The organism is Microcoleus sp. Pol12B5 (genome assembly GCF_036701335.1).
Lineage (GTDB): Bacteria > Cyanobacteriota > Cyanobacteriia > Cyanobacteriales > Microcoleaceae > Microcoleus.
Map to the genome: position 1 here is coordinate 1 of NZ_JAUBQQ010000037.1, position 52,180 is coordinate 52,180.

The 52,180-nt window shown below is 45.6% G+C and carries 37 protein-coding genes and 2 tRNA genes; 18 read left to right on the forward strand and 21 right to left on the reverse strand.

The features are described 5' to 3' along the window. The first annotated feature begins 402 nt into the window (after positions 1-402). Complete coding sequence (locus QUA24_RS16490) at positions 403-5,874, forward strand: AAA family ATPase (RefSeq protein ID WP_333230787.1); 5,472 nt, start codon at positions 403-405, stop codon at positions 5,872-5,874. A gap of 416 nt (positions 5,875-6,290) precedes the next feature. Here the strand turns inward: QUA24_RS16490 and QUA24_RS16495 are convergent. The 7 genes from QUA24_RS16495 to QUA24_RS16525 all read right to left on the reverse strand — a co-directional run bounded on the left by QUA24_RS16495 (position 6,291) and on the right by QUA24_RS16525 (position 13,203). Further along, a tRNA-Ser gene (locus tag QUA24_RS16495) sits at positions 6,291-6,377 on the reverse strand. A gap of 60 nt (positions 6,378-6,437) precedes the next feature. Beyond that, entirely contained in the window at positions 6,438-8,987 is a 2,550-nt protein-coding gene (locus QUA24_RS16500; RefSeq protein WP_333230788.1) for a ComEC/Rec2 family competence protein, read from the reverse strand. A 211-nt stretch (positions 8,988-9,198) separates the two neighbouring features. After that, positions 9,199-9,678, reverse strand: a complete 480-nt coding sequence (locus QUA24_RS16505) for a DUF4079 domain-containing protein (RefSeq protein WP_006634842.1) — start codon at positions 9,676-9,678, stop codon at positions 9,199-9,201. 697 nt (positions 9,679-10,375) lie between these two features. Continuing rightward, the gene (locus QUA24_RS16510) at positions 10,376-10,714 is read right to left on the reverse strand and encodes a DUF1815 family protein (RefSeq protein ID WP_015176985.1); all 339 of its coding nucleotides are present in this window, start codon (positions 10,712-10,714) and stop codon (positions 10,376-10,378) included. A gap of 317 nt (positions 10,715-11,031) precedes the next feature. Then, the gene (gene radC, locus QUA24_RS16515) at positions 11,032-11,763 is read right to left on the reverse strand and encodes a RadC family protein (RefSeq protein WP_333213130.1); all 732 of its coding nucleotides are present in this window, start codon (positions 11,761-11,763) and stop codon (positions 11,032-11,034) included. A 122-nt stretch (positions 11,764-11,885) separates the two neighbouring features. Further along, entirely contained in the window at positions 11,886-12,473 is a 588-nt protein-coding gene (locus QUA24_RS16520; protein ID WP_333230789.1) for a hypothetical protein, read from the reverse strand. Between the two features lie 487 nt (positions 12,474-12,960). After that, complete coding sequence (locus QUA24_RS16525; RefSeq protein ID WP_333213132.1) at positions 12,961-13,203, reverse strand: hypothetical protein; 243 nt, start codon at positions 13,201-13,203, stop codon at positions 12,961-12,963. A gap of 239 nt (positions 13,204-13,442) precedes the next feature. On the opposite strand from QUA24_RS16525, the gene QUA24_RS16530 reads away from it, so the two are divergent. After that, positions 13,443-14,459: a succinate dehydrogenase/fumarate reductase iron-sulfur subunit gene (locus QUA24_RS16530; protein WP_333230790.1), complete on the forward strand. Its 1,017-nt coding sequence runs from the start codon at positions 13,443-13,445 to the stop codon at positions 14,457-14,459. Positions 14,460-14,553: 94 nt separating this feature from the next. Next, positions 14,554-14,742: a chlorophyll a/b-binding protein gene (locus QUA24_RS16535; protein ID WP_333230791.1), complete on the forward strand. Its 189-nt coding sequence runs from the start codon at positions 14,554-14,556 to the stop codon at positions 14,740-14,742. Positions 14,743-14,981: 239 nt separating this feature from the next. Here the strand turns inward: QUA24_RS16535 and QUA24_RS16540 are convergent, their stop codons facing one another. The 5 genes from QUA24_RS16540 to psbX all read right to left on the reverse strand — a co-directional run bounded on the left by QUA24_RS16540 (position 14,982) and on the right by psbX (position 19,983). Then, complete coding sequence (locus QUA24_RS16540) at positions 14,982-15,602, reverse strand: pre-peptidase C-terminal domain-containing protein (protein ID WP_333230792.1); 621 nt, start codon at positions 15,600-15,602, stop codon at positions 14,982-14,984. A gap of 214 nt (positions 15,603-15,816) precedes the next feature. Then, positions 15,817-17,268, reverse strand: coding sequence for a DVUA0089 family protein (locus QUA24_RS16545; RefSeq protein WP_333230793.1), 1,452 nt, complete (start codon positions 17,266-17,268; stop codon positions 15,817-15,819). Between the two features lie 110 nt (positions 17,269-17,378). Then, positions 17,379-18,503 (reverse strand): redoxin domain-containing protein, encoded by a 1,125-nt coding sequence (locus QUA24_RS16550; RefSeq protein WP_333230794.1) that lies wholly within the window; start codon positions 18,501-18,503, stop codon positions 17,379-17,381. A gap of 269 nt (positions 18,504-18,772) precedes the next feature. Beyond that, on the reverse strand, positions 18,773-19,582 hold the full coding sequence (locus QUA24_RS16555) for a Ycf66 family protein (RefSeq protein WP_333230795.1): 810 nt from the start codon (positions 19,580-19,582) through the stop codon (positions 18,773-18,775). Positions 19,583-19,863: 281 nt separating this feature from the next. After that, positions 19,864-19,983 carry a photosystem II reaction center X protein gene (psbX, locus tag QUA24_RS16560; protein WP_333041933.1) on the reverse strand — a complete coding sequence of 40 codons (120 nt, stop codon included), beginning with the start codon at positions 19,981-19,983 and terminating at the stop codon, positions 19,864-19,866. 124 nt (positions 19,984-20,107) lie between these two features. Here psbX and QUA24_RS16565 point away from each other — a divergent pair, with 124 nt between their 5' ends. Next, on the forward strand, positions 20,108-20,392 hold the full coding sequence (locus QUA24_RS16565) for a YggT family protein (RefSeq protein WP_006634856.1): 285 nt from the start codon (positions 20,108-20,110) through the stop codon (positions 20,390-20,392). Between the two features lie 67 nt (positions 20,393-20,459). Here QUA24_RS16565 and accC read toward each other — a convergent pair whose 3' ends face one another. After that, the gene (accC, locus tag QUA24_RS16570) at positions 20,460-21,815 is read right to left on the reverse strand and encodes an acetyl-CoA carboxylase biotin carboxylase subunit (protein WP_333230796.1); all 1,356 of its coding nucleotides are present in this window, start codon (positions 21,813-21,815) and stop codon (positions 20,460-20,462) included. Between the two features lie 228 nt (positions 21,816-22,043). Between accC and QUA24_RS16575 the strand changes: the two genes are divergently transcribed. From QUA24_RS16575 to QUA24_RS16595, 5 genes are all read left to right on the forward strand, one after another. After that, positions 22,044-22,127: transfer RNA gene (locus tag QUA24_RS16575), tRNA-Leu, on the forward strand. Positions 22,128-22,352: 225 nt separating this feature from the next. Next, positions 22,353-22,565, forward strand: coding sequence for a helix-turn-helix transcriptional regulator (locus QUA24_RS16580; RefSeq protein ID WP_333230797.1), 213 nt, complete (start codon positions 22,353-22,355; stop codon positions 22,563-22,565). Positions 22,566-22,602: 37 nt separating this feature from the next. After that, positions 22,603-23,001: a DUF433 domain-containing protein gene (locus QUA24_RS16585; protein WP_333230798.1), complete on the forward strand. Its 399-nt coding sequence runs from the start codon at positions 22,603-22,605 to the stop codon at positions 22,999-23,001. Further along, complete coding sequence (locus QUA24_RS16590) at positions 22,994-23,263, forward strand: hypothetical protein (protein ID WP_333230799.1); 270 nt, start codon at positions 22,994-22,996, stop codon at positions 23,261-23,263. Before QUA24_RS16585 ends, QUA24_RS16590 begins: the two co-directional genes overlap by 8 nt. Before the next feature lie 92 nt (positions 23,264-23,355). Then, positions 23,356-23,736, forward strand: coding sequence for a hypothetical protein (locus tag QUA24_RS16595; RefSeq protein ID WP_333230800.1), 381 nt, complete (start codon positions 23,356-23,358; stop codon positions 23,734-23,736). Here QUA24_RS16595 and QUA24_RS16600 read toward each other — a convergent pair. The 5 genes from QUA24_RS16600 to QUA24_RS16620 all read right to left on the reverse strand — a co-directional run bounded on the left by QUA24_RS16600 (position 23,733) and on the right by QUA24_RS16620 (position 35,989). Next, the gene (locus QUA24_RS16600; protein ID WP_333230801.1) at positions 23,733-27,608 is read right to left on the reverse strand and encodes a CHAT domain-containing protein; all 3,876 of its coding nucleotides are present in this window, start codon (positions 27,606-27,608) and stop codon (positions 23,733-23,735) included. The genes QUA24_RS16595 and QUA24_RS16600 overlap by 4 nt on opposite strands. Before the next feature lie 349 nt (positions 27,609-27,957). Further along, positions 27,958-29,229 (reverse strand): FAD-dependent hydroxylase, encoded by a 1,272-nt coding sequence (locus QUA24_RS16605; protein ID WP_333230802.1) that lies wholly within the window; start codon positions 29,227-29,229, stop codon positions 27,958-27,960. Positions 29,230-29,646: 417 nt separating this feature from the next. Then, positions 29,647-33,105 carry a PAS domain S-box protein gene (locus QUA24_RS16610; protein ID WP_333230803.1) on the reverse strand — a complete coding sequence of 1,153 codons (3,459 nt, stop codon included), beginning with the start codon at positions 33,103-33,105 and terminating at the stop codon, positions 29,647-29,649. A 589-nt stretch (positions 33,106-33,694) separates the two neighbouring features. Further along, on the reverse strand, positions 33,695-34,825 hold the full coding sequence (locus QUA24_RS16615) for a serine/threonine-protein kinase (RefSeq protein WP_333230804.1): 1,131 nt from the start codon (positions 34,823-34,825) through the stop codon (positions 33,695-33,697). 495 nt (positions 34,826-35,320) lie between these two features. After that, positions 35,321-35,989, reverse strand: coding sequence for a glycosyl hydrolase 108 family protein (locus tag QUA24_RS16620; protein WP_333213169.1), 669 nt, complete (start codon positions 35,987-35,989; stop codon positions 35,321-35,323). Between the two features lie 99 nt (positions 35,990-36,088). Here QUA24_RS16620 and QUA24_RS16625 point away from each other — a divergent pair, with 99 nt between their 5' ends. The 5 genes from QUA24_RS16625 (at position 36,089) to QUA24_RS16645 (ending at position 41,528) form a co-directional block, all read left to right on the forward strand. Continuing rightward, positions 36,089-38,269 (forward strand): tetratricopeptide repeat protein, encoded by a 2,181-nt coding sequence (locus QUA24_RS16625; RefSeq protein WP_333230805.1) that lies wholly within the window; start codon positions 36,089-36,091, stop codon positions 38,267-38,269. Positions 38,270-38,321: 52 nt separating this feature from the next. Beyond that, positions 38,322-38,918 (forward strand): tRNA isopentenyl-2-thiomethyl-A-37 hydroxylase MiaE, encoded by a 597-nt coding sequence (locus QUA24_RS16630; RefSeq protein ID WP_333042132.1) that lies wholly within the window; start codon positions 38,322-38,324, stop codon positions 38,916-38,918. 87 nt (positions 38,919-39,005) lie between these two features. After that, positions 39,006-39,500: a GNAT family N-acetyltransferase gene (locus tag QUA24_RS16635; protein ID WP_333230806.1), complete on the forward strand. Its 495-nt coding sequence runs from the start codon at positions 39,006-39,008 to the stop codon at positions 39,498-39,500. Between the two features lie 22 nt (positions 39,501-39,522). Then, a complete protein-coding gene (locus QUA24_RS16640) occupies positions 39,523-40,065 on the forward strand; it encodes an MAPEG family protein (protein ID WP_333230807.1) in 543 nt (180 codons plus the stop codon). 74 nt (positions 40,066-40,139) lie between these two features. After that, positions 40,140-41,528, forward strand: coding sequence for a cytochrome P450 (locus QUA24_RS16645; protein ID WP_333230808.1), 1,389 nt, complete (start codon positions 40,140-40,142; stop codon positions 41,526-41,528). Positions 41,529-41,584: 56 nt separating this feature from the next. On the opposite strand, the gene QUA24_RS16650 is transcribed toward QUA24_RS16645, so the two are convergent. The 3 genes from QUA24_RS16650 to QUA24_RS16660 all read right to left on the reverse strand — a co-directional run bounded on the left by QUA24_RS16650 (position 41,585) and on the right by QUA24_RS16660 (position 48,050). Beyond that, positions 41,585-45,427, reverse strand: a complete 3,843-nt coding sequence (locus QUA24_RS16650; RefSeq protein ID WP_333230809.1) for a PAS domain S-box protein — start codon at positions 45,425-45,427, stop codon at positions 41,585-41,587. Between the two features lie 121 nt (positions 45,428-45,548). Next, positions 45,549-46,940 carry a malic enzyme-like NAD(P)-binding protein gene (locus tag QUA24_RS16655; RefSeq protein WP_333230810.1) on the reverse strand — a complete coding sequence of 464 codons (1,392 nt, stop codon included), beginning with the start codon at positions 46,938-46,940 and terminating at the stop codon, positions 45,549-45,551. 714 nt (positions 46,941-47,654) lie between these two features. Next, the gene (locus QUA24_RS16660; protein WP_333230811.1) at positions 47,655-48,050 is read right to left on the reverse strand and encodes a hypothetical protein; all 396 of its coding nucleotides are present in this window, start codon (positions 48,048-48,050) and stop codon (positions 47,655-47,657) included. A 349-nt stretch (positions 48,051-48,399) separates the two neighbouring features. Between QUA24_RS16660 and argS the strand changes: the two genes are divergently transcribed. From argS to QUA24_RS16680, 4 genes are all read left to right on the forward strand, one after another. Further along, positions 48,400-50,157, forward strand: a complete 1,758-nt coding sequence (argS, locus tag QUA24_RS16665; protein WP_333230812.1) for an arginine--tRNA ligase — start codon at positions 48,400-48,402, stop codon at positions 50,155-50,157. A gap of 136 nt (positions 50,158-50,293) precedes the next feature. Then, positions 50,294-50,437 carry a hypothetical protein gene (locus QUA24_RS16670; RefSeq protein WP_333230813.1) on the forward strand — a complete coding sequence of 48 codons (144 nt, stop codon included), beginning with the start codon at positions 50,294-50,296 and terminating at the stop codon, positions 50,435-50,437. Between the two features lie 5 nt (positions 50,438-50,442). Beyond that, positions 50,443-51,003: a hypothetical protein gene (locus tag QUA24_RS16675; RefSeq protein WP_333230814.1), complete on the forward strand. Its 561-nt coding sequence runs from the start codon at positions 50,443-50,445 to the stop codon at positions 51,001-51,003. Then, positions 50,918-51,577: a hypothetical protein gene (locus tag QUA24_RS16680; protein WP_333230815.1), complete on the forward strand. Its 660-nt coding sequence runs from the start codon at positions 50,918-50,920 to the stop codon at positions 51,575-51,577. Before QUA24_RS16675 ends, QUA24_RS16680 begins: the two co-directional genes overlap by 86 nt. The last annotated feature ends 603 nt before the right edge of the window (positions 51,578-52,180 follow it).

Below are 52,180 nucleotides of genomic sequence, written 5' to 3' on the forward strand. Positions count from 1 at the left end.
GTCCAAAAAGGACGGGCGGGACGCCCATCCCACTTTCAAGAGTGGAAGTTATTTAATTCTCATTCCTAAACTAGATATTAGATGCTTGAAGGCGATTGCCTTCAAGCATCGATTTCAAAAACACTCTTAAGTACCTGATTAGCGTCTTAAGTTCCTCTGCCATGAACTGCGGTCGTTCAATCAGCCTTAGCAAATCCATTTTCTACTTAGTCTCAACTCAAGTATTAACAGCTCTTACATAAAATATTAAGTCTGGTTTTTAAAATCCCTCTTTGATAATTTGAACTACCCAATATGTTAAGAAAAATGTAATTAATGAATAGCAAGGAAAATAGAGGGACAATAGTAAATATCAACTATAAGAAGCTTCAGCATTGACAGAAGCAGTAGGAATACGTAGATATGGCTAGCATAAAAAATCTTTTTCTAGGATATCACATTAACGAGCAAATTTACGCAGGCACTCGAACTCTAGTTTATCGCGGCCTTCGGTGTTCAAATGGGCAGCCAGTAGTGATCAAACTGCTGCGAAATGACTTTCCCGGCTTCCACGAGCTGGTTCACTTCCGCAACCAATATGTCATTGCTAAAAACTTAGAGATCCCTGGCAGTGTTAAGGCATACAGCCTAGAGACTTACCATAACCACTATGCTCTGGTGATGGAAGACTTTGGCGGAATTTCCTTATGTAGCTACCTGGCTCGTCTAGCATCCGAGAGCAACGAACCCCTAGAAGTCTTGCCCGTTAGCGAGTTTCTGCCTATTGCGATTCAAATTGCCAACTCCCTCGACGGACTATATCGCCACCACGTCATCCATAAAGACCTCAAACCGGCCAACATTCTGATTAACCCCAGCAGCAAACAAGTCAAGCTGATTGACTTCAGCATCGCTTCCCTGCTACCGCGCGAAACCCAAGAAATTCAAAATCCCAACGTGCTTGAAGGCACCTTACCTTACATATCTCCCGAACAAACTGGGCGGATGAACCGAGGCATTGATTACCGCACAGATTTCTACTCGCTGGGAGTCACCTTCTACGAATTACTAACAGGAAAGTTACCCTTCCAAGCGGATGACGCAATGGATTTGGTACACTGCCACCTCGCCAAACAGCCCCTCCCAGCATCAAGTGTAAACCATAGCGTTCCATTGGTGCTGTCTGAGATTGTCGGCAAACTGATGGCAAAGAATGCTGAAGCTCGCTATCAAAGCGCCCTAGGACTCAAGTTTGATTTGGAAAGTTGTTTATTCCAGTGGAAAGAAACAGGGAGGCTAACTAACTTTAAAATAGGGGAGCGAGATTTGTGCGATCGCTTCATCGTCCCAGAAAAATTATACGGTAGAGAAACCGAAGTATTCTCCCTGCTATCGGCCTTCGAGCGAGTGAGTGCCGGCAGCACCGAAATGATGCTCGTTGCCGGTTTCTCCGGCATTGGTAAAACCGCTGTTGTCAACGAAGTTCACAAACCAATTGTGAGACAGCGTGGCTACTTCATCAAAGGCAAATTCGACCAATTTGCGCGCAGCCAGCCCTTCTCAGCTTTTGTACAAGCTTTTCGCGATTTAATGGGACAATTGCTCTCGGAAAGCGATGCTAAAGTTGAGGAGTGGAAGACTCAAATTTTGGCAGCATTGGGCGAAAATGCTCAGGTAATCGTTGAGGTAATTCCCGAACTAGAGCGGATTATTGGCTCGCCACCCCCGGCACCAGAACTCCTCGCCAGTGCTGCCCAAAATCGCTTCAATCGGTTATTCGAGAACTTCATCTCTATCTTCGCCACTAAAGAACATCCCCTCGTTATTTTCTTAGACGACTTGCAATGGGTAGACTCAGCCTCATTGAAGTTGATTCAACTCCTGACGAGCGATCGCGATCGGCGCTATCTCTTTTTAATTGGAGCGTATCGAGATAACGAAGTTTTTCCCGCACACCCTTTGATGGTGACATTAGCCAACATTCAAACAAGCGGATCTACGGTAAACACCATTACTCTAGATCCGCTTGAGCGCTTCCATTTGAATTGTCTGATTGCCGATACCTTAGCTTGTTCTACAGCGTTGGCTCAGCCTTTGACAGAACTCGTTTATCAGAAAACCCAAGGCAATCCATTTTTTAGCACACAATTTATCAAATCTTTGCATGAAGATGGGATAATCGAATTTAATTATGAAGCTAGGTATTGGCAGTGCGATATTGCTAGAGTCCGCACCTTGACACTAACGGATGATGTACTAGAATTCATGGCACTTCAGTTGCGAAAGTTGCCAATTCAAACACAGAAAGTTTTAAAATTAGCTGCTTGTATTGGGAATCATTTCGATTTGGCTACATTAGCAATTGTTGATGAGAATTTACCAACCGAAACAGCAACAGCTTTGTGGAAAGCATTGCAAGAAGGGTTGATTTTACCAGTTAGCGATGTTTATAAATTTTATCAAGAATGTGGCAACGCATTATCCAGAACAATCACGGGAGAAGAATCCGAGGAATTACCAGTTAACAATGACCAATTAGTTAAATACAAATTTTTCCACGATCGCGTCCAACAAGCAGCCTATTCCCTCATTCCTGAAGATCAAAAGCGCTCTACTCACTTAAAAATCGGTCAACTGCTGTTAAAGAATACGCCCGAAGCCGATCGAGAAGAAAGAATGTTTGATATTGTCAACCACTTGAATGTGGGACGAAATTTAATTACCCACGAGCTAGATAGGGAGCAATTAGCAGGATTGAATCTGGTTGCTGGAAAAAAAGCTAAAGCTGCTACTGCCTATTCTGCTGCGGTTGAATATTTAAATGTTGGCACAGAATTACTGGCAGTAAATAGTTGGGATAATCAATACGAACTAACATTAGCGCTGCATACCGAAGCAGCAGAAGCGGCATATCTAAGCGGTGACTTTGACCGGATGGAGACATTAGCATCACTCGTGGAAAGCTGCGCCAAAACGCTACTGGACAAAGTGAAGGTATATGAAGTACAGATAGAAGCTTATATGGCGCAAAATAAGCTACAGGAAGCGCTGAATACAGGGTTGCCAGTCTTACAGCAGTTGGGGGTAGAGTTTCCCTCCGAGCCAAATTTCTCTGATATTGGACAGGCACTAGGAGAAACCGCGTCAATTTTGAGCGGAAAGGGAACTGAGGACTTAATTGATCTTCCTCTGATGACAGATCCTCAACAACTAGCAACTATAACGATTCTGTCAAGCCTATTTACTCCTGCCTACATAGGGCTGCCGCCACTCGCGCCTTTGGTAGTTTGCAAACAGGTCAATTTATCTGTCCAATATGGCAATGCTTCTTTGTCTCCCTATGCTTTTGCCATATATAGTTATCTTCTCTGTGGCATGGGAGATATTGAGAGGGGCTATCAATTAGGTGAACTTGCTTTACGTCTAGTGTCAAAGTTGAATGCCAAAGAAATCCAAGCGAAGACATCCGCAATGGTTCATTCTAGTATTCAAATTTGGAAAGAACACCTCAGAAATACCTTACAACCTTTGCTGTCAGATTATTTTTGTGGGCTGGAAACCGGAGAGTTAGAATTTGCTGGTTATGCTATCTTTCAATACAGTTATTACTCGTATTTTATTGGTAAACAACTAACGCAACTCGAACGAGAGATAGCAAGCTACGCAGATGCCGTTACTAAAATTCACCAAGAAGCAGCACTTTCTTATCTAAAAATTTGTTGGCAAGCCGTTTTTAACTTAATAGAAATATCACCATATCCCTGCCATTTAAAGGGAGAAGCCTATGAGGAAGAGACAATGTTACAACTGTATCAACGAACCAATAACTACCTGGGAATTCATTACTTATACTTGCACAAACTTGTGCTTTCTTATTTGTTTGAAAATTACCCAGAAGCCTTGAAAAATATGGCTCAAATAGAAACTTATTTGAGCGCAGCTTCCGGGCAGATAACTGTTGCCATATTCTATTTCTACGATTCTCTAGTGAGATTGGCGGTGTATTCTGACACTCCAGAGTCAGAACAACAGGAACTTCTCGATCGAGTACAAGCTAATCAAGAAAAAATGCAAAAATGGGCACATCATGCCCCCATGAATCATCTGCATAAATTCTATCTAGTAGAGGCAGAACGGCATCGGGTTTTAAACCAAAAAATAGAAGCGCTTGAGATGTACGACAAGGCGATCGCACTCGCCAAAGAAAACGAATACCTCAACGAGGAAGCTCTAGCTCACGAACTCGCTGCTAAATTCTATTTGGAATGGGGTAAAGAAAAAATCGCCAAACCCTATTTAATTGATGCTTACTATGCTTACGCTCGTTGGGGAGCCAAAGTAAAGATTGACCATCTAGAACAGCGTTATCCCCAATTGCTTGCTGTGATCCTGCAACAGGAGCGAACTCGCCAGAATCCGAGCGAAACAACTCACACCTCCACCGATAGTGAATCATCCGTATCTAACACGAATAGAACAATTATCGGTAGCACCAGCAGTTGGGGCTTAGTAGATTTGCCGACAGTGATCAAAGCTTCTCAAGCTCTATCGAGCGAAATTAAACTCGATCAATTGCTCACTACCCTCATGCAAGTGGTGGTAAAGAATGCCGGAGCACAAACCGGAGCATTAATTTTGAAGGAAGAGGGAAACTGGAGGATAAACGTCCACTGCACCAACCGTCAAGACTGCCTTCTGCAATCAATGCCGGTTGAGGAGAGCGAAGTAATTCCTCTGACCCTGATCAACTACGTCAAACGTACAAAAGAAACCCTGATTTTTGATGATGCTAGCAATCAACCAAGATTTGCATCTGACCCCTACATAATCCACCACCAACCTCAGAGCCTGCTGTGCACTCCGATCAGCGAGCGAGGGAAAATGATGGGGATTTTGTATTTGGAAAATAATTTAGCAACAGGGGTATTTACGGGCGATCGCGTCGCCATCCTCAATATCCTGTGCTCCCAAGCAGCAATTTCCTTACAAAACGCCCGACTGTATCAACAATCTCAGGAATATGCCCAAAAACTAGAGCTTTATCTTCAGGATCTCAAACAGATGCAGTTGCAATTGGTACAGGGTGAGAAAATGTCGGCTCTGGGAAATTTAGTCGCAGGGGTAGCCCACGAAATTAACAACCCCGTAGGCTTTATCGCCGGCAACTTGCAACCTGCTCAAGAATACGTGGGGGATTTATTCAATTTGATTGATCTCTATCAAGAAAAATTTCCCAATCCGGGAGTGGAAATTGAAGCAGAAATAGAGGATATGGACTTGGAGTATTTGCGAGAAGATTTGCCCAAATTGATTGGCTCGATGCAGGAGGGAGTCGATCGCATCCGCAATATCAGTACGAGTCTGAGAACGTTTTCCAGGGCAGATAGCGATCGACCAGTTGCTTTCAATATTCACGATGGACTTGAAAGCACTCTGCTAATTCTCAAGCACCGTTTAAAAGCCAGCGAGTTCCGCCCTGCCATTGAAGCTGTGAGAGAGTATGGTAACTTACCCCTAGTGAAATGCTTTCCCGGACAGTTAAACCAGGTATTTATGAATGTGCTGGCTAATGCCATTGACGCTCTGGAGGAGTCAAATAAGGAACGGAGTTTTAGTGAAATTAAAGCCCTACCTAATCAAATCACGGTTCAAACTGCTCTGAGCGAAGATAAGAATCAGGTTTTGATTCGGATTAAGGATAATGGAGTGGGGATGTCAGCCGAAGTCAAGGAAAACATCTTTAACCACTTATTCACCACCAAGTCTGTAGGTCAAGGAACTGGATTAGGATTGTCGATAGCCCACCAAATTGTTGTGGAAAAACATGGAGGTACATTAGTGGTGACTTCTTCCCTCGGTCAGGGTTCGGAGTTTGTGATTTCTATTCCGGTGTGATCCTTTCGTAGTAGGGCTTGAGGGCAATTAGTGCCGACTCGCAATTACAAACCACGTTATTAGAAGAAACCGGAAACTGGGCACGGGAAACGAGCAACAGGCTAGGGGTTTTCGTGGTAGGAACTAGCGACTATGGACTAGGGAAACAAAGAATCTAGACTAATTCCCCCATCCTCCGCCCGCACCTTATTAGTGATGGAGACAGCGGTTTGCAACCGCCCGCTTTACCAACTCTCTTCCCTTTTTTTGTGCCCGGTTTTGAGTTAAGAGTTCCCTGGAGATTTTCAGCCTCTACCTTACCGAAATGAAAGCAGCTATCATGCTACTGAGATTGTGGAGTTGAGTTTCATAATATGATAGGCAGCGCGCACCCTAAGTTAATAAGGTGCGCGCTTGACGCTTGACGCTGAGATGTACGGAGAGGGTGGGATTTGAACCCACGTTAGAGTTACCCCTAAAGTAGATTTCGAGTCTACCGCATTCAACCGCTCTGCCACCTCTCCAATTGATTTGAGATGTGAGCTAAAACTATTTTACCGCACAGTGCGCCAGATTGTAAATCTTTATAAAAAAGAAGTTTGATTTTCTTCAGATTCCAAAGTGGTCTTAAATCCCCCTGCTGGAGTCCACTGGAGGGCTCCGTCGCGCCCTGTCCAGAATATCTGGGTTTTGCTTTGGCGCAGTTGGGCGGCGGTTTCTGGGTCGATTTCGTCAGCAGATGCGATCGCCACTTGTGGCCCCACTGCGCTTAATAACTCAGCCGTCAGGGCTTTTCCTGACCACCACAGCACTTGAGCCTGCTTCAAGGTTCCCGTTGCTGCCAATTTTTTTTGCGCTTCCGGTGTCATTTCACCGACGAGCAACCAAGTTCGATTTCCCACCAGGAATTCTACCACCGGAATCTCCGCATTCACGAACTGCAACCGCGTCGAACCCAGATCAACTGTACTGTTAGTTTCTAAAGGAAAGTAAACGCCTTGGCGAGATTGCACAGCCGTCATAAATTCCTGGTTACTCCCACGGTGAATTTGTTTCGGAGCGTTATTATCATAAAATGTTTTAACTGGCAAGCGTTCTAGTAATTTTCCCCAACCGTCGCTCAAACCCAAATGACCGTGAGTGGCGATCGCAAAATTCACAGAATTAACTCCTTGCTGCTGCAAAAAAGGCAACACTGTAAACCTTACGGTATTTTCATCACCGCTATTAATTAACGCCACTTTTCCCCTATCTTGAATTACTAACACTGGTTCACCAGATGTCGCCAGCAAAGTAACTTGAAATAAAGATGATTGAACGTGCCAAGCTGGCAAAACTATGATACTTATTCCCGCCACCAGCGCCAGCGGTAAAATCCAAGCCGATGAAAAAGTCGGCAGTGCAATAACTCTGCTTTTACCCTTCTTTTTTCTTCCTTCTTCCTTCTTCCTTCTTCCCTCTTCCTTCTTCTTTCTTCCCCCGATCCAAACCCAGCAAATTAAACTGTAAAGCGCTATTAGCTGAAACACCGATACTTGACCGACAGCTACCGAATTACCCGGTAATTGCGAGAAATATTCGGCGATCGCAATTAACCCCTTTGCCGGATAATCGAGCAGTTGCGCTAAAACACTGCCAGCGGGCGGAAAAATCAATCCAGCTAAAGCGCTAACCATCCCCCCAATACTCAAAATCCACAGCAAAGGAGCCGCAATAATATTAACTAAAATGCTGTAAGGTGATACCACACTAAAAACATAAAGTAACAGCGGTAGCACCCAAACTGAAGCGGCGATCGGAACCACAACAATCGAAGCGATCGCGGGAGGCATCCAGCCCAATTTTGCCATCAGTGGTGGCGTTGTCACGATTAACCCCAAAGTCGCCAAAAAACTCAGTTGAAAACCTAAATCCCAAATCCACAAAGGGTTAACCAGCAGTAAAATAGTAGCAGCGATTAACAGCAATCCCAGTGGCTTAACTTGGCGACTGAGCACCAAAGCAAATAATGTTCCAAATCCCATCAAAGCGGCGCGGCATACTGATGGTTCAAAGCCAGTTAGCCCCACAAGCAAAAATAAAGCACCGACGCCAAAGCTAAATTGCAATTGTTTGGAAAAACGCCTGGTTAAAGCTAGAACTAAAGCCAAAACCATCGAAACTTGAGTGCCGGAAGCTGCGATCGCGTGGGCTAATCCAGCCTGCACAAAATAGTCGCGGATGTTGTAAGGTAAATCTACTGCTTGTTTGCCGAGGGCGATCGCGCTGATTAAGGGCCCTTCGGGAACATTTAACTGCGATAGTTGCGATCGCACGATCCGCTGCCGCATCGCTTGAATTTTCGATGGCTGCATCCCGCTGGGCTCCAAGAAAGCAGCCGTTTGGCTGTTAACTCGATTTACATCGGCGATCGCATTTTCTCTCGTCCAGTCGATTTGACGGCCTTTGAGCCCTACAAAAGCCCCTTCTCTGGCTAAATATGCTTGAAAATTAAAAGCCCCAGGATTCGACGGTGGCTGCGGTTTGTACAAGGATCCCACCACTGCGATCGTATTTTCGGCGTACAAACCCGTTGCTTGCAGCAGTGGCAGTGTAACGTAGAGCTTGCCGGATACTGGGCGGTTGACAACTGCTCCTCCCTCGCCGCCGTTGATTTCGCTAACTAAATCTGTTTCTAGCCAAAATTGCGATCGTCCCGATCGAGTCAATCGAGGCGTACTGACAACTCTACCGCGAACAGTCACTGCCACTTCTTGAGTGTTCCCAACAGCCGGAATCAGTTTGCTGATGTCATCTATTGCCGGTTGGGGCGATCGAACTGCAAAATAAACACTAGCTAGAAATGCCAGCAAACCCGCAACTGCCCACACCCATTTCGCTCTCGGCAGCATCTCCAACAAACTCAATTCTTCCCTCGCATCTAAGGGTTCTTCAAGAGCATTTTCTTTTTGTCGGCTGCGTCTTTTCTTAGTAATTTTGACAGAAGTTTTAGTAAAATTTCGCAACAATTTCGGCAGGGCGATAGCCACCGCTATTCCCAAAGCAAGTATCGCGTATCTACCCCAAGGAACCGCTGTAGAAATCAATCCCAAAATGTATGCAAGACAGAAGATGACACCCGTTACTTGATTCATTAATTAGTAATTTAGAGGGGGAATATTTCAGGGACACCTATGCCGGACGTATGCACTCCTTACCCAAAAAACCGGGTTTTTAAACCTAGATAAAAAGCTAAACGCTGTGTATTTAGATAAAAAACCCAGTATCTCGCTACCCGTGCGTAAGTTAGGGCAAAATTTCTTTCCTTACATTCTTTCCCTTCCCCTTCCCCTTCCTCTTCCTCTTCTAAATAGACAGCCCCAATTTTAAACCGAAAGCCGCGTGCAGCACCATAAGTGCAAGGGCTGTCGTGCCTAAATAAGCGTGAACCGCGCGCAGTGCCAGCTTATTACCCCCAAAACCCGTTAGCGAAATCAAGCTGCCAACAGCCAGCAAAACCAGCACTGCCGAACCCGTCCAAAAATGCGGGCTTTCCATGACTGGCTGGTGCTGCATCACCAGTGACAGCAAGCCGCCTGTATAGCCCAAAGCTAGAAACAGAAACATCCACGGTGCAAGCTTGCGGTGATCCGAGCGACTTTTGAGTGCGACATCTTTATCGGTGGCCAAACGTCCCTGCCATCCCGTATACCCGACAAAACTGCCCATCGCCACTACCACGATCCCCATCATTACAGGGTGTCCCCAATGGGTAATTGGTTCGGGAATTCCCAGACTGCGAAATTGACTGGCGATGGGTTCTAGAAGTTCGCTGAGATTGATCATTTGCTTGAGATTCCTAACTTTGCGATAAATATTTGAGGACTAATCATTAAAGTATTATAAAATTAGTTTAGCAAGTGCGAGCGTGCACTTCAAAGAGCCGTTTAACCTAACAGCCAAACATTGGCCAGAAGCTTAGATATACGCAAAACTTAGCCGGCTTCAGCCGGCTGTGAGATTTTTACAGCAATGATGCTGTTTCAAGTTAATTGTTACCTTTATCGGCTAAATCGAAATGCTAAAATAAATGCAATTCGCCCGCACGTCACACCCCGTGGGCTGCCGCCCAATCTTCACAGCCTCATCCTCACTCTGGATGTTAAATTTTACCTGCCTGCTCAAAGTTAATTTCAATTCCTTGACTTTTCAATGGCAAAGTGAGAAATTAACATCGCAGCCGACGATCACTCACACTTCTACATTTTGCTAATCGTTCTCAAGGGAGAATCAACTATTGAAAAAAAAACTAGAGGTTCCAAGTTTGAGACTTCTGGCATAAAGTATGCCGTCTGCCCAGGCTCACTTCGATCGACTGAGCGCTAAACCGTCTGAAGGCAGCCTGATAGCACCCTTGTCTGTTGAGCAGCCATCGCTGTGTACCTAAATGAACCCTCTCGACTAACTCGCTGGGGATTCGGTTTTAGCAGACAAGCACTGACTTTCTTGCGTCGCCTTCCTCGGAACCGTGCAATCGCTACACTCACTGGGCCGTCGCTAAAGTAGCTTCCGAAGGTTGGATTTGATACTTTACGAGATTTGCCAGTTCTTGTAACTGATTAATCGCTTCTGCACCTTCTAGTTTCATGAGTTCGCGGTCGTCCCGCATCTCAGTCCAAGTGATACCGTAATCTGACACTAAAAATCGAATCAGATGGTTGTCCGTCAAACTGACCATAAATGAGGCACTGTTCATCTGACCCCCGCAAGTGTAGCAGGATGCCAGATAACCCCGATGCTCTAGCACGATCGCTAAAGCTTGAAGGTTCATTACCAAATCTTGAACGAATTTACGGTGTTGTTCTGCAAGTCTCAGAAACACAGTTCTCCTCCTATCACCACACCGTGTATTTTACATCCCATTTAATAATTTCTTAATAAGTGGGTATTTAGGTGCTGGTTCAGTATACGTTTAGTATGCTCAAAAAAAATCGGATTAGCGACCTCTTCAGCCTACCTATACTACATTAACCGAGTTGTACTCGAAACGCAGTATCAGCAGCGACATTCAGCCAAAACAGCCTCTAGCGGGGGACTCCAGCCGGAAAATTTGCCTGCTGTAAAGGGTGATTCAGCCGTTGGATAGCCCAAAGATACAAATAACTAATGATAGTAATCAAATTAGTTAAGTATAAGAGTTCAATCACCTTGGGGATACTCCTCCCAAAGCGTCGTCGTCTGCCGCAAGCTCCGAAAATCGCCATTCCCCAAAATCAAGTGATCCAGTAGCGGAATCGACAAAAACTGCGCTCCCGCCAGCAACTGTCGCGTCAAAGCAATATCCTCCGGGCTTGGTTCCACAATCCCGGAGGGGTGATTGTGCGAGATAATCGCCCGCGTCGCCCCTTGGCGGATCACCTCGCGAAAAATATCCCGTGGGTGAGCCAAAGTTTCCGTTGCGGTGCCGATCGTAATTACCTGAGTACCCAGCAGCCGATTTTTCACATCTAGCAGCACCACAGCAAAACGTTCCTGAGACTGCCACATCAAATCCTGACTCAGGGCATCCGCCGCTGCTTGGGGAGAGTCAACCACAGCCATTTCCGGCGGCCGCGACTGAAATACCCGCTTCCCCAACTCCACCGCAGCCAAAATCGAAGTCGCCTTAGCAGGGCCAATCCCGTGAATCTGCGTCAACTCCTGCACGCTAATGGTGCGTAGCACAGCCAGAGCATCACGTTGGTGCAAACTCAACTGATTTAAAATATACTGTCCGAGCCCGACGGCGGAAAGTTTGCCGGGTCCCTGACCAGTACCTAGGAGAATCGCAATCAATTCCGCAGTCGCCAAACTTTTTGGGCCGCCGGCCATCAACCGTTCCCGTGGCCGTTCACTCGTTGGCAAATCGACAATTCTCAAGCTGTAAGTCATAGCTGCACCCGCACCGCAAGCTCAACAATTAGACAATTTTAGCCGATCGATTTGCGTTCTTCAATTCGTACAATCACCGAAAAAAGCTTTGATCATTAACCGAGGCTGTTGGCAGATAAAATCTAAGGCAACGTTTCACAAGCGATCAAGTCTCGATCTCGATCAAGCTTAAACGGATCGCCCGGATATGCCTCTAACACTCGCTGCGCTTCGGCTTGACTCGCAAAGTCAGAACAGTCGCAATCCGAGTTAACGCAACTCGGAAAATCGGCACTTTTAACCTTCGGTTGAGAAGACTCATAAATAACTTTCTTGGTATCTTTCTTCGGCTGCTGTGCATCAATAGCAATCTCTGCGGTTCGCTCAACAGATTTGACTGAAGATGGCAATTTGCGATCTGGCCCTGGTTTGGCAAGTGCAGGTACCTTCGCAGAAATTGCAGGTTTCGGTGTTGGTGTCGGCGTTTTCACAGTCTCCGGCTTGGGTGTCGGCGCTGCCGAAAGCAGTGACGGCTTAGCGGTTTGAGATGATACTAGCGGATCGCTTGGGGCCGTAAGCGCCACTGAAACTTCCTGAGACGGAGGGAGTACGGTGACGCCAACAAGCACAAACGAAGCCGCCATCAACCCGCCGTACATCGCGATCGATCGCTTGCGGGTTGGTGCGGCCACCCATTTCGGATTAACAATACCCAGAAAGAAGGCCGGCATAGACAATAGAAAGCTTAGGACGAAAAAATTAAACATAGCGATTTTTAGCAGTAAAAAAGAGAAGTTACCCAGGAGGCAGAAACCCGGTTTCTTTTACCAAAATCCGAGGTGAAGCACAAAGGATATCTGTTTATTAAAGAACCTGAGTTATTTAATCCCTGTGCGTAAGTCCTGACAAGTTAACTTGCTTATTTATCTGCCGACCAACTCACAAATCCCTATGATTTACGAAGTAAACTAGAACGTTGGACACCTGACCCTAGTGCAACCAGGTTTCTGAGTGTATCTGTCCTTACTAAGCCCACGATTTTTTCCTACAGTTCGCGATCGCACTCCGACGCCTATAAACCGGGGTTTTTAATTGCAGTAAATGATGAGAACCAAGTATTTTTCTTAAAAAACTACGTTTCTAGCCCCAACCGGCCGTAAGTCCTGGTAAAATTTCTTGTAATGCTGCCAAAAAAGTGAAATGCATACCCAGCTACCTTCAGCGCAAAGGTGCGCTTACCCTAAATTCTGGCCATTCAGTTGAGGCCAGCAGCCCCGATGAAACTGGTTGTGGCGCCTTAGGTGCTGTCACCCCAAGCAAAAGGAACGAAACTGCCATCAAGCCGCCGTACAAGGCAGCCGATCGCTTGCGAGTTCCCAGTCCCACCCATTGAGGATTTAGCAGACCCAGACAAAAAGCCGGTGTGGAAAACATGAAAGTTAATACAAACAAGCTGGACATCACGCACCTCCGACTACCGAATTGCAGCAATTAATTACTTTGATATCCAATTAATAGCTCAAAAATCCGCTTAAAAAAGTTGCAATTTTAGGATTTATAACTTGAGAATTATTGCTGTTTATCAAACAATAATAAAATTTTAAAAATCTCTTACTTTAGGTAGTTGTTAAAAAAATAAGAGCTTTCTAGACACTCCAAAAAATTAGCTTAAAATAAACACTAAATTCCTTAATCAAAATATGAAAGTCCGCTTTAATGTAGTACGCCAAAATCAAAACGAGGCTCCCCGGGTTCACACTTACACCCTAGACGTGGAAGAGAGCAATACCATCCTCGACTGCCTCAACATTATTAAGTGGGAACAGGACGGCACTTTAGCTTTTCGCAAAAATTGTCGCAATACAATTTGCGGCAGTTGTTCTATGCGAATTAACGGTCGCTCAGCATTAGCTTGCAAAGAAAATGTAGCCAGCGAACTGGCAAGACTGCAAAAAATAGCTGCTTCCAGCTCAGCAGAAATGCCTACTGATTTCATCCCAGAAATCACCGTCGCCCCAATGGGAAATATGCCGATCATTAAAGATTTGGTTGTTGACATGACCAGTTTTTGGGACAACCTAGAAGCAGTTGAACCTTATGTCAGCACTGCCTCGCGAGCAATTCCAGAACGGGAATTTCTGCAAACTCCAGAAGAGCGATCGAAACTCGACCAAACCGGCAACTGCATCCTCTGTGGTGCGTGCTATTCTGAGTGCAACGCCCGCGAAGTCAACCCGGAATTTGTCGGCCCCCACGCCCTCGCCAAAGCTTACCGCACGATCGCCGACTCCCGCGACAGCGAAACCGAAAATCGGCTCGAAAAATACAACGAAGGCACCGCAGGCGTTTGGGGATGCACCCGCTGTTACTACTGCAACTCGGTTTGCCCGATGGAAGTTGCGCCGATGGATCAAATTGGTAAGATTAAACAGGAGATTCTCGATCGCAAAGACGATCAAGCCAGTCGATCAATCCGCCACCGCAAAGTTTTAATCGATCTCGTCAAAGAAGGCGGCTGGATAGATGAGCGCAAATTTGGCATTGAAGTAGTAGGAAACTACTTCCGCGATGTTAAAGGTTTGCTGAGTCTGGGCCCGTTGGGTTTGAGAATGATCGCTCGCGGCAAGTTCCCGCTGTTTTTTGAGCCTTCAGAAGGTACTGAAACCGTGCGAAATCTCATCGAATCGGTTCAAAGTTTAGAAAAGTCAGCAGATTAGCGATCGGCTGTCATTTTCCTGGTAAATTACAAATTGTGCGATCGCTAAGCTTCCCCAAAATCATCACTCAAAACTCGAAACTTAAAACTTTTAAATGACTGCTCAAACTCCTCCATCCTCAAAACCGACAACCCCAAATACCCCAAAACTAGAACCAGCCTTTGGCTGGAATGCCTACGCCGAACAAATCAACGGACGATTTGCGATGGTGGGATTCGTGGGACTTTTGCTGCTAGAATTCTTCACACGTCAGGATTTTTTCACCTGGCTGGGTCTGCGTTAAATTAATCAAAATCAATTAAAAAGGGAAGCTGAAAAATTATCTATATTTCAGCTTCCATTCTATTTTTAAGAGTGATTTTAAATACAGGTTCTAAAATTAGAGATGCAGAATTATAACATTTATAGTGGTATACAAACATATGAATTTACCAAAGTCGATCGCAGTTGCTTGTAGTACGATCGTCCTTGAATTATAGGGACACGGCATTGCCGTGCCCTGACTGCCAAGTTTCGTTCAAACTAATTTCCAGTTGTTTCACGGACGGTCAAACTGTACTTGCCTCTACCTTTTGGAGGCGGATCGTAAGCATTGACAATGACGCGATAGCGACCATTCGCAGACAAGGTAACAGAAATCTCTGAATTGGAATTTTGCTGCGTTGCATCATCATTTTCTCCAAGTAGCTCGCCCTGGGAGTTGAAAATAGCGAGATAAGTATCAAACTCGGTACTTTCTACGGTAATAATCACTTTCTGACCCTGAGTGCCTTCAAAGGTATACTCGTCGTACAAACTGCTGTCTGAGGGCAGTACAGAAGACTTAGCAGGGCTGAGTTCTCCGTTTTGCTCTAAAATGACTTTAGATGAACCCGCATCAGGACTCGGTCGAGGTTCTACAGTTGGACTCTGAGTTGGCGAACTCTGTGGTGATGGCGATGGCTTGGGGCTTGCTTGAGCTAAAACCGCCTTGCCAGCAGGCTTCGCCTCAGTTAAATTTTGAGGAAATTCTGCTGAAATGAGGGTGGCACTACTGTTAGCAACTCCACCTAAATTTGAAACTGGCGGCGAGACAGTCGGCTTGCCAGAAAAAGTAGCTACTAGAGCAATTGGCGCGATCGCCCACAATCTAACTTGACGCATGAATTACCTCGGTTTGCAACGAAGAAGGAAGTTCGGCAACGGATTCTGTAACGGATTTAACGGATGGAAGAAGGAAGTTCGGCAACGACCAATGTACGGGATTTAACGGAAGGAAGGAAGCAGGAAAAAGAATTCGACCAGTTCTCTATTAGCCATTACCAATTACCAATTCCCCATTCCCAATTAGCCATTACCAATTCCCAATTACCCATTTTCACCGGACTGTTAGAGTGTAACGACCCCGACCCGAAGCATCGTAAGCATTGACAATTACGCGATAGCGACCCGTAGCGGGCAAAGTAACGGTCAGAAACGCATTTTTAGTCGAATCGCTCTCATCGTCATTTTCTGCCACTAATCGGCCGTTAGGGTCAAAGATAGCCACATAGGGATCGAAATCTGTACTTTCGAGGGAAATGGCTACAGACTGACCCGATCGACCTTCAAAAGTATACTCTCGATACAGACTGTTGTCAGACGGCAATACTGGGCCTCCTGCGACTAAAGCGCCTTCTTCTTGCAAAATGGCCCGAGAAGGCGCGGTAGGAGCACTCGCTTTCAGTTCTAACGTATAAGCCCCTGACTGCTTAGCTTGGTAGGAATTTGCCACTAACGTGTAAGTCCCGTCTGCTGGCAGCCTGACTGTAATTCTGGCGTCTTTACTGCCGGCCCCGTCATCGTCTTGTGCGATTTCGCGCTGGTTGGGCCCGAGCAAAATTAAATAAGGGTCAATTTCTTGGCTTTTCATTTCTATTGTGATTTGCTGGCCCGCTTTTCCCTCAAACGAGTAGAGGTCAAAAAAGCTGTTGTCTGTGGGCAGAACGCTAGACTTCTCGGTGAGGAGGCCGCTAACGGCGGGCCCGTTTAACGCAACTTTTTGAGGTGATTTGTTGCCACCAAAGGGCGATCGGGCTTGAGCCGCGCGGGGAGCCCGCCCTTCTCGCACCGCTGTCAGGAAAGCGGGTAATTTGTCTGCGGAAATTGCAAAACCGATACCGATATTACCTCCACCCCGACCGCGAGTAAAAATAGAAGTATTGACGCCGATTAATTCTCCTGAACTGTTTAGCAGCGGGCCTCCTGAGTTGCCGGGATTGATGGCGGCGTCGGTTTGAATTAAGCCCCGCTGCTGGTCGATGCGACTGACGATTCCGACTGTAAAAGTACCTTGAAATTGACCGAAGGGATTGCCGATCGCAAATGCTTGTTGCCCGACTTTCACCGAACCTGGACGGGCTACAGGAATAGTGGGCAAATTGTTTTGACCGCGAATCTTAACCACGGCTAAGTCTAGACCTTCTTCGCCGAATCCGATGACATCGGCGACAAGTTTTCTGCCGTCTGACAAAATGATATTGACGGTACCGCCTGCCGAAACAACGTGGGCGTTCGTTAACACCATGCCGTCGGGGCTGATAATTGTGCCACTGCCGTTAGATTTATCTGTATCGACTGTAACAACCGCCGGACTAGCCTTTTCGTAGACTCGAATATTGGTTTGTTCTTCGACAGTTTGGGCGATCGCACCCTGGGAATGCACCGAGTTAAATTCCGTTAAATCTGTTGATTGCCGCACAGGGGATGTCGTAACAACCGCAGTAGCGCTGGTTGCAACCCCAACCGTTAAAATTCCCGATACTGCTAAACTTAGAAGTTTGAAATTCATGGCGATCGATTTAGTATTTAGCGATCGGTAGCTAGGAATTAGGTTTTGTGGCTAACCGCTAACTACCTTCTATAATTATTTTAGGACTTGCACCACGGTAGTGACCTCCCTCACGCGGGTTCTCCAATTCGGGAATCTGAATCAGCAGCTAAATACTTAAAATTAGCTTCTCGTAGCGCAGCATCCTCATTGCCGTAGAAAAAAGACAGCAAAGCAAAGCGCTGGCCACTAATCACGGCAGTGGCTTCATGCAGCAAAGAACACGAAAAAATAATCGCCGTGCCAGAATCGCCTTTATAACCGTGCGGCGCGTACTCTGGAAACCGTAAAAATCCCCCCGTGTACTCTCCCACATTCAAGTTTAGCGTCATCGCAAACCTGCGGTGCAGGGTAGCTTTGCTAGTGTTGTCCCGGTGTGGCCGAAAATAACCGCCGCTGTCAGCATCGTAACAACCTATCAAGTACCGTTCAAACCTGGTAATTGTAAACTGAAAAGCTTTTTCTACTTCCGGCCGCACCCGGCGCAAAATAATCGAATTCAATTGTCGCTGGAAATCCTCGTCTTGAATAAAGAAATCTCGGCGCTTCTTAAAAGTGTCGTCATGCAGGCCAACTGTTTTCCCGCCTATTTGTCTCATAAAGCCCGAGGGGCCGCCACCGTGAGCTTTGTACATATCGATCAAACTGCGGCAAGATGCTTTGTCCAAAACGTTAGGAATTACCAACACGGGGGCGTGGCTAGTGGCTGCTCGGGCTTCCTCAATGGGGGGCAAAGTTTTGAGAAAATCTAATACTTGTTGGGCGTGTTGGTGCGGTTCGCCCATGGGCAAAATATTAATTACCTGAAGGTTTTCGTTGAGAACAAAAGTTTGTGGTGCATAGTGAACTCCGGCAACTCCATTTTCTTCGACATCTCGGAAAACAGCGTACTGCTGACTGACTTTTTTATCTAAGTCCCAGAAAAAGATGAATGACGAAGCAATTGTTGTTGGTCTGTTTAGTTCTTTGTCTGCTGGGTCAACGCTGACTCCGAACCTCGGTACTTGCAAGCTTCGGAATTCTTCTGAAAGCTCTTGAAAGCTTTTGAGGATAACTTGGATTTGTTCAAAAGCTGCGCTGCCAAAGAAAAACAGGACGACTCGCCGGCCGCCAACAGTGGGGAAATGAAATAAGGGGTTATTTGTAGAAGGAATGGAAAACCAGGGAGCCGGATCTCCTATTTCGAGTAATGGCATCTTGCTGATTTAAGATTGGGGATTTTATATTTAGATTATTATGCTGTCGATTAGTTCCACAGATTCAGTATTCTCAAAATAATCTTGAAAAAAATGAGCTTTTATTTGTTTATATCTATGTTTGTCTGGGGTTTCACCCTCGCAATTTACAGTCTTTTTAATCACTTTAATATCTGAAGAATAAGTAGATGGGGATCAATAAACGCAACTTATTTTTTTGCCTGCGGGCACAAGAAATGTTTAGTTTCACCCATCTACTTAGTGTTTGCCTATTTGTCGAAACTGGGGGAATTATCGGGTTGGTCTTCCGGGTATTCTACAGGTCGATACTCCACGTAGTCTGACGGCGGTGCTTCCACGTCGCGGTTGCTGGGGCGAGACCTGGATGATTCCGCAGGACGGGGTTTTTTGGTTCTCGGCGGCGTATCGGAACTGCGGTTTTCCGAAGCAGGGGGGCGACTGCTGCGGCTGCGGGTCGGTCTTTCTTCGGGGTTGTCTGAAACGTCCCAGTTGTCTGACTCTTGGGCAGGCGGGGCTTCTGGGCTAGACGGACGTTTGCGCGACGATCGATCGGGCGAGTCGGGCCGTCCGGTGTTAACGCTGCCGTTGCGATTCGAGGGGCGGCGGCGGGGTTCGTCGTCGTAGGCTTCCCGAGAGGAACGGTAGTCTTGGCTGCCTCTGATGCGGGGACGCTGCGGATAGTCTTCCTCTGGTTCTAGCTGCTCCATTTCGGCATCGTAGCCGTCGTAACCGTAAGCGTTGCTGACAGGTCGCTCTTCATCTACGTATTGGGCGCGAGTTTTGGCTTGGGCTGTGGTCGCTCCTCGCAGCTTGATGCTTTCTGTTGCAAAAAATATTGCGGTACCGCTGAGCAGAAATTGACCGAATGCCAGAATCGGGTCAAGCCGCCATCCTTGAAATAACAGAATACCGCCGCACAGCAAGCCGACTGCTGCAAAAAAAATATCGTGGTCTCGGGCTAGTTTGGGACGCCACGATCGCAGAAAATACAGTCCTGCCCCTGCTACTGCTAGGATAATCCCTAACAGGCTGCTCCAGTTCAATCCTAAATTGACCATTAGCCTATCTCCTATGTCTTTCCTATGTTAACGAGTTAGATTTTACATCTATCATTAAGTCTGTCAGCCCGACTGTGCTTTCTGGGGCAGCGTCCGGTCAGGGTTTCAGCTTGGGAAGTGAGTATAATAATGAGTTTAACGGGAAAAAACCTCAGCTTGGCAGTCAACTGAAGGTTTTGCCTTGACAGTTGCTGGCAGCCGAGGTTTCTCGGATCGGGGAAATGCCCGACTTGTAGCCCACAATATACTTGCAGCGCCGGACTTAGAAACCCGCTGACTTTTTAGGTGCGCTTGATTTTGTCTTTTTGGCTGATGAAGATCAGGGCGATCGTTGCTGGAATCACTACCACTGTCACGCCCACCAGCAGGCTGTACAAAAAGTTCGCAAGAGAAGGAGTCATAGATTCAAAGCCTTTGTTACAACAATTTGATTTTTATTAATTTTATACTTTCGATCGCACCTGTGAAACGGTTAAAATTATGAATAGCAGACTTAACAAAACTTAAAATTTCGAGATAAGACCCATGACTGGTATTACCGTTGCAAGTTGGATTCTGGGCTCTGTCCTAGTCGTGATGACCTTGCTGTTTATTTTTCGGATCGTCCTGACTTGGTATCCCGAGGTGAACCTGAGCAAGTTGCCGTTGAGTCTGATTGCTTGGCCGACGGAACCTTTTTTAGCCGTAACTAGAAAGATTGTACCGCCGATCGGCGGGGTGGACATTACGCCGATTATTTGGGTGGGTATCTGTAGCTTGCTGCGAGAAATGATTCTCGGTCAGCAAGGGCTACTGACGATGATGATGTAGAAGTTGGCGGTTGACTGTTGACTGTTGACTGTTGGCGGTTCACTGCCAACTGCCAACTGCCAACTGACTAATGACTGTTTTGGTTCAAGAACTGTTCGACAAAATTCGTGTAAACTTCGCCGCTGAGAAACTCGGGGGAATCGAGGATTTTTTGGTGGAAGCCGAGGGTGGTGGGGACACCGGTGATGGCGCATTCCCGCAATGCCCGTTTCATCCTGCGGATGGCTGTCGGTCGATCGCGCCCCCATACAATTACTTTACCAATTAAAGAATCGTAGTAAGCGGGTATTTCGTAATCGGTGTAAACGTGAGAGTCCATCCGCACGCCGGGGCCACCGGGAGGCAAATAACCGCTGATTATGCCGGGGTGGGGTCGGAAATTGCGATCGGGATCTTCGGCGTTGATGCGGCACTCGATCGCGTGACCGTTGAGAATTACTTGGTTTTGCTTGATTTGCAGTTTTTCTCCTTGGGCGATGCGAATTTGTTCGGCTATCAAGTCCAGGCCTGTAATCATCTCGGTGACGGGATGTTCTACTTGGATGCGGGTGTTCATTTCCATGAAGTAGAACTTGCCCGATTTGTCAAGCAGAAATTCGACAGTCCCCGCACCCGTGTAGTTGATGGATTTGGCAGCGGCAATGGCAGCGTGACCCATTTGATCTCGCAGTTTCTGGCTGAGGGCAGGGCTGGGGGCTTCTTCGAGGAGTTTTTGGTGTCGGCGCTGAATCGAACAATCTCTCTCGCCGAGGTGGATGACGTTACCGTAGTTGTCGGCGAGGATTTGGATTTCGATGTGCCGGGGTTTTTCGATGAATTTTTCGAGGTAAAGTCCGGGGTTGCCGAAGGCTGCATCGGCTTCGCCTTGGGCTGCGGAGAATAGTTTGGGGAGTTCGGATGCTTCTCTCACTAGCCTCATCCCCCGACCACCACCGCCCGCTGTGGCTTTGATCATCACAGGATAGCCTATGTCGCGGGCGATCGACAAAGCTTCGCGATCGTCCGCCAGCAATCCGTCGCTACCGGGAACTGTGGGGACTTTCACTCGCTGCATCGTTTCTTTGGCGGTGGATTTGTCGCCCATCGCCCGCATCGCGGCAGGAGAAGGGCCGATGAAGGTAATTTGATGGTCGGCGCAGATTTCGGCAAATCGGGCGTTTTCGGCGAGGAAGCCGTAACCGGGGTGAATGGCTGCTGCGTTGCGCGTCAGGGCAGCCGCGATGATGTTGGGGATGTTTAAATAGCTTTTGCTGCTGGTGGGGGGGCCGATGCAAACGGCTTCGTCTGCCAACTGGACGTGCAAGGCGTGTTTATCTACGGTGGAGTGTACGGCGACCGTGGCAATCCCCATTTCCTCGCAGGTCCGCAATATGCGGAGAGCTATTTCTCCCCGATTAGCGATTAAAATTTTCGAGAACCCCATCTTCGCTGCTTAATTCACTCAATATTCTGTACAATAATGCCTTTCGGTATGTTCTGGATAATCGTTTTCCAGAAATTGTTCACAAAAATTTATTTTACATTTTGCGGGTAGTGGTGCTATGATTTTAAATCGGCGGTCTAAAAGGGCAAGTCACAAGTTAAATGTCAGGAACCTCAACCTGTGAATCTTTAACTCGTAACGCAAAAATCCCGGAGATTGCTAGAAAGAGCGGATGTGGCGGAATTGGTATACGCGCACGCTTGAGGTGCGTGTGGCATTATGTCCTTGCGAGTTCGAGTCTCGCCATCCGCATTGAATATGTAAAACAACTGTTGACGGTTTTGGCTGTCGGCAGTTGTTTTATATTGAGTGGTTTTTCTAGAAAGTCGATCGAGTACGGTAGGGTGCTGATTCATCAGATATCTTTAAGTGCGATCGAACTTCTGACAGATCCACACCATACAAAATACTGTTTAACTGTCGATCGACAATTGTGTTTGAATTAAAAACATAGATAGTTATCGTTTGTCAAGTAGAATGGGGTTAGTTAGGTTCCGAATCCGAGAGTTGGCTGAGGAAAAAGGATGGACGCTAAAGGATGTTGCCGATCGATCCGAGGTTCCGTACAGCACAGTCAGGCACTATGCTCGTTCGGAAGGACTAGCAACGGTTGATATCACATCCATTCAAAAGATAGCTCGCACCCTCGATGTTTTGATTGAGGAGTTGATGGAAGTTGTTAAAGAATGAACCGATGAAATTATATTAGCAAACGGAAGTTAGATCGATGACATCCTACGCCTTAAACTTACCCGTTCAGTTACAGCAAGAAGCTGAAAAATTGGCAACACTCCAAGGCATTTCCTTCGATCAGTTTATCCTCTGGGCTGTAGCCGAAAAAGTCGCTACCCTCAACCAGCGGAATGACGATCCGGCTTTTCCTGAAATCACCTATGTGCGCGGCGCTAGCGGCGAACTCGTTCCCGTTTTGCGCGGCACTCGGTTGCGGGTGCAAACAGTAGTCATCGCAGCGCAGAAATGGGGTTTTTCTCCAAACCAAATTGCCACTGAGTATGACTTAAGTGAAGATCGAGTGAACGCTGTTCTCGCTTTTTATGCGGCTCACCATCAAGAAATAGACGCATCTATTGCCGCTGAGCAAATTATCGAAGCTGCTAATGTCTAAACCGCTATTGCATCTAGATGCCGATACCTCTATTAAAGCTTTGCAAGCCGCCCTTTTATCTCGCAGTCACGATGTCACTCGGACACCGACTGAGTGGATGGCTTTAGATGCTAGCGATGAGGCTCAATTGCTAGAAGCAACAGCGCGAGGGCGGTGTATTTTTAAGTTTAATATCCGGGATTTTCAGGTTTTAGCTCAGCGTTATCCCGAACATGGTGGCATCATTTTGGCTGCTCAAAGTGAAGTTTCTGTGTTTGTGTAGCCGCAATTTCAACCGCCGGGTTTCTACACAAAAGAAGTACAATAATTATGGCAAAATAAGAATTACTCATTTATTCTATCGCCATTATCCCAATGACTACCGTTACCCAAGCAGAAATTGAACAGTATCGCTCCCAATTACAAGAATATCCCGATGCTCTAAAAGAGCTTGATGTACTTGAAGAGTGTGAAGGCGATTTAGAATATGCAGCCGAAACCTTAGCAATTAAGTCAGGAGAATTAGACAACGATCTAGATGCAAGAAACCCAAATGAGCCTAGCTTGTTAGAAAAATCAGCCGAGAAATTACGTCCTCATATTTGTACGCAAGCCTTTAAAGACGTATTGAGTCAAGGTTTTGCTGTTGCATTGGGTTCGCTAATAACTGCTGGCGTTTACACAGGAGTACCATTAACACTGGTACTTATTTACATAATCACGAAAAATTTGGACAAGTTTTGTCAGGATTGCTAAACGCCGATCGCAGTGAAGCCAGCCCAGTAATGAGGTTCAGCAAAAGGAAACGGCTTGCGGTTCAGTGCGCCATCCAGAGGAGCATTAACAAAGCGTGTGCGTTCTTTTTTGGGCAACAGTTTAAATGTTTGATCGATTTGCGGTTTGAGGCATTTTAATAATGCTTCAAGCCCCTCTGAGGTCAGATTCCGCAGCCATTGTTGTGCCTCATTGAGAGCAGTAACCGTTGATAGAGTTTCTAGGTTTTCATAGAACCGAATCAGTAACAAACTGCTGGCGAGTTCATCCACGTTCCAAAGGGTACTGACCATACTAGGGCTACCTGCTAAGAGAAATCCGAAAGGTAAGCCAATATATTCATCGCTGGTTCTGGATTCTGTCAATCCAGTTTCGCAGGCGGAGAGGGTGACAAGGCGACATTGATTTAGATCGAGATTCAAGATTTCTAATAGTGTCAAACGTTCTTTATTGGCGAATACCAGGGATGATTCCAAAGGCGAGTCAGGCTCGAAGTTGCCGTGACAACCGAAATGGGCGCAGTTGGCAAAGCTGAGTTTCGCGTTTAGAATTGCGTTCTTATTAGCATCATCTTTTGCCAAGAAATCATTAGACTTGAATTTGTGACGGATGTTAGCGGCTTGCAGTTCAAGTAAGTAGCGGTCTTTTGTAGGATTGGCAATAGCAAATAGGTGAGAGAAATGAGGGCGTTGTCGCTGTTTCGCCTGTTGCAGTAGTTGGCAACTGGGGGCATAGCTGACTCCACCAGGGAATAAGTCGAGAAGGCACGATTCCGATTGGGACGATACAGTGATAGAAGAATCGATTTCATCGGTGCATCCGCTTTCAAAATCCCTTTCGTGGGAGATTGGCAACGCATGAAGGGGGAAAAGATGCAGGAAGCGATGAGGAATTAAAATCAGTCGATCGCACGGTTTCGGAATATTCTTTAAAATCTCATCAAGATGCAAAATCTCAGCTAGTTTTTGGAGGCGGGAGGCTAGTTTTTGCTTCCATTGGGGTTTTATCTCTTTGTACTCTTTCCGATACTCGTTCTCCCAATTTACCAAGGCTTGAAAGTCTGCTGTTGAAGATTGCCAGATTATTGGTGTTGGGGATTGTGGGGTGATGATGAAAGTTAGAAATTTATCGCCTATGATGTACCACTCAAGAATAGCGGTGTTTTCACCTATCAGAGTTTGAATGTCTTTGTAGAGGATGGGCTTAACTTTTTGGGTGAGGCTAAAATCAGGATCAATTGATGTAATTTCATGAGCAATCAATTCATCGAGTTGTTTACGCAATTTGGTGAGATGAGTAGAATCGCGGCTAGTGGTTAGGCTGTCGATTTTGAGGCTGCGTTCTCCCAATATTCTGCCACCATTACTGTTACGGTTTATCTGTTCGATTTCCAGTTGTCGCTGTTCGGCCTCAATTTCTCGACCGAGGCGCGACAATTCGTTGAGAACAGTTTCGGGGATATTGCCTTTAGGTTTGATGTCACGGTTGGCAAAGAGTTCTACAAGGTTGCGGGCTTTGCTACGTTCGGCATATTCCACAGCTTCGGTGTCGCGTTGCAGTTCGATGCAAACTTCTACCATGCCCAGATAGAGTTGATTCCATTCTTCGGCTAATTTCTGTTTGGTTTCATCCCCAGATTGAATCTCGCCCCGTAAAAATTCTACTGTTTCAATCGCTGGGGCATAGGTATCATAAGCGAGTTGCCATAGCTGGTTAGTTCGGTAAAGATTACCTAAATTAGATAAAGTCTCTGTATGTCGTTGTGGGAAAGCCTCGCGAGTTCTAATAGTTAAAGCATTGCGATAAAGTTCGATCGCAACTTCGATATTCTGAGCTTTCTCTCCCCTGATTCTGTAAATGTAGGCAATTGCCAGATTATTTTGCGTCGCCGCCCAATATTCGGGAAAGGCATCGCGGGTGCGGATGGTTAATGCAGCAGTGAAATATTCGATCGCAACTTCGATATTCTGAGCTTTCTCTCCCCTGATTCTGTCACTGTAGGCATTTGCCAGATTATTTTGCGTCTGAGCCCAATCTTCGGGAAAGGCATCGCGGGTGTGGATGGTTAATGCAGCAGTGAAATATTCGATGGCAACTTCGATATTCTGAGCTTTCTCTCCCCTAATTCTGTCACAGTAGGCATTTGCCAGATTATTTTGCGTGCTAGCCCAATTTTCGGGAAAGGCATCGCGGGTGTAAACGGTTAATGCAGCAGTGTAAGATGCGATCGCCAGTTCGATATTCTCTGCTTTCTCTCCCCTGATTCTGTCACTGTAGGCTGCTGCCAGATTATTTTGCGTCCTTGCCCAATTTTCGGGAAAGGCATCGCGGGTGTAGATGGTTAATGCAGCAGTGCAAGATGCGATCGCCAGTTCGATATTCTCTGCTTTCTCTCCCCTGATTCTGTAACTGTAGGCAATTGCCAGATTATTTTGCGTCTGGGCCCAACTTTCGGGAAAGGCGTCGCGGGTGCGGATGGTTAATGTAGCAGTGTAATATGCGATCGCCAGTTCGATATTCTGAGCTTTCTCTCCCCTGATTCTGTAAGTGTAGGCAATTGCCAGATTATTTTGCGTCCTTGCCCAATCTTGGGGAAAGGCATCGCTGGTGTACACGGTTAATGCAGCAGTGTAAGATGCGATCGCCAGTTCGATATTCTCTGCGGTCTCTCCCCTGATTCTGTTACGGTAGGCTTCTCCCAGATTATTTTGCGTGCTAGCCCAATATTCGGGAAAGGCATCGCGGGTGCGGACGGATAATGCAGCAGTGTAAGATGCGATCGCCAGTTCGATATTCTCTGCTTTCTCTCCCCTGATTCTGTAACTGTAGGCAATTGCCAGATTATTTTGCGTCGCCGCCCAATCTTGGGGAAAGGCATCGCGGGTGTAGACGGTTAATGCAGCAGTGTAAGATGCGATCGCACTTTCGATATTCTCTGCGGTCTCTCCCCTGATTCTGTAAGTGTAGGCAATTGCCAGATTATTTTGCGTGCTAGCCCATTTTTCGGGAAAGGCATCGCGGGTGAGGACGGTTAATGCAGCAGTGTAAGATGCGATCGCCAGTTCGATATTCTCTGCTTTCTCTCCCCTGATTCTGTAACTGTAGGCAATTGCCAGATTATTTTGCGTCGTTGCCCATTTTTCGGGAAAGGCATCGCGGGTGTAGACGGTTAATGCTGCAGTGTAATATGCGATCGCACTTTCGATATTCTCTGCTTTCTCTCCCCTGATCCTGTAAGTGTAGGCAATTGCCAGATTATTTTGCGTCTGGGTCCAATTTTCGCTTCCGGGTTCCCGATTATTTAAAACTATTTGATAACCAGTAATGGCAATTTCAAGATTATTCGCTCTTTTCCCCAGCGGAAAGTCACTAATATGAATACTCAAGTTTCCAATGCGGTCGAGAATAAATTCAATTGCTTCGGGATGATCGGCAATTATATTCTGGGCCACTTGCTGTAAAATCTCGGCAAAACGGTCATTGAGGAGATGTTGCCGCCCGGCGAGCATGGGGTAAATTACTTTAATATCGCTCTTGCTATCTTTTTCTGCTTGCAATAAGTTTCCGATAAACTCTAAATACTCTTGGCGATTTTCACCTTCAGAGTTATCGCTATCTCCCTCATCATTCATCCCCAAGAATTGCCCTAGCTGACTGGCAAAATTCCATAAAAAATTAGCATGATTTTCCTGTCCTTCCTCTGCCAGGTTTTCTGCTACTACCTCGCAAACTTGCAGAAACCCCGAATCTACCAATTCTAAGTTAGCCTGTAAAATCTGCGGTTCCTCACCGTTGGGGCAATTCAGGAGTGTCTCAATCAATTGCTGATAAGCTTGGGCGCGGGTTTCTTCCATTGTGGGGAGTTTTCAGTAACACCGATGTTTATTTTACCATGATGCGATGGGTGGCCAGAAACCGGGTTTTTTCGAGAATATTTGGTTACAGGCGAAGAAATGGGAAAAAACCCGGTTTCTTCGATCGTGCCAGTGGCGAGAAACCTCGGTTAGCCCGATAGTCCGCCAGGGGTTGAAACCCCTGTCTCATAGCAAAAGTCCTCTGAAGAGGACTAAAGAGTTTTTCATTTTTATCTCGGATTTTCAGTCGGTTTCAACCGACTTTCGCTATTAGCCAGGGGTTTCAACCCCTGGCGGTTGTGGCAACACCGCTAGAGTGCAAGCAACATAGGAAAAAACCCGGTTTCTTCTAATTTTGCGCTAATTCTGGCGGCCGGCCCATTAAACCGGTCATCAAGCGCAAGGCTAAAAACCTCACTGGGGGAATTGTCCGCAAACACCACAATCCAAAGCGGCGAAATGCTACAATTGGCAGCCAAGTATTGGAAAATAATCTGTCTAGAAAATCGGTAAATCCTAACACGATTAAGTTCTCTTTTTTGCGCCAGTTGTGATACCGTTTCAATACTCGCAAGTCGCCGATGTCTTCGCCTTTTTGGTGCGCTTGCTGCAAGATTTGGGCGATCGCCCCAGCGTCTCGAATGCCCATATTTAATCCCTGGCCGCCCACGGGATGGCAGCAGTGGGCGGCGTCGCCAATTAGTGCTAATCTGGGCAAAACGTAGCGATCGCTCTGCATTAACTGCACCGGAAACAAAAAGCGATCGCTCTCCAATTCCAAACGCCCCAAAAGCCCGCCCGTGCGCTGTTCCAACAAAGTCAAAAACTCTGTTTCATCCATTTGTTGCAAAGCTTTTGCTTCCGCGTGGGGTGCTGTCCAAACTACTTGACAGCGGTTCCCCGGTAATGGTAAAACTCCCATCGGGCCGCTCGGCCAAAAGCGCTCAAAAGCGATATCATTGTGCGGTTTTTCTGCTTTAATAGTGATAGCAACGCAGGATTGCCAGTATTTCCAGCCGCGAGTGCTGATGTTGGCTTCGGTGCGGATGCGCGATCGCGAACCGTCGGCGGCGACTAATAATTTGGTGCGAATAGTCCGAGTTTCGCCGTGTTGTTTGACTTCTATTTCCGCGCAATCGGTTAAATATTTTACCTCGACTACTTCCGCCGGACAAACCCAACTAAAATTCGGGTTTTTTGCCAAAGATTCTTGCAAAGCTGACAGCATGACTCCGTGCTCGCCAACGTAACCTAAAGCTGCTTTTGGTACAGGCAATTTGCCAGTATTTCCCAAATCCGGGCGGTGGAATTCGACGACACCGGGATAGTCGCCGTCGCAGAGGCTAATTTGCTCGAAGGTGGTGATTTGTGGCAAGATTTGCTGCCACACGCCGATACCTTCTAAGATCATTCCTGATAGCAGGGTGATTGCATAGGCTTGTTTTTTCGCTGCGGCGGCCGCGGGGAGTTGGGTTTCAATTATAGCGATTTTCAATCCAGAATCTTTTAACGCGCTGGCTAAGGTGGCCCCGACTATGCCACCTCCGACGATGGCTATGTCAAAGTCGAGTGTCGGTGTTTGCGTCGAGGCTGTGGTTGGAGAAAGTTCGTTTACAGGCATTTTCAAGGGATTTTGTCAAAGTTAATTGGATTGTTACTTTTTTATTGTAAAGAATTATTTCGATTTAGGGCGATCGAGAAGAGTAGACTATCGACATCCCTGAAAATCAAGGTTTTCAGACTACGAGATCCAAATGCAAGTCCTGGATGCACTCGCTAACTCAGAAACCCGGTTTCTTCCTATATTTCTCGTCACTAAACGGAAAACTCCTAGAAACCGGGTTTCTAGCCCCCCCAATGAGTCAGCCCTGAAACTAATGACTCATGACTCATGACCAAAAGCATCCAGGATACAAGCCCCCGGATTCATTCCGAAAGCAGACTCAGTACCCAGAAATAAAAAACCTGTATCCGATAAAGGAACCCCCGAATTTATCCGTGGGGTCAATGCTTCAATCTAAAATCTAAAATCTAAAATCTAAAATAGATTGACCATTTCCTTTGTGTTTTCGGTAGCCAGCGCTGATACTTCCTGGCAAATGGGAATCTCGATGACAAACTCTGCACCTTCCCCAGGCGTGGAAATACACTGCAATTTGCCTCGGTGCTTTTCAACTATAATCTGATAGCTGATTGACAGTCCCAAGCCTGTACCTTTGCCGACGGGTTTAGTAGTAAAAAATGGGTCGAACAATTTGCCAATGACTTCTTGATGGATTCCCATCCCGTTGTCGGCAATGCGAATTGTTACTGTGTCTGAATTGGCAATCGTGCTAATCCGAATTCTGTTGTGGTGAGCATATATTTCTTTTGAAGAATGAGTGCTGTTGTACTCTTCGAGGGCGTCGATCGCATTTCCTAAAAGATTCATAAATACTTGATTGAGCTGACCTACATAGCACTCGACTTTTGGAAAATTCCCGTATTCTTTGATAATCTCAATAGCGGGACGAAGTACATTAGCTTTGATGCGGTGCTGCAAAATTAGCAAAGTGCTTTCGATTCCTTCGTGAATGTCTACTCGCTTCATCTGCGATTCGTCGAGTCTGGAAAAGTTGCGTAAGGATACAACTAAGTCGCGGATGCGATCGGCTCCTACTTTCATTGATTCCAAAATCTTCGTAAAGTCTTCCATCAAGTAATCAACTTCAATATCTGCGGCTGCTTCTACAATTTCTGGGACGGGATTTGGGTATTTTTCCTGGTAAAGGTGGAGCAAACTGAGTAAGTCTGTGGCGTATTGGCTGGCGTGGGTGATGTTGCCGTAAATGAAGTTAATCGGATTGTTAATTTCGTGGGCGATGCCGGCAACTAGCTGCCCGAGAGAAGAGATTTTTTCGGTTTGGATTAGTTGAGTTTGAGTTTGGTGCAACTCGCGGACAGCTTTTTCGAGCTCGGCTGCTTGCGATCGATACTGTCCCTCCGACTGCTTGAGTGCTTCCAAAACTTGGACTCGATCGCTAATATCGGTGTGAGTTCCCACCCACTCGCGAATGCTGCCGTCGGCTGCTAAAAGGGGGACGCCCCGCACCCAGAAGTGTCTGTAGCTGCCGTCAGCAGACCGCAAGCGATGCTCGACTTCGTAGAGACTTTTTGTTTCTATCGCCCGCATCCAAGCTTGAATTGTGCGATCGCGGTCTTCTGGGTGCACTGCTTCTATCCAGTTGTCCTTCTCTTTCCAACTCATGCCCGTATAAGCTATCCAATCAGGCTGAGGCTTGTCGAAGATTCCGCTAGCGTTTGTCATCCAAACCATCTGTGCGGTGGCCATTGCCAGCGATCGATATCTTTCCTCGCTCAGACGCACAAATTCTTCGGCTTGCCGACTGGCTGTCACGTCGCGCAAAATAGCTGTGAATATGATTTCGCCTGCAACTTCGAGTTTGGAAATAGAAGCTTCGGCGGGAAATTCCGTACCGTCTCGGCGGCGGGCGAAAATTTCTTTGCGGTTGCCCATGTTTCGGGCTTGTTTAACGCCGCCGCCGAAATTACTGACGAGGTGGCTGTGAGGGGCGGCAAAAGCTTCGGGCAACAGCAGACTCAGGGATTGTCCGATCGCCTCCGCTGCACTCCACCCGAAAATCCTTTCTGCACCTTGGTTGAACAGGATAATTTTTTGGTCAGCATCCACGGAAATAATCGCGTCGTCGGCAATTTCTACAATGCCGGCGAAACGAGCTTGAGACAGTTGCAGGGCTTTTTCAGCGTGTTTGCGATCACTGATGTCGCGGGCGATCGTCGAAATGTATGTGAGTTTGTCGTCCGGTGAGGAGTGGGATATGATGACTTGGCTGACGGGAATTTCGAGTCCCGATGCTGACACGAAGGCTGTTTCTCCGCTCCAAAAGCCTTCGGAAACAGCGGTGGCGATCGCTTGTTTCAAAGTGCTGTAGTCTGACGCTGCCGTGAATTCTAGAACTTGTCGCTTGGATATATCTTCGTTTTCGTCTATACCCACCATTTTTCTGCCGGCTTTGTTAATGTAAATGGCGCGTCCTTCGAGGTTGTAAGTACCTACAAAATCGGGGGTTGCTTCCAGAATTGCTGCCAGACTTCTGTTGGCGATTTCGGCTTTTTTGCTTTCAGTAATATCCCGCGCGATGGTAACTATACCGCTAATATTTCCTAGTCCGTCCCGGTAAGCACTTTTTGTAGAAAGAAATGTCCGCAAATTTCCTTTAACTGGCAGCTCTTCTTCGATGGCTTCCGTTGTTCCCGCTGCCATAGTTGGGCGATCAGTTTTCCTAATATTGCCCGCAATTTCTGGCGGAAATAACTCGCTGTCATCTCTGCCGATAATGTCTTCTACAGACTTGCCAATTATACTGGCTCCCGCAGCATTAAGCATTAAGTAACGACCCTGAATATCTTTGACAAATAGGGCTGCGGGCGTACTGTTGATGACTGCCATCAACAGGTTGTAGTTTTTTTGAAGCGCCTGCTTTGTTGTTTGAGAGTCGAAAATTTGCTGCTGCAATTGCTCGTTGGTGATTTGCAGTTGGATAGTCCGTTTCTCAACTTGATTTTCTAAGTCTAATTTAGCTTTCCTCAGCCCCAGTTCCGCTCGATAGCGCTTCCGGTCTGCGCTGCAGAGAGTTTTGGCATTCTGCCAAATCAGAACTGTAAAAATAATCACGTTCAATACGCTTAAGAGCGATATCCCTACCTCCGGCGTGTAGGCTTGTAACCGATCTCCCAATAGGATGAAATAACCGACTAAAGGCGGGATAATGATTGCCCGTGGCAACAAGCGCCTCGCCATGATGCCGCCCGCGCGATCGCTCGTCATTACTGCTATCAATCCTCGCTCTGGACTGGCAAATAAAATGCCAAAGCTCAGCAACATAAATGCTGCGGAAGTGTGCAAAGCCATCCCTGTATTATTGCCAATTTGGTAAAATAAAGCTTTGTCGTAGAAATAGCCTATCAAACCCGTAAATGCAATTAACAATGCTGAACAGCTTAAGATTTGAATTCGCAGGTATTTAGGCCGACGTTCTGACAGCAGCAGCAGCGCTGTTCCCAGGAATAAAAAAGCAGCAGCAGTATTCGGCGCCATGCGTCCGGGTGTTCCGGTAATTGTCAATGTGTAACTTTCTTTAAATAGCAGTTGGTCGATGCCTAAGTCTAAATTACAGCTATATTGAACTAGGGTTAATATGCTAATTAATATAATTAAAAATGAGGATACTAAAATTAAATTTTTGTAATTTTTTTGAGGCTTTCTTGCTGTTAATTTGGCACGCCGGATCTGTTGGATGAATAGAGAAAACCCGCCCAAAATAAAGCATACCGCAGTATTGGCTTTCATGGTAACGAGTCCGGGCAGAATGCTTTTTAAGAGTTGCAGATCGAATATCCAACCCAAAATGACTGTACAGCCGATCGCCATTACTGCAATACTCGCTTTTTTGGAAAAAGACTCGACAGCAGCCATTCGGGTTGAGGGCCTTTGCAGTTGTTGTGTTCGTTCAAAGACTTCCAATTTCTCGATCCCTCTCATTATTTAGTTTCTACGTATCTAAGGTAACAATAAACACTCTAGTGATAGTGTTGCCTACTATACAAAGCTGCTTAAGATTTTCTCAAAGCTGCTAATCATAAAATATGAATTATTTTATCTAACTTTAGAGAGATCGTCAAATGAACGTTTAAGGCTCTTATGTAGAAGGCATTCGGCAGAATTGACTAATTTTTTATGTGTAAATTTTAATAAAAAATTCCTTGTTCCTTGTTCGTTGTCCATTCGATTTCGGAAATTGGCGGCCGAATCATCGGCAAGACGGAGTGTTTTTACTCAGTATATCGAGGGCTAATGGTAGCGGATGAATCACTGTGCAACAAGATCACTCGCATTGTAAATCGGCTGCTGTGGCTGTGGGAAATGTGGCACAACAGAGAAGACTCGGCGGTTGAAACCGCTACTACAAAAACAAAGTCCCAGCAGAGAGGGACTATCATAGGGGATATTAAAGTCGGAGTTGGTAACTGTCAACTGTCAACTGTCAACTGACAACTGACAACAGTCAACTAACTCCCAAGTTTTGAAGTGCTTCCAAAGCTTCGGTTGCTGACGGGTAACGCTGGGGGAAAGCGTACAGCACCATCTGGTCTAAAACGCAAGCCAACTGCGGGGTGACAGTTGCATTTTTCTGCCAGATGAGATTCCCTAAATTATCAACTCTGAGTTGTTTCGGGCGCATTCCTGTCAAGGCTTGAATCCCCATAAGCCCGACAGCATAGATGTCGCTGCACAATTTCGGGGAACCGATGGCTTGTTCCGGGGGAATATAATCTTGCTGAGTACCGCCACGCGATTTCGTTTGACCGATGCTGTTTTGTGAAGTGTTGATTTCTTTAACGGCCCCAAAATCAATTAATACCATTTTGTTATCAGATGTGCGCCTGATTAAGTTTTGAGGGTGAACGTCGCGGTGAATTACATCTTGTTTGTGAACAAAAACAAGCACTTCCAAGATATCTTTCAACAAAGCAATAACCTGATGCTCTTCCCAGGGTTGACCTTCGATTAGTTCTTGATACAAGGGTTGCCCTTCGATGAATTGATAGACTAAATAAAAATATCCATTTTCTTCAAAACGAGCTAACAATTCTGGTATCCGATCGTGTTGGCCCAATCGATATAAAACCCGCGTTTCTCGATCGAATAACTGGCTGGTTCTCTCAGACTGGCTTTTCAGGCGCTTGACGAGGCACAAAGGTCGATCGGGCAAATTTTCATCTTCAGCCAGATAGGTATCGCTGTACTCGGTGTTCACCAAATGTTCTCTAATTCGGTAACGCATCCGCAGCAGCTTTTGCAACATGGGATCGACAGAATTAGCTGGTTGTGTGCCTTTTTGTACAGCTCTCATGATGCAGTCCCAAAGATTTGCTCCGACTACTCTTTCTTCTTGTCCAATAATTTCTGCTTGCTTCAGTACCTTGGTGAGGTCTTTCCACAAGTTGTAGCCGACATACCGCCCCAGGTAGCCCACTGTGTACCCGCGGGCGATCGGATCGTTTTGCTGAATTTCTTGGTACGTCAAACCCCCTACAACGCCTCGAATTATCGACTGTTGCAACCGACTCAGGTGTTTTTCCGTTTGTTCGTATACCAGATTGTCCAAAAAAATTATTGCTTCTTCTACCGTCATAGTTTCATGGCTTAAGTTAGTTGTGCAGCAGCAACACATTTAGTTTTTATATTTCTGTTATAGACGGTTGGGTTAAAATTTACTAGGTTTTTTGATGGGTGAAATATATCTTGATAAATATGACTTTTATGAATCAAGATTGTGAATTATATGAAATTCATTTACTTGACAAATGATTGATGTGTTAAGTGGAATAGACTGATTTTTCTCAGAGAGGAGCTTAGAGATATAGCAATCCTCGCATCATTTGTGAATTTCTTACGGACTCCCAGCGGGTTCGGGGAGGGTTGGGGTGGAGTAAAAAATTTACGACTCCTGCAAGGATTGCTATATAAGGGTTATTTAAGCCGACATGATAAGCTGTGGTGCATTGAGATGGGAATTATCCGGCGGGCGCTCCTGCCCACCCGACAATAGTTTAAAGGAACAAGATAGTAAAAATTAGATTCGCGCCTGCTTATTAACAGTTAACGGCTAACAGTTAACTGTTAACTGTTAATTCTTAATCTTGTTCACATAGCCCCACAAACTGTAATCGCGACTCAGCCAACCCCGGAAAAAAGCCATCTGAGTCGGATCTTCTTGCACCCTTTTGTAGCGGTAAATAATTCGTTCATTAATCATTTGCAGCGCGGTATTTCTGTTATTTGCACCTTTCAGCGCTTCCTTGGTGCGCGGGTCAAAAACTCCCGTTTGTGGCAATCCTAATGCTTGCTGAAGAAAGGTAATTGAGTTATTAATACCGAAATTAACGGCGGTGTCAAACATGACGATCGCCAAAGCCGGCTGCATCGTGCCCGAGAGGCTCGAATCCCAGTAATATTTATAAATTTCTAGGAGCTCTGCTTCCGACATCTGCGTCACGTCAAGGGGCGGAAGCCCACGACTGTAGCGGTAGGCGTTGTATTCCGTTTGCAAGACGCCCCGATAAGTTCTGCCGCCCTTATCGGCAGGGTGATTGCTGAATCCACCCTCAAAATATAGGGTGAAATAAAGAGCAGTTTGAAATAATTTCTGCCGAAAGCTGGCTGTCTGCTGCTGCTGTGCGAAAGTCTTTTGGGCAAAGGGTAAGGGGATTGCTAAGGTTAACAAGAGTATCCCCAGCAGGAGGTTTGGTTTCCACTTGATCTTATGTTGGCGCTGTGTCGCTTGCTTGTCGCTCATAAATTCTCTGTGACGATCGCCCGTAATTCCGCTAAAACTGCTACTCTGCAAAATAATATAGATTCAACCTTTAACTTGATAGCACAGATAGGCCGCAAAATGAATTCCGATTTTCGCAACCAATCCGAAACACCCCAATTTGAAGATGCTGCATCGCTGACAGTGGTTGCAGAAATGTATTACTCTCAAGGCAACTTAGCAGCAGCCGTCGCTGCTTGTCGCAGAGCTCTGGAATTGCAACCGGATTGGGCGGCGGCTTACGTGACAATGGGCAATGTGCAGCAAGCAAGCGGCCAAATTGAGGAAGCGATGCGGTTTTATTCCGAGGCGATCGCTCTGAATCCGGATTTTGCTGAGGCTTATGCTAATTTGGGCAGTATGCTTTACAAACAAGGGCATTTGGTGGAGGCGGTTGTCAATTACGAAAAGGCGATCGAACTTAAACCTAATTTGGCTGCTGCTTACTGGAATTTGGCAGGGGCACTGAAGCAGCAGGGGCAGCAGGATGCAGCGGTAGCATACGAGCAAAAAGCTCTCGAACTCAATCCCCACCTTGCTCAGGTAGATTTTCACTTAAATTTAGGAGATACATTAGCGCGGCAAGGGAAGTTAGATGAGGCGGTGGCTGCATGGCAGCAGGCGATCGCATTCAAACCCGATTTAGCCGAAGCATACTGTCAAATTGGCCGAGTTTTGCGCCACCAGGGTCAATTTAAAGACGCAATACCCAACCTTCAAAAAGCTCTACAAATTAAACCCGATTTTATTGGAGCTCACCAACATTTGTGCGACATCCTCAGAGATAGTAGCGATTTAGCTGCCGCGCGGCAAGCCGTGCACCACTACAGCCAAATGTGTGCAGAAACCGATCCAATTATGACCGCGATTTACTTCATCAGCACCTATCAAGTGTCGGGATTAAATCAAATTGCGGGCGATCGATTTTTAGAGCTAGAGTCGTACTTAGAGCAAAACTTAGAAACCGCTAGCCCGGTGGAAATTAAATCGCTTTATGCAAACTTGTTATTCAGCACGCCCTATTTGCGAGATGACTTGGCGGCCAACTCCAAACTTTACAGATTAATTGCCCAAAAGTATATCGACCAATGTATTAAACCTAATTTTTCTCAACCCGCAAATTACAGCTTCAAACCAACGGTTCCATCCAGCAAGTTAAAAATCGGCTTTTTGTCCAATCACTTTAGCCGCCATTCTGTAGGCTGGTGCAGCGCGGACATCATTCGCGAATTGTCCGACATCACACCCAATGTGTACTTGTACGCTTCGGAAAAAATTATTCCTGACGCTCTCACTAAGCAATTTGAAACTTGGGGAAAACTCACTTTTCCGACCACCTACCCGAACGGACTTGCCAATTCCGCAGAAATTATCGACCAAATTCAGCAAGATGAATTGGACGTTTTAGTTGATTTAGATTCTCTCAGCGTACCAGTTCACGCTGATATTCTCTACCAAAAACCCGCACCAGTTTGTGTTTCTTGGCTGGGATTTGACGCCCCTTACATATCGCCGGAAAATTACTTTCTTACAGACTGGCACTCGCACCCTGCAGACAGGGAAAAATATTATGACGAGCAGCTAATTAGGATGCCTGATTCCTTTGTCGCGGTGTCGGGTTTTCAGAGATATGGAGTCGATCCCGTTGCATTGAGAAGATCGCATCGGATCGGTTTGGATCAGATAGTTTACCTGTGCGTCGCTCCCGGCAGAAAATTCAATAGCGAGTTGGTAAAAGCACAAATTGCGATTCTCAAAGAAGTGCCGAACAGTATCTTAATTCACAAAGCTTTAGGCGATGCTGCCGTGTTTGAGGCTGCATATCACCAAGCTTGCGAAGCTGAGAAAGTGAGCAAGCACCGAATTAAGTTTTTGCCGAGGTTTGCTACTGAGGAAGAACACAGAATTATCTATTTGCTGGCAGATGTTTTGTTAGATTCTTATCCTTACAACGGAGGAACTCAAACTTTAGAGGCTTTGTGGTCTAATTTGCCAGTGGTGACTCGCACAGGAGAGCAATTTCTGTCGAGAATGGGTTATTCGTTTTTGCAGACTTTGGGAATTGAAACAGGCGTGGCTTTGTCTTGGTCGGAATATGTGGAAGTGGGTGTAAAATTGGGCAAAGATCGTGAATTGAGAAATGCAATTAAAGCACAGTTGGTGAAATCTAAAGATCCAGCCAATTTGTCGCCGCTGTGGAATCCGAAAAAGTTTGCTGATGATATGTATGCGATCTTGGAAAAATTATGTAAGATCGGATAAATGCTGGCTAGTGACTGCTGACTAATGACTAATGACTAATGACTAATAACTAATGACTTCAACACTGCCAACTATTAAGTTTTTGAAACAGCCGACTTCGGAAGCTTGGGTGCAACAGGCGATCGCCCATTTGGATACAATCTTATTAGACCATTCTCACTGCGAGCGGAAAGCGGCAGGAGTAGCGTTAAATTTAATGTTTCGCTACCCAGCAAGGGAAAAATTGGTGAGGATGCTAACGGCGATCGCCCGCGAAGAATTAGAGCATTTCGAGCAAGTCAACCAGCGGTTAGAAAAGCGCAGCATCGCTTTGGGCCCTTTGGCCGCACCTCCCTACGGTGCAGGTTTGTCCGCCCAAATTCGCAAGCAGGAACCGGAGAGACTTTTGGATTCTTTGTTAGTTTCTGGTTTGATAGAAGCGCGCAGTCATGAACGGTTGGGGCTGCTGGGCGATCGCTGTCCCGACGCAGAATTAGCTAAGTTTTACCGCAGTTTGATGGCTTCGGAAGCGCGCCATTACGGGGTATATTGGATTTTGGCAACAACTTATTTCGATCGGGATATTGTGATGCAGAGGTTGGAGGAATTATCATTAGTAGAGAGCGAGTTGCTGGCAAGTCTTCATCCTGAACCGAGAATTCACAGTTAAAAGCTAGGTGCATTTAAAAACTGTAAAAAAAATTAGTAAGTTTACAGTTGCTAAAGTCAACAAATAAATATTAAGTTGCAACCACCCATGAAAACCCAACATCTGGATTTTTTAATTCGTTCCTGGGAAACGCGCGATCGCGCTGAGGCGTTCTATTTAATTAGGGATGTTTTAGCAGAGTACGGTTTAAAATGCGAACCTCACGGGGCAGATCGAGATGTCTATGATGTAGAACTACATTATCATAATCAAGGCGGCGAATTTTGGGTAGTTGAACGGCAGGATAAAATAGTGGGTACGGCGGCTTACTATCCGATTGAGCGCGGAAATAATGCTGTGGAAATTCGCAAAATGTATATTTTGCCAGCAGCAAGGGGACAGGGTTTGGGGAAATTTTTACTGAAAGAATTGGAAAGTAAAATTATCGCTCGTGGCTTTGAGGAAATCTGGATAGAAACTGCTAGCATTCTCAAAGACGCTGTGAAAATGTACGAAAATAGCGGATATCTACCGACAACTGGTGTGGAGACGCCAAGGTGCGATCGGGTTTACGTAAAATATCTAGGTATAAAAAATATATAATAAGGTTGGGTTTCTATAAACAATGATTAATTTACTCAGTTTCAATGCACAACAGCAAAGAGTTGTTTGGCGAGGCATTTCTGCCTTAACCTTCTGCCTTACTTTTGTACTGATTAGTTATTTTGTGATAGCGCTGCCCCTACCGCCCTTCCATAGCGCAGAGTCGCGCCTAATCTTCGCCCTTCGCTGCCCAATTTTTCCGGTACTGATGTTATTTGCTGGCATAGTTGCAGTTGGTAATGGTAGATTTAGCAGCCCAGCCATCAACCCTTTAGCGAATGCCGAATCAGAAGCAATGCGGATTAATTTACGTTATCTGAGCAACACTCTAGAGCAATTTGTGCTGTTTTTTGTAGGCAGTTTAATCCTTTCTACCTTTTTAGATACTTACAGCATCAAGCTGATGCCAATTTTGGCAATTTTGTTTGTTTTGGGAAGAATGGCGTTTTGGATAGGCTATCTTAAAGAGCCGATAGAACTAGCTTTTTGCCTGGGAGTTACTCTGTATCCTAATATTGCCGTACTAATTTATGATGCCTACTGCGTACTATTTTTTTATAACTGAGAGTGGCGTTTTTTTTGACACATAAATTCTGCTTTCATTAGTTTTGTAAAACCCTAAAAATAGGAGAAAAACCAATGACTATCCTTACAAAAAACTCTCAATCTCAAAATGATGCTCTCAACAAAGTTTTAGACGGCCCTAAAGATAATAGATTTGTTCAGACAGTGCGGGGGATTTTAAATCCTCTGTATTATTTAGAACGAAACTATAAAAGCTACGGTGACATTTTTACCAGCAAATTCAGCAATTTTCCGCCCCAGGTAATTATTAGCAATCCTCAAGCTATTCAAGAAGTTTTTACAGCGGATTCAAAACTTTTTGAATCCGGCACGGGAAACCAGATAGCGCTACCTTTAGTAGGCCCCAATTCGTTATTGTTGTTAGATGGCGATCGACATTTGCAGCAGCGCAAACTTTTAATGCCACCTTTTCATGGTGAACGCATGAAAGCTTACGGACAAATCATCCGCAATACCACCGAAAAAGTAATTAATAAATGGTCTCCTGGTAACTCGGTTATCGCGCATTCAACTATGCAGGAGATTTCCTTGGAAGTGATATTGCACGCAGTTTTCGGGCTGAGCGAAGGAGAACGATACCAGCAAATCCAGCAACTTATTGTTAAAATGTTAAATTTTTTTAGCAATCCCTTAAGCGCTACCTTTCTGTTTATCAATTCGTTGCAAAAAGATTTAGGTGCTTGGAGTCCTTGGGGAGGGTTTCTGCGACAAAGACAGCGTTTAGATGAACTGCTTTATCAAGAAATCCGCGATCGCAAAACTCAGTCTGAACCATTAGGCGAAGACATCCTGAGCTTGTTAATTTCAGCTCGTGACGAAGCAGGACAGCCGATGAGCGACGTTGAATTGCGGGATGAATTAATGACAATGTTATTCGTGGGACACGAAACTACAGCCACAGCTTTAGCCTGGGCTTTGTATTGGATTCACTACCTCCCAGAAGTCCGCGAAAAACTGTTGCAAGAACTCAATTCTATTGATTTAGAAAATTCCGATCCGGCGGAAATAACTAAACTCCCGTATTTGAATGCTGTCTGTTGCGAAACGCTGCGGATTTATCCGATCGTATTTTTTGCATTTCCGCGCCTTCTGCAAGCTCCGATGCAGTTAATGGGTTATAATCTTCCCAAAGGAATGATAGTTTCTTCCTGTATTTATTTGGTTCACCACCGTCCTGATATTTACCCGGAACCTAAGCGCTTTAAACCCGAACGTTTTCTCGAACGTCAATTTTCACCTTACGAATATTTGCCATTTGGAGGAGGAAACCGCCGCTGTATTGGGGCGGCATTTGCCATGTTTGAAATGAAGTTAGTATTGGCGAAAGTGCTGTCACGATACTCTTTAGAACTTACAGAAAATAGTCCCGTACTGCCAGTACGTCGCGGTTTGACAATGGCACCCGCTGGTGGTGTGCATCTGACCGTAAAGAATCGGATTTGAATCATATCAAATCCGATCGCTCGATGGGATTTGATATGATACCGATACAACGGGTTTTAATTTAATTTTTGCTGCAGAGGAATCTCGATCGCAAATTCGGAACCTTCTCCCACTACAGAATTGCAAGAAAGCTTGCCGCCGTGTTTTTCTACTATAATAGAGTGCGAAATGGCCAGCCCTAAGCCAGTTCCTTTGCCAATGGGTTTAGTAGTAAAAAACGGGTCAAACAAGCGCTTTTGGACATCTTCGCTCATCCCAGGGCCGCTGTCAGCTATCCATATGGCAACGCTGTTATTGTCGGTTACTTGGGTGCGAATCGTAATTGCGAGATTTTTAGCGGTGCGATTGGATTCCTTCATCTCCATTTCCAATGCGTCTAACGCATTGCTCAACAAATTCATAAATACTTGATTTAACTGACCGGGATAACATTCAACTAAAGGCAAATTACCGTATTCTTTAATCACATTAATTGTCGGGTGATCAGCTTTATGTTTCAGGCGGTTTTGCAAAATTAGCAGCGTGCTTTCAATACCTTCGTGAATGTCAACTTGTTTTTTTTCGGCTTCGTCAAGTCTTGAAAAAGTTCGCAGGCTCAAAACTATGTCGCGGATGCGATCGGCTCCGACTTTCATAGATGCTAAAATTTTTGGTAAATCTTCAATGAGATAATCAATTTCAAAGTCATCCCTTGCATCTACAATTCTTGCGCTAGGCTGCGGGTATTCCTTCTGGTAAAGTTGCAGCATTTTTAGCAAGTTTTGAGTGTATTCGCTGGTGTAGCTGAGATTGCCGTAGATAAAATTAACTGGGTTGTTAATTTCGTGGGCGACACCTGCTACTAACTGTCCCAAACTTGACATTTTTTCACTTTGAATTAATTGAGTTTGGGTACGTTTTAGTTCGCGCAAAGTTTCTTCTAGCTGTTGAGTTTGAGCTTGAGCTAGTCGTGCCGCTTTGCGGGTTTGGGTGTACAGTTCAGCGTGGTCGATCGCGATCGCAATTTGAGCGACCACCGCTTGCATCAGTTCGACTTCCGAGTCGCTCCAATTTCGCATGGACACAGCCTCATAGCAGGTAATTGCCCCAATATCGCCTGAAGCAGTTTGAACTGGCAGCGACAGCACTGAGTTAATTTTTAAGGTCTGGAAATTTTCGCGCACTTCTAAATCTTCAAAAGTGCTGACATCATCAATTCGCAGGATGTGTCGCTGCAAAATCTGTGGCAGGGCGACACTAGATTGATCCTCTACAGAATAAGTACCGAGCAAACTCGGCAAAGCTGCATTCTTCGCTTCGCAAACTATTTCCCAAACCGGAGGATTGCGGTTTGGGCGATACCAAGTGAACAGGCACCAATCTATGTGCATCAAATTGCGAATTTTTTGAACTGCGGTTTCTAAAATTGTGTCTAAATCTAAAGATGTGCGAATCTGGTTGGCAATTTGATTGAGCAGTTGTTGTCGTCTTGCTTGCTGTCTGAGGGCTTGTTCCGATCGCACTAATGTTTCTTCTGCAAGTTTGCGATCTGTTAAATCTTGTATTACTGCTTGGATAATTTTTTCATTTCCCACCTCGATGACTGTCAGCACGACTTCTGCGGGAAAATCAGTACCGTCTAAGCGCTGATGAACCCAATCAAAACGGTGCTTTCCCCGCTCAAAAGCGATCGCTATCATGTCGTCAGCCATGCTCAAAGAATCTTTGCCATTGGGTTGGAAAGGAGGCGAGAGTGTGCCAGGGTTTTGGCAGTACAACTGTTGCGGGGTAGTACAGCCGAATAGTTTTAGGGTGGCTGTGTTAGCATCGGTGATGGCATTGTCACATAGCATAAAAACAGGCAAACTGGTTAATTCGTAGAGCGATCGAAATTTGGCTTCCGACTGCTGCAATGCGGCTTCTGTTTGCTTGCGCTCGGTAATATCAGCAACCATTGCCAAAGCGCCCACATAGCGTCCCTGTTTGTCGGCCAAGGAATTAGTAGAAACCATCGCCCACAAGTCCCTGCCGTCTCGGCGACGGAACTTAAAATCGAGCTGTTCGCGAATTCCTTGACGGCGGCGTTCGAGACTGATTTGTGCGATCGCCATGCCTTCTGCATCCATGAAAGCAAATAGTGACTGCCCGATCATTTCCTCTGGGGTAAAGCAGAGCAGAGTGGCCATTTTTTTGTTGACAAAAGTAGTTTTACCCTCCGCATCTATGATCCAAATTCCTTCGTCCGCTGTCTCGACAATGCACCTATATTTTTCCTCGCTTTCTCTGAGCGCTTCTTCTGCTAATTGGCGAGCCGTAATGTTTTGAGTCATTAGCAATCCGCCGATAATTTCTTGCCGTTCGTTTCTGACTGGCAAAGCATAACCGAGGTAAACGCGATCGCTGTAAAAAATTTCTGTAACAACTGTTTTTCCTGCCAGTGCCGCCCGATAAGTTGGCTCGATATCAGCGCAAACATCTGGCTCGAATACTTCCCAGATTGTCTTGCCTTCCATCAATTCTTTGGAAAGCCCGACTGCTGCTAATTCTGTACCTTCTACCAGCGTGTAGCGCAGTTCTGGATCGAACAACATCACCGCACCGTTAGGAAAGTTGCTTGCCATAGTGCGGTAAAGCTGTTCGCTTTTTTGCAGCGCAGCTTCTGCTTGTTTGCGATCGCTAATGTCAACTACAACGGCACCGATGCCGAGAGCCTCGCCATCTTTGTCTAGCAAGGGAAAATAAGAGCCTGTCAGGTGTCGGACAAACCCAGGCTTTCTGGGATTGTCACCACTCATCTCGATATTAATTAAGGGTTGTTTCGTCCTCAAAATTTGTTCGTACAGAGGCTCTACAATAGGAGCGATATTCGGCAATATTTCGCGTACAGTCTTGCCTATGTGTTCTTCAGGACTCAGGCAGTTTATTTCTGCTAGAAATTGATTAATTTGCAGGTAGCGCAATTGCGAGTCCAAAATGCAAATTCCCGCCGGGGCTTCCTTCAAAAAAGCATCAAATAGTGATTGTCTCTGTGCTAATTCTTGTTCTAAAGCTTTGCAAATACTGATATCTGTTAAAGAGCCAATCATCCCCACAACTTCTCCCGTGTTGTCTTTCAAGAGCGACAGCATCAGGTGCGAGGAAACATTTTCTCCCGATTTACGGCGTGTTATAACTTCTATTTCATGCTCGCCTTTTTCTTGTAGCGGCTTGATGACTTGCTCTAACAAAAATTCGTGCTGTTCGGGCGGGTAAATTAGAGAAATGTGCTGTCCGATAGCCTCAGCTTTTTCATAGCCGTATAACTTTTGACAGGCTTGATTCCAAATGGTAATCGAGCCGTCCATATCTGTAGAAATTACCGCCTCGTGCACTTGGTCGATAATTTGACTTTGGAGACGTAATTTCTCTTGAGTTTGTTCCAGTTCGGAGATTTTTTCTTCGAGTAGTTGCTGAGTTTTTTCCAGTTCCTCCGTCTGCTTTGTCAGCAATTTTTCCAGATGTGAATTGCCCTGCGGAAGCGCAGATTCTAGGGGAGCGCTATTTTGATCCCGATTATTAAAGATTTCTTCAGCGCTCAGCCAAATCGCGCACTCTCCCCCTGTTTCAATTGCCCGCTCGGAAACTCGCACGGGTACCAGATGCTGGTTTTTGTGTTTGTATGCTGCTTCGCACAGGTGCGTGTGGCTATTTTTTGCTTGACATTCTAGATATTTTTCTGGGCGCGCGCACTGTGTTTGCTGAATTTCCCAGTAGTTGAGGTGGAGAGTTTCTGCAACTGTGCGGCCGATAATACTTGCAAAAGCTGGATTTACGTCGAGAAAAGTCCCGTCCGTCCGGCACAATGCCAGCCCCATCGGGCACAGTTCTAACAATTGGCAACGGGAGCGATTGCGCTTGGCTTTTCCTAACTGGCTTTGCATCTGACCTAGCTGGACTTGGTTTATTTAATTATATCTTTATTATCTTGTTTATTGCTGTGAGTTTTATCCTTGATTAAGGAAGAGAGAAGAAGGAAGAAGGAAGACTTCCTTCTTCCTTCAATTAATCGCGGGCAATACCTTCGGATCTGGCAGCCAACTGCACTGCACCGGCGACTGCAATGGCAACTCTTTCGTCAAAAACAGACGGTATAATGTGTTCTTTGTCAAGCTGAGAAGGACTGACTAAAGAGGCGATCGCATAAGCTGCTTCCAAATACATACTGGGCGTAATCGTGGTTGCTTTGCAGTCCAAAGCACCTCGAAATATCCCCGGAAATGCCAAAACATTGTTAATTTGATTTGGGTAATCGCTGCGTCCGGTTGCTATGATCGCCGCATCTTCCATAATTAATTCTGGCTGAATTTCAGGAATGGGATTTGCCATTGCAAAAACAATGGGATTTTCTGCCATCGAACGCACCATTGACCGGGTGAGAACGCCGGGGGCGCTGACGCCTAAAAATACATCGGCACCGGCGATCGCATCTTCCAAAGTACCGCTCGAAGCCACAGCAAATTCTAGTTTTTCTGGGTTCATATCCGTGCGGTCTTGGGAAAGGACGCCTTTGGAGTCGCACATGATGATGTTTTGGGCACCTGCTTTACGCAGCAACCGGGCGATCGCAACTCCGGCCGCACCGGCTCCGTTAATCACAATACACACTTCTGCGATGGTTTTTTTGACGATTTTCAAGGCATTAATTAGTGCTGCCAAACTAACAATCGCAGTGCCGTGCTGGTCGTCGTGAAAAATGGGAATATCTAAGGTTTCCCGCAATCTTGCTTCGATTTCAAAGCAGCGGGGAGAAGAAATATCTTCGAGGTTAACGCCGCCAAAAACCGGGGCGATATTCTGCACTGTGCGAATAATTTCCTCGGTATCTTGGGTATTCAAACAGATAGGAAAGGCGTCAATACCTGCAAATTCTTTAAATAGCATGGCTTTGCCTTCCATGACTGGCAGTGCGGCGGCAGGGCCGAGGTTTCCCAGTCCCAAAACTGCGCTACCGTCGGTAACAATGGCAACAGTATTTTGTTTGATTGTGAGGTTATAAACTTGTTGCGGGTCATTGGCGATCGCAGTGCAGATGCGGCCCACTCCAGGGGTGTATGCCATTGCCAAATCTGACTGGCGTTTGAGGGAAATTTTGCTAACTACGCTGATTTTTCCGCCGCGGTGCAAGTTGAAAGTGCGATCGTACACGTCGATCACTCTGATATCTGGCAGTCCTTTCACTGCTTGCACTATTTCTTCATTGTGCTCGATGCTGGAGGCATCGACGTTGATATCGCGAACGGTAGTGGCGCGGGTTTGCTCGATCAAGTCGATTTGGCCGAAGTTGCCACCGACAGATGCGATCGCGCTGGTGACTCTTGCCAGCATTCCCGGCTGGTTCGGCAGAGCAACCCGAATTGTTAAACTAAAGCTGGGATTTGGTGTCAGTTTTACCATGATGCCTTGATTTCAGATTTGAGAATTTCAATCTTAGATTTTATCGCCAATGTTAGGCATAAAATTTAATAATTCAAATTTTCAACTGAAATTTTTAACAAATTCTATGAGCTTGTGGTACGATCGCTCTGTACTGCCAGGGGTGGCGCTGGAAAACAGCTCTTTTTTTCTGTAAAGCTTTGCTTTGTTTCTAGGTGGTGACTCTCCTACAAACAGTCTATTTTCTGTCAATTTCCCAGCGAACCGCGAATATGAAGCGCGGGGGTAGAAACCGGGTTTCTGAGGTAAACCTGCGGAACTATTATCTATTTTTGAGAATATTTCTGCTTATTCTGAACATCCGCAGATATTTCGCAAAAATCTATTTTCCAGCGATACCGCCTAATTCCTGCTGCTGTCTTTTGAAGCGAGACACCCAGGAGAGTTGATGCGGCTTTTTAGTGGCCTTTATTGGGAATGTAAAAAGTAGATGCACGGCTGTTTGAGCCGGCAGGAAAAAATCTGAGCGACTGACAAGCGGGCCTTTGATATATATTTTTTCGGCTTGTTTAACACTTGCCAAGGATTGCGAGTGCAACCTTGCAAACGATCGAATTACCTACACGCTTTGCCCGATAATTCCAGGGACTGTAACTAACAGACAATCTACCCCGCGCCACCACGATCACAGCTTGGGCCGAACCGTGTTGAGTTGCTGGTTGCTAACTGTCAATTTTACCGATCGGTCGCAGCATCGGCCCATATAATTGTAAAGAATTTGCAAGCCAGACAATCTGGGGGAACTTTTTCTAAGTCTTGCAGATCTATCGGTTGCTCTGCTTCGCTGCCGGGGGGAACTATGCACAGGGCAACTTGTCCGACTCCAGCCATGAGTTCGGCAACTCGCTCCAAAATACTGTCCATTTTTTCCATTAGTTGCTCTGCTGCATCGAGACTAGGCGCGATAATGAAAAAGGTTTTGACTCCATCGGGACAGGGAGCGAAGCCGAGGGTACAGTCTCGTAATAGTGCTTCGGTGGAGAGACTGAAACCGTTGTAGAAGCGATCGATTACTGCTTGATAAAAGGCGATTGTCAGAGAGCGATCGCCAAAAATTGGTTGAGATAGCATAACTACTTCCTTTCGTAGGATTTTTGGGTGCATTGAAAAAATTTTAACATACCTTAATGTAAGCGATTTAACAAAATGATCTAGCGATCGAGATCATGGACTTGATGTGACATTTTTTAATTTGTGTAGCGATCGCAACTGTGATAAAATGTACTCTGTGCTATCACGGCCAATAATTTTGATCGTATCAGCAGCTCAAAGCTAAGTACAAAATTTCCTACTAGGTGAGGAGAGGGGGATAGGCCCAGAGGGAGAGAACCAGAGGGAAATTACCTAAGTAGTGAGAGTATTATTGCCACAAAGTGCTGAATCTAGAGTTTAAAATAAACATCCAATCAAAATATTAAACATGAACTCGATCGCCCAACAGTTAAAAGCAAAATTTGAAAAAGCATTCACCGCTGCATTCGGCGAAAGTTATGCAGGTGCAGATCCGATGCTAGCCGCCGCCAGCAATCCCAACTTTGGGGACTTTCAATGCAACGCGGCAATGAGTTTGGGGAAAAAGTTAGGAAAGCCGCCGCGGGCGATCGCCTCGACAATCATCGAAAACCTAGATATTAGTGACATCTGCGAAACCCCAGAAATCGCCGGGCCAGGTTTTATCAATTTGAAGCTGAAACCGGCTTATTTGGAAGCGCAAATTAGTGCGATCGCCGGCGACTCGCGTTTGGGGATTGAATTCGCCAAAACGCCTCAGACAATCGCGATCGACTTTTCCAGTCCGAATATAGCCAAAGAAATGCACGTCGGACACTTGCGATCGACAATCATCGGAGATGCGATCGCCCGCACCCTCGAATTTCAAGGCCACGACGTACTCAGAATCAACCACATCGGCGACTGGGGCACCCAATTCGGAATGCTGATCGCATACTTGCGCGAAGTTCACCCCGAAGCCCTCACAACCGCTGACGCCCTAGACTTAGGCGATTTAGTCGCATTTTACCGCCAAGCAAAACAGCGCTTCGACGCAGACGAAACCTTCAAAGAAACCGCCCGCCAAGAAGTAGTAAAACTGCAAGCAGGCGCCGAAGACACCCGCCGCGCTTGGAAATTGCTGTGCGATCAATCGCGCCGCGAATTTCAAGTAATATACGACTTGCTCGATATCAAATTAACCGAACGCGGCGAATCGTTTTACAATCCATTATTGCCCGCAGTAGTCGAAGATTTAACCAACTTAGGTTTGCTAGTAGAAAGTGACGGCGCGAAATGCGTTTTTGTAGACGGTTTCACCAATAAAGAAGGCGAACCACTGCCACTAATTGTGCAGAAAACCGACGGCGGCTACAACTACGCCACCACAGATTTAGCAGCAGTGCGCTACCGCATCCAAAAAGACAATGCAAAGCGCATAATTTACGTCACCGATTCGGGACAAGCAAACCATTTTGCCCAAGTATTTGCAGTTGCGAGAAAAGCAGGTTGGATTCCTGAAGATGTCGAGATTGTCCACATTCCCTTCGGTTTGGTATTGGGAGAAGACGGCAAAAAGCTCAAAACTCGTTCTGGGGAAACAGTGCGGTTGCAGGATTTGTTAGATGAGGCGATCGTCCGCACGCGCCAAGATTTAGAAGAGAGATTAAAACTCGAAGAAAGACAAGAAACTGAGGAATTCATTGCTAACGTATCTCGAACAGTTGGTTTGAGTGCCGTTAAGTATGCCGATTTAAGTCAAAATCGCGCCAGCAACTATATTTTCAGTTACGACAAAATGCTCGCATTGCAAGGAAATACCGCTCCTTATATGCTGTATGCTTACGTGCGCGTGCAGGGAATTCGCCGCAAAGGTGAGATTAATTTTGATAATTTAGATGCTGGTGCGAAAGTAATTTTGCAATCAGATGCAGAGTTGGTATTGGCAAAGCATTTATTGCAGTTGAATGAAGTTGTGAATGCTGTGGGCGGCGATTTGTTGCCGAATCGGATTTGTCAGTATTTGTTTGAATTGAGTCAAAAATTTAATCAATTTTTTGAGCAATGTCCGGTTTTGAAAGCTGAGGAACCGTTGCGGACTTCGCGGTTGATTTTGTGCGATTTGACGGCGAGGACTTTGAAATTGGGTTTGGAGTTGTTGGGGATTAAGGTATTGGAAAGAATGTGATATAAAGTTTGTAGCTGTAGCGTGCGTGAGAGCGATAAATATTTGAATCTAGAGGATGAGAATGTTTACACTCACCCACCTCCGCAAGCTTTTCCTCTACTTCTAACAGTTGTGTTGTAATTTTTTAGATGGAATTGTGACTAAGTTTATTTTAGCGTGTGAAGAAGTGCGATCGCCCCTTCCTGCGTCAAATTTCATGCTAATGGGAGTATTTTTCGATGTTGCTAAAGAGAGTATGTTATACTTTTTGGTGAAAAGTATTGAAATTGATACTAAATAGCCGTAATGCCTGAAAACATTAAGCCGATTCAAAAGATTCTCTTTGGTAGTCCAGGGACGGGAAAAAGCTACCAGATTCGGAAAATTGCTAGAGATAAATTAGGAATCCCTTTCGATGACACTAACCACACTGTTAAGACAGTGTTTCATCCAGAGTACACCTATGCTGATTTTATGGGAAAATTGTTGCCCCTCACCCAAGGCAGCTCGATTATTTATAAATTTTATCCCGGGCATTTTATCCGCATCTTGGGAATGGCCTACCAAGGTTTAATTGAGGGGAATAACGCTCATTATTTGCTGGTAATTGATGAATTAAATCGAGGCAATGCTGCTGCTATTTTTGGAACAGTATTTCAGTTACTAGATCGCGAAAGTGATGGCTGGTCGAGTTATGAAGTCGATATTTCTGACATGGAGTTAGTTGGCTTACTGGAAGCAATGAATCAGGAGCCAAGCATTGACAATAATGGAGTAATTTATGTCAAAGATGGAACTGCTAAAAAACCGTACAAATATTTTTTTGAAGAAAAAAAAACAGAATTGGGAAGTATATACATCATCTGATGGCAGCAAAGTATGTAGCCTTCTACAGCAACGTCGAATTAATATTCCACCTAACTTGTCTATTCTCGCGACAATTAACACTTCGGATGAATCAATTTACTACCTTGACAGCGCCTTTAAACGGCGGTGGGGCTGGGAATACGTTAAGGCCCCAGTAGGAACATTTAACGAAGAATCTATTCCTGAAGAATTGCGAGATGTGAAGTTAGTCAGTGATGCTAAAGAAATAGAATGGTGGTCAGACTATTCATACTATATTGTGGGAATAAACGAATTGATTAAATCTAATTATCAGGTGATTCGGCGGATTGAAGATAAACAAATTGGTTGGTGGTTCATAAAACCAGAAAACGGCAAAGTGGATCTTAGTGAAGTAAAAGATAAATTGATGTTTTATCTTTGGGATAGTGTATTTGCCAGAGATAAACGGCCCTTAGAAAAGTTTTTATCGACTCCAAATAAGCAGGTAAAATTAACAGCCTATTCAGATTTTATAGATGTGGTGGAAGAATTTACCCAAAAAGTATGTGAACTAGGTTTCAGCTCTTATGTCAGCAAGCCCTCTGAATTTTGATATCAGCTATTTACTAAAATTTCAGCAGAGTAAGTACGGAAGAACAAAAGAGTATTGTTAGGATTTGCCAATTATGATTAACTTCAATTCCTTAAAGTTAATAATACCCGATAATTACTCGTTTGTTGGCATTCAAAAGCAAGATGACAAAGTGTAGTTTTATCTACCTAAAGGATATTATGATAGACTCTCTGAGCTTGACACATTTGTAGGAAAACGAGATTTATTTTTCCTAATATACAAAATTCTAGGCACTTTTAAAGAAATTTGTATTGAGAAAGGTTATATAGATGATATTGGTCAGTTGGGTACACAGGATCGTGAGGGTGTAATTAACAGTCATCGGGGTTCTGAAATTCAAAACGATGAAGAGGATTCAGAAAATATATTTTACTCGAAGCTGGACATTATTACTCAATTTTTGAAGGCTTATGAGGAACCCAAAATTTTAGCCCTTGCTTATCGATTGGGCAAAAGTAACAAGTTTGATGTCAGCCAGATTCATAAATACTTACACCAAGCTGTGTATTTAAGTAGTTAGACAGAATTAATTACACAAATACATAGTAGAATGATATTCCAGGCAAAATTATGAGTTAATTA

Excerpts from the sequence above, each read along its gene's own strand:
- QUA24_RS16490 (WP_333230787.1), top strand. The coding sequence starts at position 403 with ATGGCTAGCATAAAAAATCTTTTTCTAGGATATCACATTAACGAGCAA.
- QUA24_RS16500 (WP_333230788.1), bottom strand. The coding sequence starts at position 8,987 with ATGAATCAAGTAACGGGTGTCATCTTCTGTCTTGCATACATTTTGGGA.
- QUA24_RS16505 (WP_006634842.1), bottom strand. The coding sequence starts at position 9,678 with ATGATCAATCTCAGCGAACTTCTAGAACCCATCGCCAGTCAATTTCGC.
- radC (WP_333213130.1), bottom strand. The coding sequence starts at position 11,763 with ATGACTTACAGCTTGAGAATTGTCGATTTGCCAACGAGTGAACGGCCA.
- QUA24_RS16520 (WP_333230789.1), bottom strand. The coding sequence starts at position 12,473 with ATGCCGGCCTTCTTTCTGGGTATTGTTAATCCGAAATGGGTGGCCGCA.
- QUA24_RS16525 (WP_333213132.1), bottom strand. The coding sequence starts at position 13,203 with ATGTCCAGCTTGTTTGTATTAACTTTCATGTTTTCCACACCGGCTTTT.
- QUA24_RS16530 (WP_333230790.1), top strand. The coding sequence starts at position 13,443 with ATGAAAGTCCGCTTTAATGTAGTACGCCAAAATCAAAACGAGGCTCCC.
- QUA24_RS16535 (WP_333230791.1), top strand. The coding sequence starts at position 14,554 with ATGACTGCTCAAACTCCTCCATCCTCAAAACCGACAACCCCAAATACC.
- QUA24_RS16540 (WP_333230792.1), bottom strand. The coding sequence starts at position 15,602 with ATGCGTCAAGTTAGATTGTGGGCGATCGCGCCAATTGCTCTAGTAGCT.
- QUA24_RS16545 (WP_333230793.1), bottom strand. The coding sequence starts at position 17,268 with ATGAATTTCAAACTTCTAAGTTTAGCAGTATCGGGAATTTTAACGGTT.
- QUA24_RS16550 (WP_333230794.1), bottom strand. The coding sequence starts at position 18,503 with ATGCCATTACTCGAAATAGGAGATCCGGCTCCCTGGTTTTCCATTCCT.
- QUA24_RS16555 (WP_333230795.1), bottom strand. The coding sequence starts at position 19,582 with ATGGTCAATTTAGGATTGAACTGGAGCAGCCTGTTAGGGATTATCCTA.
- psbX (WP_333041933.1), bottom strand. The coding sequence starts at position 19,983 with ATGACTCCTTCTCTTGCGAACTTTTTGTACAGCCTGCTGGTGGGCGTG.
- QUA24_RS16565 (WP_006634856.1), top strand. The coding sequence starts at position 20,108 with ATGACTGGTATTACCGTTGCAAGTTGGATTCTGGGCTCTGTCCTAGTC.
- accC (WP_333230796.1), bottom strand. The coding sequence starts at position 21,815 with ATGGGGTTCTCGAAAATTTTAATCGCTAATCGGGGAGAAATAGCTCTC.
- QUA24_RS16580 (WP_333230797.1), top strand. The coding sequence starts at position 22,353 with ATGGGGTTAGTTAGGTTCCGAATCCGAGAGTTGGCTGAGGAAAAAGGA.
- QUA24_RS16585 (WP_333230798.1), top strand. The coding sequence starts at position 22,603 with ATGACATCCTACGCCTTAAACTTACCCGTTCAGTTACAGCAAGAAGCT.
- QUA24_RS16590 (WP_333230799.1), top strand. The coding sequence starts at position 22,994 with ATGTCTAAACCGCTATTGCATCTAGATGCCGATACCTCTATTAAAGCT.
- QUA24_RS16595 (WP_333230800.1), top strand. The coding sequence starts at position 23,356 with ATGACTACCGTTACCCAAGCAGAAATTGAACAGTATCGCTCCCAATTA.
- QUA24_RS16600 (WP_333230801.1), bottom strand. The coding sequence starts at position 27,608 with ATGGAAGAAACCCGCGCCCAAGCTTATCAGCAATTGATTGAGACACTC.
- QUA24_RS16605 (WP_333230802.1), bottom strand. The coding sequence starts at position 29,229 with ATGCCTGTAAACGAACTTTCTCCAACCACAGCCTCGACGCAAACACCG.
- QUA24_RS16610 (WP_333230803.1), bottom strand. The coding sequence starts at position 33,105 with ATGGCTGCTGTCGAGTCTTTTTCCAAAAAAGCGAGTATTGCAGTAATG.
- QUA24_RS16615 (WP_333230804.1), bottom strand. The coding sequence starts at position 34,825 with ATGACGGTAGAAGAAGCAATAATTTTTTTGGACAATCTGGTATACGAA.
- QUA24_RS16620 (WP_333213169.1), bottom strand. The coding sequence starts at position 35,989 with ATGAGCGACAAGCAAGCGACACAGCGCCAACATAAGATCAAGTGGAAA.
- QUA24_RS16625 (WP_333230805.1), top strand. The coding sequence starts at position 36,089 with ATGAATTCCGATTTTCGCAACCAATCCGAAACACCCCAATTTGAAGAT.
- QUA24_RS16630 (WP_333042132.1), top strand. The coding sequence starts at position 38,322 with ATGACTTCAACACTGCCAACTATTAAGTTTTTGAAACAGCCGACTTCG.
- QUA24_RS16635 (WP_333230806.1), top strand. The coding sequence starts at position 39,006 with ATGAAAACCCAACATCTGGATTTTTTAATTCGTTCCTGGGAAACGCGC.
- QUA24_RS16640 (WP_333230807.1), top strand. The coding sequence starts at position 39,523 with ATGATTAATTTACTCAGTTTCAATGCACAACAGCAAAGAGTTGTTTGG.
- QUA24_RS16645 (WP_333230808.1), top strand. The coding sequence starts at position 40,140 with ATGACTATCCTTACAAAAAACTCTCAATCTCAAAATGATGCTCTCAAC.
- QUA24_RS16650 (WP_333230809.1), bottom strand. The coding sequence starts at position 45,427 with ATGCAAAGCCAGTTAGGAAAAGCCAAGCGCAATCGCTCCCGTTGCCAA.
- QUA24_RS16655 (WP_333230810.1), bottom strand. The coding sequence starts at position 46,940 with ATGGTAAAACTGACACCAAATCCCAGCTTTAGTTTAACAATTCGGGTT.
- QUA24_RS16660 (WP_333230811.1), bottom strand. The coding sequence starts at position 48,050 with ATGCTATCTCAACCAATTTTTGGCGATCGCTCTCTGACAATCGCCTTT.
- argS (WP_333230812.1), top strand. The coding sequence starts at position 48,400 with ATGAACTCGATCGCCCAACAGTTAAAAGCAAAATTTGAAAAAGCATTC.
- QUA24_RS16675 (WP_333230814.1), top strand. The coding sequence starts at position 50,443 with ATGCCTGAAAACATTAAGCCGATTCAAAAGATTCTCTTTGGTAGTCCA.
- QUA24_RS16680 (WP_333230815.1), top strand. The coding sequence starts at position 50,918 with ATGTCAAAGATGGAACTGCTAAAAAACCGTACAAATATTTTTTTGAAG.